Origin of the sequence: Pseudotabrizicola sp. 4114, from assembly GCF_031457365.1 — a bacterium.
Lineage (GTDB): Bacteria > Pseudomonadota > Alphaproteobacteria > Rhodobacterales > Rhodobacteraceae > Pseudotabrizicola.
Genome location: NZ_JAVDWP010000002.1, coordinates 1 through 56,233, shown reverse-complemented (window position 1 = coordinate 56,233; position 56,233 = coordinate 1). Strand labels below are relative to the sequence as shown.

General features: G+C 61.6%; 57 protein-coding genes, 1 tRNA gene and 1 riboswitch (1 of these 59 cut by a window edge). Of the genes, 44 read left to right on the top strand and 14 right to left on the bottom strand.

Annotation, left to right across the window (positions count from 1 at the left end; translation table 11 throughout):
• The 5 genes from J2X53_RS04850 to ftsY form a co-directional block, all read right to left on the bottom strand.
• Window positions 1–160 carry the start of a thiamine/thiamine pyrophosphate ABC transporter permease ThiP gene (locus tag J2X53_RS04850; protein WP_349036355.1) on the bottom strand. Its footprint begins 1,388 nt before the window's first position, so only the first 160 of its 1,548 coding nucleotides appear in the window; it begins with the start codon at window positions 158–160; the stop codon falls past the left edge of the window.
• Window positions 136–1,116, bottom strand: a complete 981-nt coding sequence (gene thiB, locus J2X53_RS04845; protein ID WP_349036354.1) for a thiamine ABC transporter substrate binding subunit — start codon at window positions 1,114–1,116, stop codon at window positions 136–138. Before thiB ends, J2X53_RS04850 begins: the two co-directional genes overlap by 25 nt.
• Before the next feature lie 37 nt (window positions 1,117–1,153).
• A riboswitch (TPP riboswitch) is annotated at window positions 1,154–1,263 on the bottom strand.
• Between the two features lie 101 nt (window positions 1,264–1,364).
• Entirely contained in the window at window positions 1,365–1,985 is a 621-nt protein-coding gene (locus J2X53_RS04840) for an inner membrane-spanning protein YciB (RefSeq protein WP_349036353.1), read from the bottom strand.
• Window positions 1,986–2,891 carry a DMT family transporter gene (locus J2X53_RS04835; protein WP_349036352.1) on the bottom strand — a complete coding sequence of 302 codons (906 nt, stop codon included), beginning with the start codon at window positions 2,889–2,891 and terminating at the stop codon, window positions 1,986–1,988. It abuts the gene before it with no gap.
• 86 nt (window positions 2,892–2,977) lie between these two features.
• Window positions 2,978–4,000 carry a signal recognition particle-docking protein FtsY gene (ftsY, locus tag J2X53_RS04830; RefSeq protein ID WP_349036351.1) on the bottom strand — a complete coding sequence of 341 codons (1,023 nt, stop codon included), beginning with the start codon at window positions 3,998–4,000 and terminating at the stop codon, window positions 2,978–2,980.
• 209 nt (window positions 4,001–4,209) lie between these two features.
• On the opposite strand from ftsY, the gene J2X53_RS04825 reads away from it, so the two are divergent.
• Both J2X53_RS04825 and J2X53_RS04820 read left to right on the top strand, forming a co-directional pair.
• Window positions 4,210–5,283: an alkane 1-monooxygenase gene (locus J2X53_RS04825; protein WP_349036350.1), complete on the top strand. Its 1,074-nt coding sequence runs from the start codon at window positions 4,210–4,212 to the stop codon at window positions 5,281–5,283.
• A 107-nt stretch (window positions 5,284–5,390) separates the two neighbouring features.
• Window positions 5,391–5,768 carry a hypothetical protein gene (locus J2X53_RS04820; protein WP_349036349.1) on the top strand — a complete coding sequence of 126 codons (378 nt, stop codon included), beginning with the start codon at window positions 5,391–5,393 and terminating at the stop codon, window positions 5,766–5,768.
• Window positions 5,769–5,918: 150 nt separating this feature from the next.
• Here J2X53_RS04820 and J2X53_RS04815 read toward each other — a convergent pair whose 3' ends face one another.
• The 4 genes from J2X53_RS04815 to J2X53_RS04800 all read right to left on the bottom strand — a co-directional run bounded on the left by J2X53_RS04815 (window position 5,919) and on the right by J2X53_RS04800 (window position 8,587).
• On the bottom strand, window positions 5,919–6,752 hold the full coding sequence (locus J2X53_RS04815) for an SDR family oxidoreductase (RefSeq protein ID WP_349036348.1): 834 nt from the start codon (window positions 6,750–6,752) through the stop codon (window positions 5,919–5,921).
• A 67-nt stretch (window positions 6,753–6,819) separates the two neighbouring features.
• Window positions 6,820–7,308 (bottom strand): hypothetical protein, encoded by a 489-nt coding sequence (locus J2X53_RS04810; RefSeq protein WP_349036347.1) that lies wholly within the window; start codon window positions 7,306–7,308, stop codon window positions 6,820–6,822.
• An 86-nt stretch (window positions 7,309–7,394) separates the two neighbouring features.
• The gene (locus tag J2X53_RS04805) at window positions 7,395–8,090 is read right to left on the bottom strand and encodes a response regulator (protein WP_349036346.1); all 696 of its coding nucleotides are present in this window, start codon (window positions 8,088–8,090) and stop codon (window positions 7,395–7,397) included.
• Window positions 8,087–8,587 carry a MarR family transcriptional regulator gene (locus J2X53_RS04800; protein ID WP_118151270.1) on the bottom strand — a complete coding sequence of 167 codons (501 nt, stop codon included), beginning with the start codon at window positions 8,585–8,587 and terminating at the stop codon, window positions 8,087–8,089. The genes J2X53_RS04805 and J2X53_RS04800 overlap by 4 nt, the downstream gene beginning before the upstream one ends.
• A 144-nt stretch (window positions 8,588–8,731) precedes the next feature.
• Between J2X53_RS04800 and J2X53_RS04795 the strand changes: the two genes are divergently transcribed.
• Complete coding sequence (locus J2X53_RS04795; RefSeq protein WP_349036345.1) at window positions 8,732–9,598, top strand: branched-chain amino acid aminotransferase; 867 nt, start codon at window positions 8,732–8,734, stop codon at window positions 9,596–9,598.
• 78 nt (window positions 9,599–9,676) lie between these two features.
• On the opposite strand, the gene J2X53_RS04790 is transcribed toward J2X53_RS04795, so the two are convergent.
• Together J2X53_RS04790 and J2X53_RS04785 are read right to left on the bottom strand one after the other, a co-directional pair.
• Window positions 9,677–9,859, bottom strand: a complete 183-nt coding sequence (locus J2X53_RS04790; protein ID WP_349036344.1) for a hypothetical protein — start codon at window positions 9,857–9,859, stop codon at window positions 9,677–9,679.
• A gap of 117 nt (window positions 9,860–9,976) precedes the next feature.
• Complete coding sequence (locus tag J2X53_RS04785; protein ID WP_349036343.1) at window positions 9,977–10,405, bottom strand: organic hydroperoxide resistance protein; 429 nt, start codon at window positions 10,403–10,405, stop codon at window positions 9,977–9,979.
• 106 nt (window positions 10,406–10,511) lie between these two features.
• Here J2X53_RS04785 and J2X53_RS04780 point away from each other — a divergent pair, with 106 nt between their 5' ends.
• Window positions 10,512–10,937: a MarR family transcriptional regulator gene (locus J2X53_RS04780; protein ID WP_349036342.1), complete on the top strand. Its 426-nt coding sequence runs from the start codon at window positions 10,512–10,514 to the stop codon at window positions 10,935–10,937.
• On the opposite strand, the gene queG is transcribed toward J2X53_RS04780, so the two are convergent.
• Window positions 10,919–11,956: a tRNA epoxyqueuosine(34) reductase QueG gene (gene queG / locus J2X53_RS04775; protein WP_349036341.1), complete on the bottom strand. Its 1,038-nt coding sequence runs from the start codon at window positions 11,954–11,956 to the stop codon at window positions 10,919–10,921. The genes J2X53_RS04780 and queG overlap by 19 nt on opposite strands.
• A gap of 196 nt (window positions 11,957–12,152) precedes the next feature.
• On the opposite strand from queG, the gene J2X53_RS04770 reads away from it, so the two are divergent.
• The 5 genes from J2X53_RS04770 (at window position 12,153) to J2X53_RS04750 (ending at window position 18,096) form a co-directional block, all read left to right on the top strand.
• A complete protein-coding gene (locus J2X53_RS04770) occupies window positions 12,153–12,647 on the top strand; it encodes a L,D-transpeptidase family protein (RefSeq protein ID WP_349036340.1) in 495 nt (164 codons plus the stop codon).
• Between the two features lie 96 nt (window positions 12,648–12,743).
• A complete protein-coding gene (locus J2X53_RS04765; protein WP_349036339.1) occupies window positions 12,744–13,208 on the top strand; it encodes a MarR family transcriptional regulator in 465 nt (154 codons plus the stop codon).
• Window positions 13,209–13,238: 30 nt separating this feature from the next.
• Window positions 13,239–13,640, top strand: coding sequence for a hypothetical protein (locus J2X53_RS04760; RefSeq protein ID WP_349036338.1), 402 nt, complete (start codon window positions 13,239–13,241; stop codon window positions 13,638–13,640).
• Between the two features lie 85 nt (window positions 13,641–13,725).
• Window positions 13,726–17,304 carry a hydantoinase B/oxoprolinase family protein gene (locus J2X53_RS04755; RefSeq protein ID WP_349036337.1) on the top strand — a complete coding sequence of 1,193 codons (3,579 nt, stop codon included), beginning with the start codon at window positions 13,726–13,728 and terminating at the stop codon, window positions 17,302–17,304.
• Between the two features lie 78 nt (window positions 17,305–17,382).
• Entirely contained in the window at window positions 17,383–18,096 is a 714-nt protein-coding gene (locus J2X53_RS04750; protein WP_349036336.1) for a DUF533 domain-containing protein, read from the top strand.
• Window positions 18,097–18,165: 69 nt separating this feature from the next.
• Here J2X53_RS04750 and J2X53_RS04745 read toward each other — a convergent pair whose 3' ends face one another.
• A complete protein-coding gene (locus J2X53_RS04745) occupies window positions 18,166–19,536 on the bottom strand; it encodes a cytochrome P450 (RefSeq protein ID WP_349036335.1) in 1,371 nt (456 codons plus the stop codon).
• 120 nt (window positions 19,537–19,656) lie between these two features.
• Here J2X53_RS04745 and J2X53_RS04740 point away from each other — a divergent pair, with 120 nt between their 5' ends.
• From J2X53_RS04740 to J2X53_RS04670, 15 genes are all read left to right on the top strand, one after another.
• Complete coding sequence (locus tag J2X53_RS04740) at window positions 19,657–20,241, top strand: hypothetical protein (RefSeq protein WP_349036334.1); 585 nt, start codon at window positions 19,657–19,659, stop codon at window positions 20,239–20,241.
• Between the two features lie 120 nt (window positions 20,242–20,361).
• Window positions 20,362–21,537: an elongation factor Tu gene (gene tuf / locus J2X53_RS04735; protein WP_349036333.1), complete on the top strand. Its 1,176-nt coding sequence runs from the start codon at window positions 20,362–20,364 to the stop codon at window positions 21,535–21,537.
• Between the two features lie 192 nt (window positions 21,538–21,729).
• Window positions 21,730–22,251 carry an alkylphosphonate utilization protein gene (locus J2X53_RS04730; RefSeq protein ID WP_349036332.1) on the top strand — a complete coding sequence of 174 codons (522 nt, stop codon included), beginning with the start codon at window positions 21,730–21,732 and terminating at the stop codon, window positions 22,249–22,251.
• A gap of 12 nt (window positions 22,252–22,263) precedes the next feature.
• The gene (locus J2X53_RS04725) at window positions 22,264–23,037 is read left to right on the top strand and encodes a hypothetical protein (protein ID WP_349036331.1); all 774 of its coding nucleotides are present in this window, start codon (window positions 22,264–22,266) and stop codon (window positions 23,035–23,037) included.
• An 88-nt stretch (window positions 23,038–23,125) separates the two neighbouring features.
• Complete coding sequence (locus J2X53_RS04720; protein WP_349036330.1) at window positions 23,126–23,776, top strand: CatB-related O-acetyltransferase; 651 nt, start codon at window positions 23,126–23,128, stop codon at window positions 23,774–23,776.
• Between the two features lie 37 nt (window positions 23,777–23,813).
• A tRNA-Trp gene (locus J2X53_RS04715) sits at window positions 23,814–23,889 on the top strand.
• A gap of 120 nt (window positions 23,890–24,009) precedes the next feature.
• Entirely contained in the window at window positions 24,010–24,204 is a 195-nt protein-coding gene (gene secE / locus J2X53_RS04710) for a preprotein translocase subunit SecE (protein ID WP_118149981.1), read from the top strand.
• 198 nt (window positions 24,205–24,402) lie between these two features.
• Window positions 24,403–24,936, top strand: coding sequence for a transcription termination/antitermination protein NusG (nusG, locus tag J2X53_RS04705; protein ID WP_349036329.1), 534 nt, complete (start codon window positions 24,403–24,405; stop codon window positions 24,934–24,936).
• Between the two features lie 124 nt (window positions 24,937–25,060).
• Entirely contained in the window at window positions 25,061–25,513 is a 453-nt protein-coding gene (gene rplK, locus J2X53_RS04700; protein ID WP_349036328.1) for a 50S ribosomal protein L11, read from the top strand.
• A gap of 5 nt (window positions 25,514–25,518) precedes the next feature.
• Window positions 25,519–26,214, top strand: a complete 696-nt coding sequence (gene rplA / locus J2X53_RS04695; protein WP_349036327.1) for a 50S ribosomal protein L1 — start codon at window positions 25,519–25,521, stop codon at window positions 26,212–26,214.
• A gap of 230 nt (window positions 26,215–26,444) precedes the next feature.
• Window positions 26,445–26,960: a 50S ribosomal protein L10 gene (gene rplJ, locus J2X53_RS04690; RefSeq protein ID WP_349036326.1), complete on the top strand. Its 516-nt coding sequence runs from the start codon at window positions 26,445–26,447 to the stop codon at window positions 26,958–26,960.
• 66 nt (window positions 26,961–27,026) lie between these two features.
• The gene (gene rplL / locus J2X53_RS04685; RefSeq protein ID WP_118149330.1) at window positions 27,027–27,401 is read left to right on the top strand and encodes a 50S ribosomal protein L7/L12; all 375 of its coding nucleotides are present in this window, start codon (window positions 27,027–27,029) and stop codon (window positions 27,399–27,401) included.
• Between the two features lie 239 nt (window positions 27,402–27,640).
• Window positions 27,641–31,774 carry a DNA-directed RNA polymerase subunit beta gene (rpoB, locus tag J2X53_RS04680; RefSeq protein ID WP_349036325.1) on the top strand — a complete coding sequence of 1,378 codons (4,134 nt, stop codon included), beginning with the start codon at window positions 27,641–27,643 and terminating at the stop codon, window positions 31,772–31,774.
• A 94-nt stretch (window positions 31,775–31,868) separates the two neighbouring features.
• The gene (rpoC, locus tag J2X53_RS04675) at window positions 31,869–36,104 is read left to right on the top strand and encodes a DNA-directed RNA polymerase subunit beta' (RefSeq protein WP_349036324.1); all 4,236 of its coding nucleotides are present in this window, start codon (window positions 31,869–31,871) and stop codon (window positions 36,102–36,104) included.
• A gap of 279 nt (window positions 36,105–36,383) precedes the next feature.
• Window positions 36,384–37,598, top strand: coding sequence for a hypothetical protein (locus tag J2X53_RS04670; RefSeq protein WP_349036323.1), 1,215 nt, complete (start codon window positions 36,384–36,386; stop codon window positions 37,596–37,598).
• A gap of 235 nt (window positions 37,599–37,833) precedes the next feature.
• On the opposite strand, the gene J2X53_RS04665 is transcribed toward J2X53_RS04670, so the two are convergent.
• Complete coding sequence (locus J2X53_RS04665) at window positions 37,834–38,508, bottom strand: hypothetical protein (RefSeq protein ID WP_349036322.1); 675 nt, start codon at window positions 38,506–38,508, stop codon at window positions 37,834–37,836.
• 161 nt (window positions 38,509–38,669) lie between these two features.
• Here J2X53_RS04665 and J2X53_RS04660 point away from each other — a divergent pair, with 161 nt between their 5' ends.
• The 20 genes from J2X53_RS04660 to J2X53_RS04565 all read left to right on the top strand — a co-directional run bounded on the left by J2X53_RS04660 (window position 38,670) and on the right by J2X53_RS04565 (window position 56,138).
• Window positions 38,670–39,548 carry a DMT family transporter gene (locus J2X53_RS04660; protein WP_349036321.1) on the top strand — a complete coding sequence of 293 codons (879 nt, stop codon included), beginning with the start codon at window positions 38,670–38,672 and terminating at the stop codon, window positions 39,546–39,548.
• Between the two features lie 277 nt (window positions 39,549–39,825).
• Entirely contained in the window at window positions 39,826–40,197 is a 372-nt protein-coding gene (gene rpsL / locus J2X53_RS04655; RefSeq protein WP_103334339.1) for a 30S ribosomal protein S12, read from the top strand.
• A gap of 11 nt (window positions 40,198–40,208) precedes the next feature.
• A complete protein-coding gene (rpsG, locus tag J2X53_RS04650; RefSeq protein WP_118149333.1) occupies window positions 40,209–40,679 on the top strand; it encodes a 30S ribosomal protein S7 in 471 nt (156 codons plus the stop codon).
• 9 nt (window positions 40,680–40,688) lie between these two features.
• The gene (fusA, locus tag J2X53_RS04645) at window positions 40,689–42,812 is read left to right on the top strand and encodes an elongation factor G (protein ID WP_349036320.1); all 2,124 of its coding nucleotides are present in this window, start codon (window positions 40,689–40,691) and stop codon (window positions 42,810–42,812) included.
• 88 nt (window positions 42,813–42,900) lie between these two features.
• A complete protein-coding gene (gene tuf / locus J2X53_RS04640) occupies window positions 42,901–44,076 on the top strand; it encodes an elongation factor Tu (protein WP_349036319.1) in 1,176 nt (391 codons plus the stop codon).
• A gap of 144 nt (window positions 44,077–44,220) precedes the next feature.
• The gene (rpsJ, locus tag J2X53_RS04635; RefSeq protein ID WP_023666234.1) at window positions 44,221–44,529 is read left to right on the top strand and encodes a 30S ribosomal protein S10; all 309 of its coding nucleotides are present in this window, start codon (window positions 44,221–44,223) and stop codon (window positions 44,527–44,529) included.
• A gap of 14 nt (window positions 44,530–44,543) precedes the next feature.
• Entirely contained in the window at window positions 44,544–45,425 is an 882-nt protein-coding gene (gene rplC / locus J2X53_RS04630; protein WP_349036318.1) for a 50S ribosomal protein L3, read from the top strand.
• The gene (gene rplD, locus J2X53_RS04625; protein WP_349036317.1) at window positions 45,422–46,042 is read left to right on the top strand and encodes a 50S ribosomal protein L4; all 621 of its coding nucleotides are present in this window, start codon (window positions 45,422–45,424) and stop codon (window positions 46,040–46,042) included. Before rplC ends, rplD begins: the two co-directional genes overlap by 4 nt.
• Entirely contained in the window at window positions 46,039–46,335 is a 297-nt protein-coding gene (locus J2X53_RS04620) for a 50S ribosomal protein L23 (protein ID WP_103334344.1), read from the top strand. Before rplD ends, J2X53_RS04620 begins: the two co-directional genes overlap by 4 nt.
• A gap of 192 nt (window positions 46,336–46,527) precedes the next feature.
• On the top strand, window positions 46,528–47,367 hold the full coding sequence (rplB, locus tag J2X53_RS04615) for a 50S ribosomal protein L2 (protein ID WP_100195929.1): 840 nt from the start codon (window positions 46,528–46,530) through the stop codon (window positions 47,365–47,367).
• A 3-nt stretch (window positions 47,368–47,370) separates the two neighbouring features.
• Window positions 47,371–47,649, top strand: a complete 279-nt coding sequence (gene rpsS, locus J2X53_RS04610; RefSeq protein ID WP_103334345.1) for a 30S ribosomal protein S19 — start codon at window positions 47,371–47,373, stop codon at window positions 47,647–47,649.
• Between the two features lie 3 nt (window positions 47,650–47,652).
• On the top strand, window positions 47,653–48,033 hold the full coding sequence (gene rplV / locus J2X53_RS04605) for a 50S ribosomal protein L22 (RefSeq protein WP_103334346.1): 381 nt from the start codon (window positions 47,653–47,655) through the stop codon (window positions 48,031–48,033).
• Window positions 48,033–48,749 (top strand): 30S ribosomal protein S3, encoded by a 717-nt coding sequence (gene rpsC / locus J2X53_RS04600; RefSeq protein ID WP_118149337.1) that lies wholly within the window; start codon window positions 48,033–48,035, stop codon window positions 48,747–48,749. Before rplV ends, rpsC begins: the two co-directional genes overlap by 1 nt.
• A gap of 14 nt (window positions 48,750–48,763) precedes the next feature.
• Window positions 48,764–49,177 (top strand): 50S ribosomal protein L16, encoded by a 414-nt coding sequence (gene rplP, locus J2X53_RS04595; protein WP_100195933.1) that lies wholly within the window; start codon window positions 48,764–48,766, stop codon window positions 49,175–49,177.
• A gap of 308 nt (window positions 49,178–49,485) precedes the next feature.
• On the top strand, window positions 49,486–51,114 hold the full coding sequence (locus J2X53_RS04590) for an aldolase catalytic domain-containing protein (RefSeq protein ID WP_349036316.1): 1,629 nt from the start codon (window positions 49,486–49,488) through the stop codon (window positions 51,112–51,114).
• 3 nt (window positions 51,115–51,117) lie between these two features.
• Window positions 51,118–51,855 (top strand): 3-deoxy-manno-octulosonate cytidylyltransferase, encoded by a 738-nt coding sequence (locus J2X53_RS04585; RefSeq protein WP_349036315.1) that lies wholly within the window; start codon window positions 51,118–51,120, stop codon window positions 51,853–51,855.
• A gap of 376 nt (window positions 51,856–52,231) precedes the next feature.
• On the top strand, window positions 52,232–52,885 hold the full coding sequence (locus J2X53_RS04580) for an HAD family hydrolase (protein WP_349036314.1): 654 nt from the start codon (window positions 52,232–52,234) through the stop codon (window positions 52,883–52,885).
• A 15-nt stretch (window positions 52,886–52,900) separates the two neighbouring features.
• A complete protein-coding gene (locus J2X53_RS04575; protein WP_349036313.1) occupies window positions 52,901–54,472 on the top strand; it encodes a glycosyltransferase in 1,572 nt (523 codons plus the stop codon).
• Between the two features lie 14 nt (window positions 54,473–54,486).
• Window positions 54,487–55,683: a hypothetical protein gene (locus tag J2X53_RS04570; protein WP_349036312.1), complete on the top strand. Its 1,197-nt coding sequence runs from the start codon at window positions 54,487–54,489 to the stop codon at window positions 55,681–55,683.
• A complete protein-coding gene (locus tag J2X53_RS04565) occupies window positions 55,680–56,138 on the top strand; it encodes a hypothetical protein (RefSeq protein ID WP_349036311.1) in 459 nt (152 codons plus the stop codon). The genes J2X53_RS04570 and J2X53_RS04565 overlap by 4 nt, the downstream gene beginning before the upstream one ends.
• Window positions 56,139–56,233 lie beyond the last annotated feature (95 nt).

Sequence of the window (56,233 nt, the reverse complement as noted above, 5' to 3'; positions counted from 1 at the left end):
CAAAGGCTTGCGCGGCGGTAAACCGCACCGCCGCCCAATCGGCAGGGCCGAGCGCAAACCCGGTCGCCCGCGCCGCCACTGCCAGCAAGGGGGCCAGCACAAACAGCGCCAGCCCCGCCGCCAGATGCGCCGGGATCAGCGCGCCAATGCGGCTTGCCATTCGGCCAAAGCCTCTGCCCGTACCGCCATCGCCTCGTCGGCGCTCATCAGCAGCGAGGTCTCAGGCCGCAGCGATTCGAACCCCTCCGGCAGACCTGCCGCCGGGGTCACCGCCGGATACATCCAGTTGGTGGTCGGGATCACCGACTGGAACGGTTCGGTCAGCATGAAGGCCAGAAACTTATCCGCCAGCTCCGGCTGCTGTGATCCGGCCAGTTTGCCCGCCACCTCGACCTGCAGATAGTGCCCTTCGGCAAACGGCGCCGCCGCCTTGCTGTCATCGTCTTCGGCAATAAGGTGATAGGCCGGGCTGGTGGTGTAGGACAAAACCATATCTGCCTCCCCCTCCAGAAACAGGCCGTAAGCCTCGGACCAGCCGGGCGTGACCGTGACGATGTTGTCGGCCAGGCCGGCCCAGATCTCGCCCGCGCGCGCGCCGTAAGCCGCCTTTACCCACAACAACAGCCCCAGGCCGGGGGTCGAGGATCGCGGATCCTGGATCACGATCTTTACATCGGAAGTCGCCAGCTCTTCGAACGACTTCGGCGGGTCGGGCAGCTTGGCCTTGTCATGGACAAAGGCGAACCAGCCCCAGTCGAACGGCAGGAACAGCGGGTCATCAAAGGCCACCGGCAGCGTGGGGGAAGTCATGCCGTGGGGGGCAAACAGCCCCGTTGCCGCTGCCTGCGCGGTCAGGCTGGTATCCAGCCCCAGCACCACATCGGCGGTGCCGGATGCCCCCTCCAGCTGCACCCGCGCCAGCAGAGCGGCGCCGTCGCTGGCCCCGACAAAGCGCAGATCGCAGCCGCATTCGGCCTCGAACGCGGCCTCTACCGCCGGGCCGGGGCCCCATTCGGTGACAAAGCTGTCATAGGTCAGCACGGTGAGGACAGGCGTCTGTGCTGCCGCCGCAAGGGCGATGCAGGACAGGCCGGTCGCAAGGATCGAAGTCTTCATGTCTTCCTCCAAAGCGACGGAACAGGTCGGGCTTGGAGGTCATCCGTCGCACCTTCCCTCCGCCGGTATGATCCGGGTCAGGTTCAACGGGTCCGCTTTCGCATCTCAGCCCACCAGATCAACCGCTGGGCACCCCGAGGTATCGCCCAGAATACGGTCCTTGCGGGCAGGCGCAAGGCCCAATCACTGCGCCCCGCCCGGCGTGGTGGTGCGCGACCTGAACCTGCAGGATCATGCGTATTCTTGCGCTACTCGCCGTCTTTGCCTGCGGCATCCCCGGGTTCGATCAGAAACCGTTGCAGCGCAAAGATCTGCCACCACAGGAACAGCATCAGCGCCGCCGGCATGGCAAAGGTTTCCAGCTTGACCCAGGTGTCGGTCGACATCGTGCGCCAGATGACTTCATTCGCCAGTGCCAGCGCCACGAACATCGCACAGAGCCTGCGGGTCAGGATCATCCAACCGGTCCGCTGCATCGGAAGCACTTCGCCCATCACAAATTCCAGCCAGCTTTGGCCACGCAGCAGGCCAATGCCCAGAAGTGCTGCCAGACAGCCGTAGACGATGCTGGTCTTCATCTTGAAAAACCGCTCGTCGTTGAACCATGCGGTCAGCCCGCCGAAGAAGATCACCATGAAGGCGGTAAACACCTGCATCCGGCTGATCGTGCCGGTCAGCCACCAAAGCACCGCCATCGCCGCCAGCAGGATCGGCACGAACACCAGCGCCGCGATGATGAAGCCGGAGTATTCGGTGCCCGCGATGGTAAAGGTGTCTTCCTTGATCCTGAGGTAAATCAGGAAAAAGGCGACCGTCGGCCCCAGTTCCAGCACCTGTTTCACGACACCGTTGATCTTGCGCTCTGCCATTTATCCTGCCTGCACCATGATTGCTCCGCCCGCCACGCCCGCCATCAGCAGCGCCCGCACCACGCCGACCTTTTCGCCCAGAATCGCCCAGCCGATCAGCCCGGCAAAGACCGTAGAGGTTTCGCGCAAAGCTGCAACCTCGCCGACCTTGCCCAGCCGTGTCGCCAGCATGACCCCGCCAAAACTGACGAATGCCACCAATGCCCCGATCATCCCGCGCAGCATCAAGGGCCCGGCGGGCGGCAAAGGCCCGCCGATCCCGCGCCACTGCCGGTAGGCCACCAGCAGCGGAAAGTCGATGGCGGTGATCAGGAAGAACCAGGCGAGAAAGGTGAACGGGTCCGGTGTCAGCCGGATGCCCCATGCGTCATAGGTGGTGTAGACCGCCACCAGCAGCCCGCCCGCAAAGGCCCAGGCGAGGCCTGCCCGCAGCGCCGACTGTGCCACCACCCCGCCACGCAGGTTCAGTGCCGCCAGCGCCAGAATCGACCCCGACAGGATCGCCACCCCCAGCCATTGCAGCGCGCCATAGCCTTCGCCCAGAAAGATCGCGGCAAAAGCGAGGGTCGCCAGCGGCCCGGTGCCCCGCACAACCGGATAGACCACGGTGAACGCCGCCCGCTCATAGGCCAGAGCCATGGTCAGCTTGTAGGCAAAATGGATGCCCAGCGCGCCCAGCAGCACCAGCCACTCCACCCCCTGCGGCCATGGCACCAGGAACAGCGCCACCGGGGCGGAAAACACCGCGATCCACAGATCAATCGACCCGCGCGTGACCCAAGGGTCATGCCGCCCCTTTTGCAGCGCGCCAAACACCGCATGCGCAAAGGCCGAGGTCAGCGCAAGGATCAGCGCAAGCCGGACGCCTTCGGGCGTGCCTTCGAGAGAGATAAGCCAGTCTGACATATATGCGCCGTGTGTTCTTGTGGCAGGCCGCCGGGGGTTTCACACCCCCGGACCCCCGTGGGATATTTTTACCAAGATAAAGGATGTCATGCGTCGAGCCCGACGAGGGCGCGGGCGAAATCCTCGGGGTCAAAGGGGGCGAGGTCGTCGATCTGCTCGCCCACGCCAATGGCATGGATCGGCAGGCCGAACTTGTCGGCGAGGCTGACCAGCACGCCGCCCTTGGCGGTACCGTCGAGCTTGGTCATCACCAGACCCGAGACATCGGCGATCTTGCGGAAGATCTCGACCTGCGCGATGGCGTTCTGCCCGGTGGTGGCATCCAGCACCAGAAGCGTGTTGTGGGGTGCGGTCGGATCGACCTTGCGCAGCACCCGTACGATCTTGGCCAGTTCCTCCATCAGATCGGCCCGGTTCTGCAACCGGCCTGCGGTGTCGATCATCAACAGGTCGGCCCCGTCGGCGCGCGCGCGTGTGTAGGCGTCAAAGGCAAGGCTGGCAGGGTCCGAGCCTTCGGGCGCGGTCAACACCGGCACCCCGGCGCGCGTGCCCCAGACCTGCAACTGTTCGACCGCCGCCGCGCGGAAGGTATCGCCCGCCGCGATCACCACCGATTTGCCCGCCGCCTTGAACTGGCTGGCCAGCTTGCCGATCGTGGTGGTCTTGCCCGAACCGTTGACGCCCACCACCAGCACCACCTGCGGTTTGGTGGGGTAAAGCGGCATCGGCCGCGCCACCGGCGTCATGATCCGGGCCACTTCGGTGGCCAAAGCGCGGCGCAGCTCGCTGGCGGAAATCTTCTTGCCAAAGCGGCCCTCGGCGATATTGGCGCTGACCCTTTGCGCGGTATCGACCCCCATATCAGCCTGGATCAGCACATCCTCCAGGCTTTCCAGCATGGCGTCATCCAGCTCGCGCCGGGGCTCATCGGCCTCGGCACCGGGGAACAGGCGTCCGAGCAGGCCGGGCTTTGCCGCCGCCGTCGCGGGGGACGGCGCGGGCGCGGCCTCCCCGCCGTGCGGCGCGTCCGAGACCAGCGCCTCCAGCCCTTCGCCGATCTTGTCCGACGAGCGGAACATCTTGTCGCGCAGCTTTTTGAAGAATGTCATCGGGGCCCCGGTCCTGTGGCACTTTCCCCTCACCTAAGGCCAAACCGCCGCTGAGGGAAGGCTACGCGGGCGCATCCGGCCGGGAAACCCGGCAAACTCACCCCAAAGTGCAGCAAAATTCCCCGGGCGCGTCTCTGCGCCGCCATGTCGCCGCCATGTCGCCCCCGTGTTGCCATGGAAAGACCCAGATCCCGTGATATGGCTGTGCCATGACCAACCGCCCGCTTCCGATGTCTGCCTTTGCCCTTGCCGCGCTGTCGCCGGTAGGGCTGATCGCGCTTGGCGTTTGGGCCGGGGGCGCGTGGCTCTGGGCCGGGTTGCTGTATATGGTGGTGCTGGTGATCCTGCTGGATCAGCTGATCCCTCATGTCGCTGGCAACGCGCCCGAGGGGGCGGAGTTTCCTGCCGCCGATGCGGTGCTGGTCGCTGTGGGTCTGGCGGCGGTTGGTCTGATGCCGCTGGCGGTCTGGGGCATCACGGCGGACCATCTGCGGACCGGCGAAAAGGTGTTGCTGTTCTTTGGCACCAGCACCTTTCTGGGCCACGTTGCCCACCCTGCCGCGCATGAGCTGATCCACCGCTCCGGGCGCGGGCTCTACCGGCTGGGGGTGCTGGTTTATGGGGTGATGCTGTTCGGCCACCACGCCTCGGCGCACCGGCTGGTGCATCACACGGCGGTCGCCACACCGGGTGACCCCAATTCGGCGCGGGCGGGCGAGAGTTTCTGGCGCTTTGCGCCGCGCGCCTGGATCGGCGGCTTCCGCGCCGGTTGGGCGGCAGAAAACGCGCTGCGCGCCCGGCGCAAGGGGGCTGCGGGCGTGCATCCCTATCTGTGGTATCTGGCAATCAGCCTCGGTGGTCTGGTCCTCGCGGCCCTAGTCGGCGGGCCACTGGGGGTGCTGATCTGGCTGCTTATGTCGGCTCATGCACAGATGCAGCAACTGCTGGGTGATTATGTCCAGCACTACGGACTGAGCCGCCAGCGCCTGCCCGATGGCCGTTATGAGCCGGTCGGTCCGCGCCATTCGTGGAACACGCAACAGTGGTTTTCGTCGGCGCTGATGCTGAATGCGAGCCGCCATTCTGATCACCACGCCCACCCCTCGCGCCCCTATCCGGCGCTGCGGCTGAGTGGCGACACCCCGATCCTGCCCTGGCCGCTGCCGCTGGCCTGCGCGCTGGCCATGGTGCCGCGCCTGTGGCGCCGCCGGATGCGCCCGCATCTGGCCCGCTGGCAAAGCGATCACGAACCGGCCGCGCACGGGCAAGATCCCGCCCAGTGACTGCGCTTGTCACTGGCGTTCACATCTGCGGCATGCGACGCTTTGCCCGATCGTGACCGGAGATGCCCGCCATGCGCCGCCTTGCCCGCCAACTTGCCCTTTGCCTCATGCTGCTGCCCACTGCGCTTGCCGCCGCCGAACCGCCGGTGCCGCTGACCGGTGCCGAGTTCGAGGCCTATACCCGCGGCAAGACCCTGACCTTCAGCCAGCGCGGAGAGGTCTACGGGGCCGAGCAATACCTGCCGGGTCGCAAGGTCCGCTGGGCCTTCAAGGGCGATGTCTGCCGCGATGGCAGCTGGTACGAAGAGGCCGGGCTGATCTGTTTCACCTACACCTATGACCCGACCCCGCAATGCTGGAATTTCTGGCGGCAGGACGGGCGGCTAACCGGACTTTTCATCGGCGACGGCTCCGGTTCGGAACTGTCCGAAGTCGCCCAATCCCCCGACCCGCTGGCCTGCGCCGGGCCGGATGTCGGGGTGTAGGCGCTTCACCTGACGCCGCACGCTGACGGCACGGACAGGAGCCTCCGGCGGGAGTATTTTGAAAGCAGCAGTACCAAGCAGCATCTGGCATGGCTGCGTTGCAGAAACGTCTCAGCTGATTTTGTTGTATTATTCAGGCGTTGCCGCGTCTTATTCTGCTGACCGCAGGGCAGCCAGCCCCTCACGATAGGTGGGGTAGAGCAGGCGGACCCCCAGCTCGTGCTTGATCCGGTCGTTGCGCACCCGTTTCGACTCGGAATAGAAACTGCGCGCCATCGGGGTCATGTCGGCCTGATCAAAGGCAATCGCAGGCGGCTCGGGCAGGCCCAGCAAGGCGGCGGCATGCGACAGCACGTCTTCGGGCGGGGCCGGTTCATCATCGCAGACGTTGTAGGCCGCGCCCGGATCGGGCCGGGCGATGCTGGCGGCCAGCACCTGGGCGATATCGTCCACATGGGTCCGGCTGAAGAACTGGCCGGGCTTGATGATCCGCCGGGCGCTGCCGTCGCGCACCTTTTCAAACGGGCCGCGACCGGGGCCATAGATGCCTGCCAGCCGGAAAATGTGCAGCGGCAGGCCGGTTTGCTGCCACTGGCGTTCGGCCAATACCCGCTGCGCTCCGCGTGGGCTGTCGGGGGTCAGCGGCGTGGTCTCATCCACCCAGCCGCCCTGATGGTCGCCATAAACCCCGGTGGTCGACAGATAGCCGACCCACTCCGCCTTTGCCTTTGCAAGTGCGGGCCAGGCCTGCAGGAACGGATCGCCCGCCGCATCCGGCGCGGCGGAGGCAAGGATATGGGTCGCCCGCGCCAATGCCGGGCCAAGGTCGCCGGGCCAGAGCAGCGGCGTGATGCCATCAGCCTGCATCCGTGCGGCCTTGTCCGGGCGCCGGGTGGTGCCGATAACGGTCCAGCCCTGCCGGATCAGCAGGCGGGCAAGGGCATCGGCGCTGTAGCCATGCCCGAGAGAGAGCAGCGTTTTCATGCCCGTTACTATGGCGTGCAGCGCGGCGGCTGCAACCACTTGATTGCAGCCGCCGCCACTGACAGTCTCAGCCCTGTGCTTCCTGGCAGGCGATCGCCGCTTCCAGCGCGCGCAGGCTGTCGGTCAGGTCGATCGACATGATCTCGCCCGCCTCGGTCGACAGGGTCAGGGTCTGTTTCGTCGCCACATCCATCAGGAACTCGGCGCTGTCGAATTCGATGTCCACGCCGGGCAGGCCGTCGATGTGAATGCCCTTGCCCTCACCCTCATAGACCGAGCCGTCTACATCCATCGATACCGGATACATCGCGTCATCCTCGACGCCTTCCCAGCCTTCATTCATCGCCAGAATATAGCCGTAGCCAGTGTCGGGCGCGAAGCCGATGCGCACATCGGACCCATCCTCAAACACCGCATTGATCAGACAGCCATTGCCGATCGTCGGATCCACCAGCACATCCCAGACCCCGACCGTATCATAGGTCATCAGGTCTTGCGCCGTCGCCATGGTGGAGAGCCCGGCGAAGGCGATGGTGGTCGCCAGAGTGATGCTCACAGTTTTCAATTCAGTCCCCTGAAGAAGCCGCAGGTCACGTCATGCGCCCGTCGGTCGGTGACTGAGTATCAGGTCAGCAAAACCTTTCAATCGGGTTGCAGCATATAGCCTTCGCCCCGCACGGTCTGCAGGTAGCGCGGCTGCTTGGGGTCATCCTCGATCTTGCGGCGCAGGCGGGTGATCTGCACATCGACCGCACGTTCTTGCGCTGCATCGTCGCGGCCCAGATCGGCCACCAGTTTCTCGCGGCTGATCGCATGGCCCGGATGCGCCGAGAACAGCCGCATCAGCGCGGCTTCCGTCGCGGTCAGCCGCACCGGATCGGGCCCGCGCCACAGCTCGCCCCGGTCCATGTCATAGCGCACCGGGCCCAGATGCAGCACCTTGGGCACCGACTCCGCCCGCACCACCGGCACCCGGCGCAAAATCGCGTTGATCCGCAGCAGCAGCTCCTTTGGCTCGAACGGCTTGCCAAGGTAGTCATCTGCCCCGGCCTCGAACCCTTCGATCCGGCTGGCGGTCTCGCCGCGCGCGGTCAGCAGCAGGATCGGGGTCTGCATCCGCTGCCGCAGCTCGCGGGTCAGGCTGATGCCATCCTCGCCGGGCATCATCACATCCAGCACGATCATGTCAAATTCCAAGCCGGCCAGCAGTTTGCGGGCCTGCGCGCCATCGCGCGCAACCGTCACCAGAAACCCGTTGCGGATCAGGAACTTCTGCAACAGCCCCCGGATACGCTCGTCATCATCGACAACCAGCAGATGCGCGTCGGTCTGCGTCATGCGCCGCTCTCCTTCAATCCTTGATACTGCCGGCGCAATTCCGGGTCCATCATCGCCTCCAGCACTTGCCGGAACCCGGCCACCGCCTGCGGCCCCGCCGCCCGGTACGCCGCCCGCATTCGGGCGCGCTGCGCATCCGACAGCTCCCGTTCCAGCTCCTGACCCTTTGGCGTCAGATGCAGATGGCGCTCGCGCTTGTCGCGCCGTCCGACCCGTGCCTCGACCAGACCATCCTCTACCAGCGTGCGCAACACCCGGTTCAGCGATTGCTTGGTCACACCCAGAATGGTCAGCAGGTTTGACACCGTGGTGCCCGGACTGCGGTGAATGAAATGGATCGCCCGGTGATGCGCGCGGCCATAATCCATGCCTTCCAGAATGCGGTCAGGATCAGCGGTAAAGCCGCGATAGGCGAAAAACATCGCCTCGATGCCTTTGCGCAGTTGCTCATCTGTCAGAAACAGCAGGCTTTCACCGCTGGGGGTCTGATCTGCCATGGAAAGCCTCCCTGCCTGACGGCGAAGTTACGTCAGCCTTGTTGACTTTCCAAGGGCCAACTGATAGCTCGCCATCGGTTTTGCGCAATATTGTATCCGAAACGGACCAAATCATCGCAACATTGTGAAAAGGCAGGGGGCATCATGGCTGGCTATGACGATCGTGACGGGTTCATCTGGATGGATGGCAAACTGGTAAACTGGCGCGATGCCAATGTCCATGTCCTGACCCATGCCATGCATTATGCCTCTGCGGTGTTCGAGGGCGAACGCTGCTACAACGGCAAGATCTTCAAGAGCCGCGCGCATTCCGAGCGGCTGCGCAAATCCGGTGAACTGCTGGATATGGAGCTGCCGTGGTCGGTCGATGAGATCGAAGCCGCGAAAGACGCGGTGCTGAAAGCCAACAACCTGACTGACGCTTATGTGCGGGCTCTGGCATGGCGCGGCGCGGGTGAAGATATGGGTGTTGCCGCCAAGCGCAACCCGATCCGCATGGCGGTCGCGGTCTGGTCCTGGGGCAATTACTACGGTGACGCCAAATTAAAGGGCGCGAAACTCGACATCGCCAAATGGAAACGCCCGTCGCCCGACACCATCCCCCACGCGGCCAAGGCTGCTGGCCTGTATATGATCTGCACCATGTCGAAACACGCGGCCGAGGCCAAAGGCTGCTCGGACGCGATGATGTTCGACTATCGCGGTTATGTGGCCGAAGCGACCGGGGCCAATATCTTTTTCGTCAAGGATGGCGAGGTTCATACCCCGATTCCCGACGCGATCCTGAACGGTATCACCCGTCAGACCGTGATCGGCATGCTGCAAGGCATGGGCGTCACCGTCAACGAACGCCGGATCGAAGCGTCAGAGCTGGAAAGCTTTGAGCAGTGTTTCCTCACTGGCACCGCCGCCGAGGTTACTCCGGTCGGCCAGATCGGCGACTATAATTTCGAGGTCGGCGCGCTGTGCAAACAGGTCTCGCTGGATTACGAAAAACTGGTCCGCGCCTGATTTTTTGCAGGCCATATCTGGAAAAGGGCGCCTTTGGGCGCCCTTTTTTCATGTGCAGCCGCGTCAGACTTTGCCTGCTCAGGCCGTCCGTCCCCGCGCAATGCGCAGGAATTGCGTCAGGCGTGACGTGCTGACGGGTGCGTGGCTGGTGTGGAAGGCGTCGCGCTTGGGGCGGGCCAACCGCAGGAAATGTGCGGTCTTGCTGCCGGTGCTGGGGGCGCGGGTGTCGGCCAGATGGCGGCCCTTGGGGTCACGGTGCATGCTGTCCTCCAAATCTGTGACGGGCACCCATCATACCGCAGAATCGGCAAAATGCCAAACGCCCGCGCAACGGCGCGGGCGTGGCTCCGGCGTAAACCGGCTCAGGTACAAACCGGATCAGGCCAGTTCGGTTTCGACCTCGATGTTGCCTTTGGTCGCGTTGGAATAGGGGCAGATGAAATGGCCGCGTTCCACGATCTTTTCTGCCACCGCTTTCTCGACGCCCGGCAGCTTGACCACCAGCTTGACCTTCAGCCCAAAGCCGCCGTCGCTGCGCGGGCCGATGCCGACATGCGCGTTGACGGTTGCATCTTCGGGCACCGTGCCCAGCTTTTCACTGCTGGCGGCAAAGCGCATCGCGCCCAGGTAGCAGGCGGCATAGCCGATTGCGAACAGCTCTTCCGGGTTGTGCCCCGCGCCGTTGCCGCCCAGCTCTTTCGGGCTGGTCATCGTGACCGTCAGCTTGCCATCGGTCAGCTTGGCCAGACCGTTGCGGCCGCCGCCGGTGGCCTGTGCTTCGGTCCAGTATTTCGGATCAACAGACATCGGATTTCCTTTCGTTAGCGATTTAATCGTATGCGATAGATATAACCGAGTCGCTTGCTCGCGTCAACCCGCTTGCGATTTAATCGCGCGCGACTATATTGCCCGCATGACACTCGCCCTGCCTGACATGATCTGTTTTGCGCTGTATTCGGCGACCCATGCCATGCAGCATGTCTACAAACCCTTGCTCGATGATCTGGGCCTGACCTATCCGCAATACCTCGTGCTCACCGCACTCTGGACAGAAGACAAACAGACCGTCGGCGCTCTGGGCCGTCAGGTGCAGCTCGAATCGAACACGCTTACCCCGCTGCTGAAACGGCTGGAAGAGCGTGGGCTGATCACCCGCACCCGCAGCGAGACCGACGAGCGGCAGGTCAACATCACCCTGACTGACGCGGGCCGCGCGCTGCAGGCGCGTGCCGCGCATATCCCCGCCTGTGTGCTGGAAAAATCCGGCCTGTCGCTTGACGATCTGACGCAGCTGCGCGACCAGATCACCACGCTGCGCGATCACCTGCGCGCGGGGTAAAGCCGCGCCACCGCCCAGCGCGCGGCATCTGCGACCGTTGGATCATCATCACCGCACAGCCCCTGCGCCACACCCCGCAACGCCGCATCGCCGGAATTGCCAATCGCATACAACACGTTGCGCACAAACCGCCCGCGCCCGATCCGCTTGATCGGGCTGCCAGCAAACCGCGCCCGAAAGGCCGCGTCATCCAAGCCCGCGAGCTCCGCCAACGGCGGCGCGCCATGCCGGGGCGCATAGCCGATGTCGCTTGCAGCCTTGGCAAACTTGTTCCACGGGCAGACCGCCAGACAGTCATCGCAGCCGTAAATCCGGTTGCCCATCAACCCGCGCAGATCCTCATCCACCGGCCCGGAATGCTCGATGGTCAGATAGGAGATGCAGCGCCGCGCATCCAGCTGATAGGGCGCAGGGAAAGCCCCGGTCGGGCAGATCGTGAGGCAAGCGGTGCAAGACCCGCAATGGCTGACCTCTGCCACATCCTTTGCCAGATCGAGCGTGGTGAAAATCGCGCCCAGAAAAAACCAGTTGCCCAGATCACGGCTTAACAGATTGGTATGCTTGCCCTGCCAGCCCAACCCCGCCGCCTCGGCCAAGGGCTTTTCCATCACCGGGGCGGTGTCCACAAACACCTTGATCTCACAAGGGCTTTGGTCAATCAGCCAGCGCCCCAGCCGCTTCAGCCGCCGCTTCACCAGATCGTGGTAATCCTTGCCCTGCGCATAGACCGAGATCACGCCCCGGTCGCGCAGCTCCAGCTGCGGCAGCGGGTTCTCCTCCGGCGCATAGCTTTCGGCCAGCATGATCACCGACCGGGCCTCGGGCCACAGCGCCGTGGGATCACCGCGCCAGGCCATCCGCTCGGCCATCCAGCCCATCTGCCCGTGCCGACCTTGCGCCACAAACTCGGCCAGCCGCGCGGCCACCTGCGGCACGGCACCCGGCGCAGTCACTCGCATTGCCGAAAACCCTTCCTCAAGGGCGCGGGCCTGCAATCGTGATTTCAGATCATCGGTCATAGCGGGCAGCATAGCGCCGCCCGCTGCCAAGGGCCACGCCCCCTGCGCCTTGAACTTCCCGCTCTGCCCTGAAACACTGACCAGCCTGAACCACTGCCCCCAAGCCGGAGCCTGCGCCTTGCGAACCCGTTCCCTCCTCCTGGCCGTCGCTGCACTGGTTGTCCTTGCTGTCGGCGTCTTTGGATATACCAAGGCCATGGCCCGCATCGCCTCTGGCACGCCCCCGGCCTACGTCGCGGCCGAGCAACAGGCCGACAGCATCGCCGTCTCCAAAGCCGACCGCAAACTGTATCTGCTGCGGGGCGAGACTGTGCTGAAAACCTATGACATTTCCATGGGCTCCGCCTGGGATCAGGGCCACAAGCAACGCGAAGGCGACATGCGCACGCCCGAGGGCAGCTATGTGATCGACTGGCGCAACCCCAGCTCTGTCGCCCATCTCAGCCTGCACATCTCTTACCCCGACACCGCCGACAGCGCCGCCGCCGCACAGGCAGGCTACAGCCCCGGTGGCAACATCATGATCCATGGCCTGCCGAATGGCTGGGGCGCCTTTGGCCGCCTGCATACGTTGCTGAACTGGACAGATGGATGCATCGCGGTGACCAATGCCGAGATGCAGGAAATCTGGTCCCTGACCCCGACCGGCACGCCGATCACCATTCATGCGACGTGGCGCCCCCAAGGCTAGGCAATACCGCCTGACCGAGATGATCCGGGTCTGATGGCAGCGCGTCCAAACATGTTGACTAGGAAACCTCTTTGGCCTAGTTTCCTTGTCAACAAAATGGACCATTTCATGCCGTCCGTCTCAAACCTGACCGACCATACCGGCTATCTGATGCGCCTCGTGTCCAATGCCGTCTCACAGGATTTTGCCTGCAAGGTCGCGGCCATAGGCGTCACGGTGGCCGAATGGGCGTTCCTTCGCGTGTTGTTCGATACCGATGGCATCGCCCCGACTGCGCTTGCCGACAAGATGGGCATGACCCGTGGCGCGATCAGCAAACTGGCTGACCGTCTGCTGGCCAAAGGGCTGATCCGGCGCAGCGACAGCCAGACAGACCGGCGCGCGCAGGTGCTGGCGCTGACCACACAGGGGCGGAACATGGTGCCCGACCTCGCCCGTCTCGCGGATGAGAATGACGCTGAAACCTTTGGCCTGCTGACCACAGCCGAGCGGGCGGCGCTTGATCAGATCCTGAAAACGCTGATCGAGCGGCGCAGCCTGACCACCACCGCGCTGGACTGAACCAGCCACACCCGACAGAAGGAGCCCGCCATGGACGCGGACCGGATCACGATCGCCACCACCTGCCTGACCGCAGCCCATGACGGCAGCCTCGGCTTTCCCGAAATCGTGGGAAAGCTGATCGGAGCGGGGTTCGAAGGCTATGCCGTCGATTACCGGCGCAACAGCCAGACGTTTTATCTGCCGGATGGCGATAGTCTGGCGCTCGACATGCCTGCGTCAGAGGGCGGCATTGCCGCCGCCTTTGACGCGGATGCGGTGCAGACCCTGATCCGCTGGGCGCAAGCAAACCCGCCCGATTACAGCTATGCCGGTTTCAGCACGCGGGTCAAAGCCGCAGGCTGTGCAGGGTATCTGGTGTCTTTCTCTGGCCGCCGCGTGGTCTATTTTGGTCGCACCGCCGAAACCCATGTCGAGGTGTTTCCCGGCTGACCAGCGGGGAGGTCGGCGGTGCCGACCCGGTTGACACAGCCCGCCCCATGCCCCACCCAAAGCGGGGCAGCAGGTGGGGGCTTTCATGGGCACGTGGGAATTCTGGATCGACCGGGGCGGCACCTTTACAGACGTGGTGGCCCGCCGCCCGGATGGCGGGCTGACGACCCGCAAGCTCTTGTCCGAAAACCCCGGGCGCTACCCCGATGCCGCCGTGCAGGGCATCCGCGACTGTCTGGGTCTTGGGGCGGAGGAGACCATTCCCGACGGTCTGATCGGGGCCGTCAAGATGGGCACCACCGTCGCCACCAACGCCCTGCTGGAGCGCAAGGGAGAGCGGGTGCTGTTGCTGATCACCGAAGGATTCGCCGACCTGTTGCGGATCGGCACGCAAGCCCGCCCCGACCTGTTCGCCCTGCATATCCAGCGCCCCGACCTGCTGCATGAGGCGGTGGCCGAAGTGCCGGGGCGGCTGGATGCTGACGGGCTGGAACTCACCCCGCTGGACGAGCCGGCGACGCGCGCTGCTTTGAAAGCGGCGCACAAGCAAGGCATCCGCGCGGTGGCGGTGGCGTTGATGCACGGCTACCTCAACCCCGCGCATGAGGCGCGGGTGGGCGAGATTGCCGCCGAGGAAGGGTTCACCCAGATCAGCCTGTCGCATCAGGTCAGCCGTCTGGCCAAGCTGGTGTCGCGCGGCGATACGACGGTGGTCGATGCCTACCTCTCGCCCATCCTGCGCCGCTATGTGGCGCAGGTCGAGGGTGCGCTGGACATGGGCCGCGCGACGGGGCGGCTGTTGTTCATGCAATCGTCGGGCGGGCTGACCGAGGCGCATCGCTTCATGGGCAAGGATGCAATCCTGTCCGGCCCGGCGGGCGGCATCGTCGGCATGGTGCAGACCGCGCAGGTGGCGGGGTTCGACCGGCTGATCGGCTTTGACATGGGCGGCACCTCGACCGATGTCAGCCATTACGCGGGGGTTTACGAGCGCAGCTTCGAGACCGAGGTGGCCGGGGTGCGGATGCGGGCGCCGATGATGGATATCCATACGGTGGCGGCGGGTGGCGGGTCAGTCTGCAGCTTTCGCGACGGCCGGTTGCAGGTCGGGCCGGAGAGCGCGGGGGCCAACCCCGGCCCCGCTGCTTACGGTCGCGGTGGGCCGCTGACCATCACCGATTGCAACGTCGTGCTGGGCCGCCTGTCGCCCGCGCATTTCCCGGCGGTGTTCGGCCCCGACGGCACCGCCCCGCTGGACGCCGAGGCGGCGCAGGCGAGGTGTGCCGCAATCAGCGCCGAGATCGCCGTCGCCACCGGCCAGCCGCCGATGACGCCGCAAGAGCTGGCTACCGGGTTCCTGCGCATCGCCATCGACAACATGGCCAATGCGATCAAGAAGATCTCGGTCCAGCGCGGGCATGACGTGACCGGCTACACCCTGCAATGTTTTGGCGGGGCAGGGGGGCAGCATGCCTGCGGCGTGGCCGATGCGTTGGGAATGACGCGCATCTTTATCCACCCGTTTGCCGGGGTGCTGTCGGCCTTTGGCATGGGGCTGGCCGAGATCCGCGCGCTGCAGGAGGTGCAGTTTGATGCGCCCTTGTCGGCGATGGAGGCGGCGCGCTCGACGCTGGCCGAAATCACCGCGCTGGTGCGGGCCGAGGTGGCGGCGCAGGGGGCAACCGCGCCGCGCATCCTCACCCGCGCGCATCTGCGCTATGACGGCTCGCATCAGCCGCTCGAGGTGGCGTTTGACGACGCAGCCGCGATGAAGGCGGCGTTTGAGGCGGCGCATCAGGCGCGCTTCGGCTTTGCCTCGCCCGAACGGGCAGTGCTGTTCGAGATGCTGGCAGTAGAGGCGATTGGCGATGGCGCCAGCCTTCCGCCCGCCGCTGCGCCGGAGGGGGCGGCCAGCCCGCTGGCCGTGCAGCGGGTGTGGCTGGAGGATTGGGCCGAGGTGCCGCTGTATGACCGGGCGCACCTGCCCGAAAGCACCGCGATTACCGGCCCCGCCATCCTGCGCGAGACGACCGGGACGGTGGTGGTGGAGCCGGGCTGGCAGGCGCGCGTGGATGCGCGCGCCAACCTGATCCTGGAGCGCACCACCGCCTTGGCGCGGGGCCATGCGGTCGGTACCCATGCCGACCCGGTGCTGCTGGAGGTGTTCAACAACCTGTTCATGTCAGTGGCCGATCAGATGGGGGCGACCCTCGCCAATACCGCGTGGTCAGTCAACATCAAGGAACGGCTGGACTTTTCCTGTGCGATCTTTGACGCGCAGGGCGATCTGGTGGCCAATGCGCCGCATGTGCCGGTGCATCTGGGCAGCATGTCGCATGCGGTCAAGGTGGTGATTGCCGCCACCAAAGGCACCGCGCGAGAGGGCGATGCCTGGATGCTGAACAGCCCCTATAACGGCGGCACCCATCTGCCGGATGTGACCGTGATCACGCCGGTTTTTGTCGGTGGCGCGCCTGCGTTCTGGCTGGGGTCGCGCGGGCACCACGCCGATATCGGCGGGCGCACGCCGGGGTCTTCGCCGCCCGACAGCCGCCATATCGACGAGGAAGGTGTGCTGATCGACCTGTTCGCGCTGGTGGAACAAGGGCGACTGCGGGAATCCGAGACAAGGGCTCTGCTGGCCTCGGCCCGCTATCCGGCGCGGTCGGTCGATCAGAACATGGCCGATCTGAAAGCCCAGATCGCTGCCAATGAGACCGGACGGCGCGAACTCTTGCGCGTGGTGGCGGCTTACGGTGCCGGGGTGGTGGCCGCCTATATGGGCCATGTGCAGAACAACGCCGAGGAATGCGTGCGCGCCGTGATCGACCGGCTGGAGGATGGGGCGTTTGCCTATCCGATGGACATTGGCACCACGATCCGCGTTGCGGTGCGGGTGGACCGTGCCGCGCGTTCTGCCGTGGTGGATTTTACCGGCACCTCTGCGCAGCATGCGGGCAACTACAACGCCCCGGCGGCGGTGGCGCGGGCGGTGGTCCTGTATGTGTTCCGCACGATGGTCGGCAAGGCGATTCCACTGAACGAGGGCTGCCTGCGACCGCTGGAGATCATCCTGCCCGAAGGGTCTATGCTGAACCCGCAGGCCCCTGCGGCGGTAATTGCGGGCAACACCGAAGTGTCGCAAGCCGCCTGCAACGCTCTCTATGGGGCGCTGGGGGTGATGGCCTGTTCGCAGGGCACGATGAACAACTTTGTGTGGGGCAACGCGCAGTTTCAGAATTATGAAACCATAGCAGGCGGCACCGGGGCCGGGCCGGGGTTTGCGGGCTGTGACGCGGTGCAAAGCCATATGACCAACACCCGGATGACCGACCCGGAAATTCTGGAAAAGCGGTTCCCGGTGCGGCTGGAGGCGTTTGGCATCCGCCAAGGCTCTGGCGGTGCCGGGGACTGGCCCGGCGGCAATGGCGCGGTGCGGCGGCTGCGGTTTCTGGACGCGGTGACGGTGACCACGCTCTGCGGCAGCCGTGAGGTGGCGCCCTTTGGCATGGCGGGTGGCCTGCCGGGGGCGGTCGGGGAAAACCGGGTGATCTGGCCGGATGGACGGGTCGAGCGGCTGCGCGGCAATGACGAACGCGACCTGCCGCCCGGTGCTGTGTTCGAGATGCTGACGCCGGGCGGCGGCGGTTGGGGGCAGGCGTAAATCGCCGGGGGAGGGCGTTGCGAAAGGCGCCTGCACCCCCCATCTGATCGGAAACAAGTGTCCATCAGGAGTGTCGATATGTTCAATGCGAAATCTCTGCTCGATTCCGTGATCGGTCAGGTCAATCAGGCGACCGGCGGCAAGATCGGGGCGCAAGGGGCCGATGGTCTGGGCCAGAAGGCCAAGGAGCTTTGGGGCGGGCAATCGACTTTGGGCAAGGGCGCGATTGCGGGCGGTCTGATGAGCATTCTGATGACCAAGGGCGGTCGCCGCATGCTGGGCACCGGGGCAAAGGTCGGCGGGGCCGCGCTGATCGGCGGGCTGGCCTACAAGGCTTATCAGGATTGGAAAGACGGCAAGGCGGTGACCGCAGAGCCGGGGCCGATGGCGTTGCCGCATCCCGAGGGCACGGTATTTCTGCCCTCGGATACGGCGCAGGCCAATGACCTGTCGGCGCGGTTGCTGCAGGCGATGGTGGCGGCGGCAAAGGCCGATGGTCATGTGACCGCCGACGAGCGGGCGCGGATCGACGGGCAGTTGGCGGCTTTGGGGCTGGAACAGGAGGCGTCGGCGATGATCGCGGCCGAGCTGGATGCCCCGCTGGACCCCGGCCGGATTGCGGCCTTGGCGCGGAGCGAAGAAGAGGCGGCAGAAATCTACGCCGCCTCGCTGCTGGCGGTGGACAGCGAGGGCGCGGCGGAAAAGGGCTACCTTGCCATGCTGGCGGCGCGGTTGAAGCTGGATCCGGGGCTGGTGGCGCATTTGCACGCAAAGGCCGAGGCGTTGGCCTGATACCCACCGTCCGGGGGCGCCGCCCCCGGACCCCCGGAGTATTTGGGAAAGCTGCAATGCAAAAAGGAGTCAGGCTGGTGTGACAGTCAGCCAGACCCCGCCTTCGGGGCGCAGGGTCAGGATCATCACCGGCTTTGGCGCTTTGCCAGGCACCAGGTCAAAGCGGAAGCGGGCGAGCAGGGTGGCGAGGATGATCACCGCCTCTTGCAGGGCGAAATTCGCGCCGATGCAGACGCGCGGGCCATCGCCGAACGGCAGATAGGCATAGCGGTCCACAGCTTTGGGCTCGGCGAAACGGTCGGGGTCAAAGCTGTCGGGGCGGCCCCAGAGCGCATGGTGGCGGTGCAGCGCGTAGATCGGCAGAATGATGGTATCGCCCGGCAAGACCTCGCGGCCGCAGAGCGTATCGGCCGCCTGCGCGGTGCGCGACAGAAAGGCGGCGGGCGGATAGAGCCGCAGCGTTTCATCCACGATGCGCCGGATCAGCGGCAGGGCGGCGATATCAGCGGCGGTCGCGGCACGGGTGCCAAGCGCAGCTTGTGCCTCGGCGCGCGCCGCAGCCTGAACGGCGGGATCAAAGGCGCACAGATACAGCGCCCAGGACAGGGTCAGCGCTGTGGTCTCATGCCCAGCCACAATGAAGGTCAGCAGATTGTCGCGCAGCTCCGGCGTGGTCATCTTGCGGCCCGACTTCGGGTCTTCGCCCGCCATCAGCAGATCGAGCAGATCGGGCACGCCCGGATTGCCCTCGGCCCGGCGGCGCTGGATCGAGCCGTCGGCGACGCGTTTCATCTGGCGCATGGCGGCCCCTGACAACAACCGCCCCGGTCGTGGCACCCAGGCCGGCGCGCCGATGATGTCGAGCAGCGATACGCGGGCAGTCTGGGCCATGTAATCTTCGATGGCGCGATGCACCGAGGCGCGGTCAAAGCCCTCACCGTCAGAGAAGGTCACATCCGAGATCACCTCGAAGGTCGCGGTCACCATTTCGTCATAACAGTTGACCGCCCGGCCCGTGCCGGTTGCGATGCGGGCACAGGCGCGCTCGGCGGCGGCGCTCATCACCGGGGCGAGGGCGGCGACGTTGCGATGCGAAAACACCGGGGCGGCGGTGCGCCGCTGCCAGAGCCACTCCTGCCCCTCGGCCACGAACAGGCTGTCGCCGATGGCAGGTTCCAGGATCAGCTTGGTCACCACCGACTTGGGGTAATTTGTCACGTTTTCCCGCAGGATATGGCGCAATGCGTCCGGGTCCATCACCATATGCCAGCGCTTTCCGGTGCGGCCGGACAGGATCGGGGCATGGGTGGCGATCTCGGGAATCAGCTCCAGAATGTTGCGCCGCCCGGCGGCCAGCGACCCGAACACACCCAAGGGGCGCTTGCCGAGGGGCACTTTGACCGGCTCTGATCTGGCAGGAATGGGGCGGTGTTCGGTCATGCTGTCTCCGGGGTTATGACAGATATAGGCGGATTTGCGCCTCTGTCACCGGCACTCCCCCGCTTGCGCGACTTTGCGCCACGGGCTATCCCGGCCTGACCCTTTGCGAGGAAGCTGCCCATGACCCCCGCCCGCCTGACTGGATTTGGTCTTTGCCTGACCCTTTTGCTTGGCTGCGCCAGGAATGATCTGGCCGACCCGCCGGTGCCGCTGGGGGATTTTGCCCTGGGCCTGAACATTGTGGTCACCGACAAAACCCAGAAGGTTCCGATTTCGCGGAATGCCACGGGCGAAGAGTGGGAAGCCGCGATGAAAAAGGCGGTTGATAACCGCTTTGGCCGGTATCAGGGGACAAAGCTGTATAATATCGGGATTTCGGTGGATGGCTATGCGCTTGCCCCCCCCGGCATTCCGGTGGTGGCGGCACCAAAGTCGATTCTGGTGATCACGGCCAACGTCTGGGACGATGCGGCCCAGCAAAAGCTGAACGCCGAGGGCAAGCAGATCACCGTGTTTGAAAGCCTGTCGGGGGAGACCGTGATCGGCACCGGGATCACCCGGAGCAAGCAGCAGCAGATGGATGCGCTGTCTTATAATGCGGTCAAGCGGGTCGAAGACTGGTTCCTGCAAAACCCGGAATGGTTTGGCCTGCCGTCGGTTGTGCCGGCAACGGTGATCAATGTGACGGCCGGAAGCGACAGCTGACCCTTGGGAATTGCCAACAGAGGCTTGATTTCCCCTCGTTTACGGCTTACTTCGCCGCCCGTGTAGCATGGGGCCAGCGCTGCATTTGCGCGGGCCCCCCAAATCCAAGGGCGCTGGCGAATGGCAAAGGCAAAGTTTGAACGGAACAAACCGCACGTCAACATTGGCACGATTGGCCACGTTGACCACGGCAAGACGACGCTGACGGCGGCGATCACCAAGTATTTCGGCGATTTCAAAGCCTACGACCAGATCGACGGCGCGCCGGAAGAGCGGGCACGTGGGATCACGATCTCGACCGCGCACGTGGAATATGAGACCGAAGCGCGCCACTATGCGCACGTCGACTGCCCCGGCCACGCCGACTATGTGAAGAACATGATCACCGGTGCCGCACAGATGGACGGCGCCATTCTGGTGTGTGCCGCCTCCGACGGCCCGATGCCGCAGACCCGCGAGCACATCCTGTTGGGGCGTCAGGTCGGCATTCCGTACATGGTCTGCTACATGAACAAGGTTGACCTTGTTGATGACGAAGAGCTGATCGAACTGGTCGAGATGGAAATCCGCGAGCTGTTCTCGTCCTACGACTACCCGGGCGACGACATTCCGATCATCAAGGGCTCGGCCCACCAGGCGATGATCGGTGAGCGCAAGGACATCGGCGAAGATTCCGTGCGCGCGCTGATGGCGGCTGTTGACAGCTACATCCCGACCCCGGCACGTGCCGTGGACCAGCCGTTCCTGATGCCGATCGAAGACGTGTTCTCGATCTCGGGTCGTGGTACGGTTGTCACCGGTCGCGTGGAGCGTGGCGTGATCAACGTTGGCGACGAAGTCGAAATCGTCGGCATCCGCGACACCAAGAAGTCGGTCTGCACCGGCGTCGAGATGTTCCGCAAGCTCTTGGACCGTGGTGAGGCTGGCGACAACGTCGGCGTGCTGCTGCGCGGCATCGACCGTGAAGGCGTGGAACGTGGCCAGGTGCTGTGCAAGCCGAAGTCGGTGAACCCGCACACCAAGTTCGAAGCCGAAGCCTATATCCTGACCAAGGAAGAAGGCGGCCGTCACACGCCGTTCTTTGCGAACTACCGTCCGCAATTCTACTTCCGCACGACCGACGTGACCGGCATGGTCCAGCTGCCCGAAGGCACCGAGATGGTGATGCCGGGCGACAACCTGAAGTTCAACGTCGAACTGATCGCCCCGATCGCGATGGAAGAAAAACTGCGCTTCGCCATCCGCGAAGGCGGCCGTACCGTCGGCGCAGGCGTGGTCTCGAAAATCCTCGCTTGATGATTTTGGAAACTTCGGGCGTCGCAGGCCCTCGGCCGGGCAAAGGTCCACTGGACCTTTGCCTGTCGGCCTCGATCTCGAAGATCCTCGCCTGAGCTGTGATGAAGGCGTAAGAGCCAAAGGGCGCGCGGGGTTCCGCGCGCCCTTTTTCATTGCCCCGCCCCTTCTTCAAAGCCCTGAAAGGCCATTCTGATGACGACCTGTGTTCTGTGCGCTGCCCCTGATGCCAGCCCGGTGCAACTTTCCCCCGGCGAAGATGTTGCCATGCTGTGCCTGACTTGCGCGGCCGCGCTGACCGGCGACATCACCCCCGGCCCGCGTTGGCGCTGTCTGGGCGATGCGATCTGGTCGGCGGATGCGGGCACACAGATTGCGGCGTATCGCTTGCTGAAGGCGCTGCCGGGCGAGTCTTGGGCGGTGGATCTGCTGGAGACGGTCTATCTGGACCCCGAGGTGCTGGCGCGCGCCGAAGCCGGGCAGGGGGAGGCCGTTGCGGGGGTGGAGCATCGCGACAGCAACGGTGTGCTGCTGGCGGCGGGCGATACGGTGGTGTTGATCAAGGATCTGCCGGTCAAGGGCTCGTCGATGGTGGCCAAGCGCGGCACGGCGGTGCGGGGCATCCGGCTGGTGCAGGACAATGCCGATCAGATCGAGGGCCGCGTGAACGGCCAGACCATCGTGATCCTGTGTCAGTTCGTCAAGAAATCCGCCTGAGCTGCGCTGCTGATGCGGGTTCTGCCTGACCTGTCCTATGGTCCGCTGCCGCATCAGGCGCTGGACCTTGCCCTGCCCGATCTGCCCCGCGCGGTCTTGGCCTATGCGCATGGCGGCGGGTTCACCAAAGGCAGCCGCAAGGAAGCGACCTTTGCAGAACTGGCGGCGCAGCTTTGCCCTTGGGGGATCGCCGTCGCCTCGGTCAGCTACCGGCTGGCGGGCGGGCTGCTGGATCTGGACCCACCCGACCGCCCTGCCATGCGCCGGATGGCGGCGGCGAGTGCAGCGGCGGGGTTGCGGCTGAATCCGCGTTTGTATGGCCCGGCCTTTGCGATGGCGCTGTTTGACCTTGGCCGCGCGGTTTTGGCGCTGAAAAACGGGGCGCTTGCACCCGCCCTCACCGGCCTGCCGGTGACCCTGCTGGGGATGAGTGCGGGCGGTATTGCTGCGCTGTCGCTGGCCCACCCGCCACAGGTCTGGGCCGGGCGGCTGACGCGGCCGGATGCGGTGCTGGCGGTGTCGGCGGCGATGGTGCAGCCGTGGCGCCTGCGTCCCGGCGAGCCGCCCTGTGTGATGCTGCACGGTGCGGTTGACCGGATCATTCCGCCCGCTGATGCGCGGCTGGCCGCGTGCGTGGCGCAGGAAAAGGGGGCCGATCTGCAGGTCATCATCACCGATACGCCCGGCCATGTGCCGCAGCTGACACGGCTGTTGCACGGAACAGCACCAGATGGGCGCCCGGGGCTAAGCCTGCTGACCGATCTGGTCGCGCGGACCTTGGTGTGATACAAATCCCCGATAGCTGATGGAGGATGACATGGACCTGACCGCCTGAACCGTTTGTCGCAACTGTTCACGCTGAAAGGGGCACTCCATGCCGTTCCTGAACCCGCAGGCCACGCATCCGCTGGTCTTTCCTGATGGCCGCACCCATCCCGATATGGTGCATCTGAACCGGGTGATTGATCACCCCAACATCAGTATCGGCGATCATAGCTATGCCAATGACTTTGCCCCGCCGCAGGATTGGGCGGCGCATCTGGCCCCCTATCTCTACCCCGGCGCGCCTGAACGCCTGACCATCGGGCGGCTTTGCCAGATTGCGCATGGCGTGCGCTTTATCACCGCCTCGGCCAATCACGCGATGGACGGGTTTACCACCTATCCGTTTGGCGTCTTTGACCGCGAGACACTGGAGACGTACCGCGACAGTTTCACCAACCTGCCGGATACCACCATCGGCCATGATGTCTGGATCGGGCACGGCGCGCTGATTCTGCCGGGGGTCACCTTGGGCAATGGTGTGATTGTCGGGGCCGGGGCGGTGGTGGCGCGCGATGTGCCCGATTATGCCATCGTGGTGGGCAACCCGGCCCGCGTGCTGAGCCTGCGCTTTGCGCCCGGGGTGATTGCGCGGCTGACTGCTCTGGCCTGGTGGGACCAGCCGCTGGATCGCATCCGGGCGGCGGTGCCAGCCCTGATCGGGGCCGATATCGACGCGGTGGAAGCGGCGTTTGCCCCTTGACGGGCGCACAGTCCTGCCGTAACCCACCGCGCAGGATAGGGGTATAGCTCAGTTGGTAGAGCGACGGTCTCCAAAACCGTAGGTCGCGGGTTCAAGCCCTGCTGCCCCTGCCATTTTCCAGACGCATGACACGCCTTTCCCGCTTCGGCTGGTGAGGTGTGATGCGGTTCCGGCTTGAATTCGCCGGGCCGAGCGCGTATCTGGGCCAGGAAATCAGGATGACCGGACAGCACATGGCAAAGACCAACCCCCTTCAGTTTGTTCAGCAAGTGCGCGGCGAAGTGGCCAAGGTGGTCTGGCCCACCCGGCGCGAGGTGGTGCTGACCACGATCATGGTGTTCATCATGGCCGCCCTGACCGCCACGTTCTTCAGCCTTGTCGACCTGGGCATCCGCACGGGTCTGGCGGCGGTTCTTACCGCATTCTGATCGCTGCAAGTGGCTTAGCCCTTGAATTCCAAGGCCGGGGGCGGTATTCGGCCCCCTGTTCAAGGGCAGTCCGGCGCGCAATGATTCGTGTTGCGCGCTGTTTTTTGTTCCTTCGAGGCGGCGAGCGTTTCGCGTAAGTCGTTGGAAATACATGAATTTCGGGCGTTGCGGCGTCCGGGCAGACAAGGTGAAACGGGCATGGCCAAGCGGTGGTATTCGGTAAGCGTTCTCTCGAATTTCGAGAAGAAAGTTGCCGAACAGATCAGGACGGCCGTGGCTGAGGCAGGTCTGGGCGAAGAAATCGACGAAGTTATGGTCCCCACCGAAGAGGTGATCGAGGTTCGTCGTGGCAAGAAGGTAACGTCCGAGCGGCGCTTCATGCCCGGCTATGTGCTGGTGCGGATGGAGATGACGAACAAGGGTTACCACCTGATCTCGTCGATCAACCGGGTGACCGGCTTCCTGGGTCCGCAGGGCAAACCGATGCCGATGCGGGATTCGGAGGTGAACCAGATCCTGAACCGTGTCGAAGAGGGAGAGGCCGCGCCGCGCAACCTGATCCGCTTTGACGTGGGCGAGAAGGTCAAGGTGACCGACGGGCCGTTCGAAGGCTTTGACGGGATGGTCGAGGACGTGGATGAAGAGCACAGCCGCCTGAAAGTGTCTGTGTCGATCTTTGGCCGCGCCACCCCGGTCGAATTGGAATTCACTCAGGTCACCAAAGGGCTCTGAGTGTAACGCGTGGGAGGCGAGCGCCTGTGTCAGTTTCGCAGAAACTGACGGGGTGACGGACCGGACCACTAAACCGCGCCATACGTCCAATCACGGGCTGGCGCAGTGATAAAGGAGAGGCCAGATGGCCAAGAAGATTATCGGCAGCCTGAAGCTGCAAGTCAAAGCGGGCCAGGCGAACCCGTCCCCGCCGGTCGGTCCGGCGCTGGGTCAGCGCGGCCTGAACATCATGGCGTTTGTCAAAGAATTCAACGCCAAGACCGCTGAAATCACGCCCGGCACCCCGACGCCCGTGATCATCACCTATTACCAGGACAAGTCGTTCAGCCTGGAATTCAAGACCGCTCCGGCCTCTTTCCTGCTGAAGCAGGCCGCTGGTCTGCCGCCGGTTGGCAAGCGGAACCGCGCCAAGGGTTCGGTCAAGCCGGGCCATATGGTTGCTGGCAAGGTGAGCGTGGCACAGATCCGCCAGATCGCCGAAACCAAGATGAAAGACCTGAACGCCGATTCGATCGAAGCGGCGATGCAGATCATCCTGGGCTCCGCCCGGTCCTGCGGCATCGAAGTGAAGGGCTGATCATCATGGCAAAAATTGCAAAACGCACTGCCGCCGCCCGTGCTCTGTTTGACGGCAAGAACATGGTTTCCGTTGAGGATGCTGTGGCGCTGATCAAGAAAGCCGCCTCGGCCAAGTTTGATGAGACCATCGAAATCGCGATGAACCTTGGCGTTGACCCGCGCCACGCTGACCAGATGGTCCGCGGTGTGGTCCAGCTGCCGAACGGCACCGGCAAGACCGTGCGCGTCGCCGTCTTCGCCCGTGGCGCCAAGGCTGATGAAGCCAAGGCTGCCGGTGCAGACATCGTCGGCGCCGAAGACCTGATGGAAATCATCCAGTCCGGCAAGATCGAGTTCGACCGTTGCATCGCAACGCCGGACATGATGCCGATCGTTGGCCGTCTGGGCAAGATCCTGGGCCCGCGCAACCTGATGCCGAACCCGAAGGTCGGCACGGTGACGATGGACGTGAAAACTGCGGTTGAGGCTGCCAAAGGCGGCGAAGTGCAGTTCAAGGTCGAAAAAGCCGGCGTGATCCATGCCGGGATCGGCAAAGTGTCGTTCGATGAGGTCAAGCTGGCCGAAAACGTCCGCGCTTTCGTGGATGCCGTGGCCAAGGCCCGTCCGACCGGTGCAAAAGGCGCTTACCTGAAAAAGGTGTCGCTGTCTTCGACCATGGGCCCCGGCGTTGCCGTGGACCTGACCTCGGCTTCGGCCTGAGGCCTCTGAATTCCCGACCCTTCGGGGAAGGGATGGCCGGGCGGCAACGCCCGGTCCTGTCCGAGACGGTGGGTGGCCATCAGGCCTTAATCTTCCTGCCTGAGATGGGGAACGAGACGAAAATCGCCCTCGGGTGATCTTGGCCTACGGAACCCTTCGCGGACCCGAATGCCCCAGACCATCGGGGCCAACTTGAGCCGGGGGGAGACCCCCATACTTGGAGTGAAACTGTGGATAGAGCCCAGAAAGAGAAAGTGGTCGAGGAACTCGGCCAGATCTTCGAAAGCTCTGGCGTTGTGGTGATTGCTCACTACGCGGGAATGACGGTTAAACAGATGCAGGACCTGCGCGCCAAAATGCGCGAAGTAGGTGGGTCCGTTCGCGTTGCCAAGAACAAGCTCGCCAAGATCGCCCTTGAAGGCAAACCCGGTTCTAAAATGGGTGACCTTCTGACGGGCATGACCGTACTTGCCTACTCGGAAGATCCTGTCGCTGCGGCGAAGGTGACCGAAGCTTATGCCAAGGCGAACGAAAAGTTCGTGATCCTCGGCGGTGCTATGGGCAATGACGTTCTGGACCAGGCTGGTGTCAAAGCCGTGGCTTCCATGCCGTCGCGTGAAGAGCTTATCGCTCAGATCGTGTCGTGCATCGGTGCTCCTGCTGCGAACATCGCTGGTGCGATTGGCGCGCCTGCTTCGAACATCGCAAGCATCCTGTCGACCATCGAGGAAAAGGCTGCGGCCTGATCTTCGCGTCTCGCGTGGGTTGATCTCACGTCGTTGGAACCCCATCTTTATTAACGGAATGAAAAAATGGCTGATCTGAACAAACTCGCCGAAGAAATCGTTGGCCTGACCCTGCTGCAGGCTCAGGAACTGAAAACCATCCTGAAAGACACCTATGGCATCGAGCCAGCTGCTGGTGGCGCTGTCATGATGGCTGCTGGTCCGGCTGCTGCTGCAGCTCCGGTTGAAGAGCAGACCGAATTCGACGTCGTCCTGACCGATGCTGGCCCGAACAAGATCAACGTGATCAAAGAAGTTCGCACCATCACCGGCCTGGGCCTCAAAGAAGCCAAGGATCTGGTCGAAGCCGGCGGCAAAGTGAAAGAAGCTGTGACCAAAGCTGACGCAGAAGGCTTCAAAAAGAAGCTGGAAGAAGCTGGCGCCAAGGTCGAGCTGAAGTAATCGCGCTTGCGGATTACACCGCAACGATGATTTCCGACTGGGGATGGAGCAATCCGTCCCCAGTCAAACGCGTCTTGAAAGGTGTTTTTGTGAAAACCCCTTTCCAGGTGCGGCGCGGCTCGGGAGCGGTCCTACGGGACGGATCGCATGAATAGAGCCAACCCTCCTTCGCCAGCGGCGAGTGCCCGTGGCCCGACGGCCATTCGCCAGCGACACGAGAAAAAAAGGTGACGACAAGCATGGCGCAAGCTTATGTAGGCCAGAAACGCATCCGCCGCTATTATGGCAAGATCCGTGAAGTTCTGGAGATGCCGAACCTGATCGAGGTTCAGAAATCCTCATACGATCTATTCCTGAACTCGGGCGAGGGCCCGAAACCTTCGGATGGCGAAGGTATTCAGGGCACGTTCCAGTCGGTGTTCCCGATCAAGGACTTCAATGAAACGGCTGTTCTGGAATTCGTGAAATACGAGCTGGAAAAGCCGAAATACGACGTTGACGAATGCCAGCAGCGCGACATGACCTATGCCGCGCCGCTGAAGGTGACGCTGCGTCTGATCGTGTTTGATGTGGATGAGACCACCGGGGCACGGTCGGTCAAGGACATCAAGGAACAAGACGTCTACATGGGCGACATGCCCCTGATGACCAGCAACGGGACGTTCATCGTGAACGGCACCGAGCGCGTGATCGTGTCCCAGATGCACCGTTCGCCGGGCGTGTTCTTTGACCACGACAAGGGCAAGACCCATTCGTCGGGTAAATTGCTGTTTGCCTGCCGCATCATCCCATATCGCGGCTCGTGGCTGGACTTTGAGTTCGACGCCAAAGATATCGTGTTCTCGCGCATTGACCGCCGCCGGAAGCTGCCGGTGACAACCCTGCTCTACGCCCTTGGGCTGGATCAGGAAGCGATCATGGATGCTTACTACAACACTGTTAATTACAAATACCTTAAGAACAAAGGTTGGGTCACCAAGTTCTTCCCCGAACGTGTGCGCGGCACCCGTCCGACGTTTGATCTGGTCGATGCCGCAACCGGCGAAGTCATCCTGAAGGCAGGCGAAAAAGCCACGCCGCGGATGGTGAAAAAGTGGGTCGACGACGCCGAGATCACCGAACTTCTGGTGCCGTTTGACCATATCCTTGGCCGCTATATCGCCAAAGACACGATCAACGAAGAAACCGGCGAGATCTGGGCCGAGGCCGGCGATGAGCTGACCTGGGAGTTGGACCGCGACGGCGAAGTCAAGGGCGGCAGCGTCAAGGTGCTGCTGGATCAGGGCATCACCGATATTCCGGTGCTCGACATCGACAACGTCAACGTCGGCCCCTACATCCGCAACACCATGGCGGCAGACAAGAACATGGGCCGCGACACCGCGCTCATGGACATCTACCGCGTGATGCGTCCGGGCGAGCCGCCAACCGTTGAAGCGGCTAGCCAGCTGTTCGACACGCTGTTCTTTGACAAGGACCGCTATGACCTGTCGGCCGTTGGCCGGGTCAAGATGAACATGCGTCTGGATCTGGGCAAGCCCGATACCCAGCGCACGCTGGACCGTGACGACATCATCGCCTGCATCAAGGCGCTGACCGAGCTGCGCGACGGCAAGGGCGAGATCGACGATATCGACCACCTCGGCAACCGCCGGGTGCGTTCGGTCGGCGAGCTGATGGAAAACCAGTACCGCGTCGGGCTGCTCCGCATGGAGCGCGCGATCAAGGAACGCATGTCATCGGTCGAGATCGACACGATCATGCCGCAAGACCTGATCAACGCCAAACCGGCTGCGGCTGCGGTGCGTGAATTCTTCGGCTCGTCGCAGCTGTCGCAGTTCATGGACCAAACCAACCCGCTGTCGGAAGTCACCCACAAACGCCGTCTTTCGGCGCTTGGGCCTGGCGGTCTGACCCGTGAGCGTGCCGGCTTTGAAGTGCGCGACGTTCACCCGACCCACTATGGACGGATGTGCCCGATTGAAACGCCTGAAGGTCAGAACATCGGTCTGATCAACTCGCTGGCGACCTTCGCCCGCGTGAACAAGTACGGCTTCATCGAGACCCCGTATCGCAAGGTGATCGACAACAAGGTGACCGATGAGGTCATCTACATGTCGGCGACCGAGGAAATGCGCCATACGGTTGCTCAGGCAAACGCGGCACAGGACTCCGAAGGGCGCTTTACCGATGACCTGATTTCCAGCCGGAAGGCCGGGGAATTCATGCTGAACCCGCCGGACGCGATCGATCTGATCGACGTGTCGCCGAAACAGCTGGTCTCGGTCGCGGCATCGCTGATCCCGTTCCTTGAAAACGACGACGCCAACCGCGCCTTGATGGGCTCGAACATGCAACGTCAGGCGGTTCCGCTGCTGCAGGCCGATGCCCCATTCGTGGGCACCGGGATTGAAGCCGTGGTGGCGCGTGACTCCGGTGCGGCCATCATGGCCCGCCGGTCGGGCATCATCGACCAGGTTGACGCCACCCGTATCGTTGTGCGGGCGACCGAAATGCTGGAACCGGGTGAGCCGGGCGTCGACATCTATCGTCTGCGCAAGTTCAAACGGTCGAACCAGTCGTCCTGCATCAACCAGCGTCCGCTGGTGAAGGTGGGCGATACGGTCGAGCGCGCGCAGGTCATCGCTGATGGCCCCTGCACCGACTTTGGCGAACTGGCCCTTGGCCGGAACGTGATCGTCGCGTTCATGCCGTGGAATGGATACAACTACGAAGACTCGATCCTGATTTCGGAACGCATCCTGCGCGACGACGTGTTCACCTCGATCCACATCGAGGAATACGAAGTCGCGGCCCGCGATACGAAGCTGGGGCCAGAGGAGATCACCCGCGACATTCCGAACGTCGGTGAAGAAGCGCTGCGCAACCTCGACGAGGCTGGCATCGTCTACATCGGTGCCGAAGTGCAGCCGGGCGACATTCTGGTCGGCAAGATCACCCCCAAGGGTGAGTCGCCGATGACGCCGGAAGAAAAACTGCTGCGCGCCATCTTTGGTGAAAAAGCGTCTGACGTGCGCGATACCTCGCTGCGTCTGCCGCCGGGGGCTTATGGCACCATCGTCGAAGTGCGGGTGTTCAACCGGCACGGCGTCGACAAGGACGAACGCGCGCTGCAGATCGAGCGTGAAGAAGTCGAACGTCTGGCGCGTGACCGCGACGACGAGCTGACCATTCTGGAGCGCAACATCTACTCGCGTCTCAAGACCCTGATCACCGGCAAGACGGCTGTCAAAGGCCCGAAAGGCATCAAGTCGGGTTCGACCATTGACGACGACCTGCTGGGTACGCTGTCGCGTGGCCAGTGGTGGCAGCTTGCCCTGAGCGAAGAAGCTGAGGCCAAGGATGTCGAAGCCCTGCACGACCAGTACGAAGCCCAGAAGCGCGCTCTTGAGCACCGCTTTGAGGACAAGGTCGAAAAGGTCCGTCGCGGTGACGATCTGCCTCCGGGCGTGATGAAGATGGTCAAAGTGTTCGTCGCGGTGAAGCGCAAGCTGCAACCGGGCGACAAGATGGCCGGTCGTCACGGCAACAAAGGGGTTATTTCCAAGGTTGTTCCGATCGAAGACATGCCGTTCCTGGCCGATGGCACCGCCGTTGACCTTGTGCTGAACCCGCTTGGGGTTCCGTCGCGGATGAACGTCGGGCAGATTCTTGAAACCCACATGGGCTGGGCCGCACGCGGTCTGGGCATTCAGATCGACGAGGCTCTGAAAGAGTATCGGCGCAACGGCGACATGACTCCGGTCAAGGAAGCCATGCGGATCGCTTACGGCGACGAGACCTATGCCGAGGCCTTTGAGGACCGCAACGACGACGATCTGCTGGAACTGGCAGGCAACGTGACCAAAGGCGTGCCGATTGCCACGCCGGTGTTCGACGGGGCCAAAGAGGTGGACGTGAACGACGCGCTGACGCGCGCCGGGTTCGACACTTCGGGTCAGTCGGTGGTGTTCGATGGCCGCTCGGGTGAGCAGTTCCAGCGCAAGGTGACAGTGGGCGTGAAATACATGCTCAAGCTGCACCACCTTGTCGATGACAAGCTGCACGCGCGTTCGACCGGACCTTACAGCCTCGTCACGCAGCAGCCGCTGGGTGGTAAGGCGCAGTTCGGTGGTCAGCGTCTTGGGGAGATGGAGGTCTGGGCTCTGGAAGCTTACGGCGCCGCCTATACCCTGCAAGAGATGCTGACGGTCAAGTCGGATGACGTGGCCGGCCGGACCAAGGTCTATGAGAGCATCGTCAAGGGTGAGGACAATTTCGAAGCTGGCGTGCCAGAATCGTTCAACGTTCTCGTCAAAGAGGTCCGCGGTTTGGGCCTCAACATGGAACTCCTGGATGCGGAGGAAGAGTGAGCGAGGGTTGGGGCACCCCCCAGCAATCGCTCGGTAGGGCGGGGTTCACCCCGCCCTGCACCTTCCCCCGCCGCCCTTATTCTCAGGAATTGAAATGAACCAGGAACTCAGCACCAACCCGTTCAACCCGGTTGCGCCCGTCAAGACATTTGACGAGATCAAGATCTCTCTGGCCTCGCCAGAGCGGATTCTGTCGTGGTCGTTCGGCGAGATCAAGAAGCCCGAAACCATCAACTACCGCACGTTCAAGCCTGAACGCGACGGTCTGTTCTGCGCCCGGATCTTTGGCCCGATCAAGGATTACGAATGCCTGTGCGGCAAATACAAGCGCATGAAATATCGCGGCGTTGTCTGCGAAAAATGCGGTGTGGAAGTCACCCTGCAAAAAGTCCGCCGCGAGCGGATGGGCCACATTGAACTGGCAGCACCCGTCGCGCACATCTGGTTTCTGAAATCGCTGCCAAGCCGCATCGGTCTGATGCTGGACATGACGCTGCGCGATCTGGAACGCATTCTGTACTTTGAAAACTACGTTGTGATCGAGCCGGGTCTGACCGACCTGACCTATGGTCAGCTGATGACCGAGGAAGATTTCCTCGACGCGCAGGACCAGTACGGCGCTGACGCGTTCACCGCGAATATCGGCGCCGAAGCGATCCGAGAAATGCTGGCCGCGATTGATCTGGAACAGACTGCCGACACGCTCCGCGAGGAGCTGAAAGAGGCGACCGGCGAGCTGAAGCCGAAAAAGATCATCAAGCGTCTGAAGATCGTCGAGAGCTTCCTCGAATCCGGCAACCGTCCGGAATGGATGGTCCTGACCGTTCTGCCAGTGATCCCGCCGGAACTGCGCCCGCTGGTCCCGCTGGATGGTGGCCGCTTTGCGACCTCTGACCTCAACGACCTGTACCGCCGCGTCATCAACCGCAACAACCGCCTGAAGCGGCTGATCGAACTGCGTGCGCCCGATATCATCGTGCGCAACGAAAAGCGGATGCTGCAGGAAGCTGTCGATGCGCTGTTCGACAACGGCCGTCGTGGCCGGGTCATCACCGGCACCAACAAGCGCCCGCTGAAATCGCTGTCCGACATGCTCAAGGGCAAGCAGGGCCGGTTCCGTCAGAACTTGCTTGGCAAACGGGTTGACTTCTCGGGCCGTTCGGTCATCGTGACCGGGCCGGAGCTGAAACTGCATCAGTGCGGTCTGCCGAAAAAGATGGCGTTGGAGCTTTTCAAGCCGTTCATCTATTCGCGGCTGGAGGCCAAGGGTCTGTCCAGCACCGTGAAGCAGGCGAAAAAGCTGGTCGAGAAAGAGCGTCCCGAGGTCTGGGATATTCTGGATGAAGTCATCCGCGAACACCCCGTTCTGCTGAACCGGGCACCGACGCTGCACCGTCTGGGCATTCAGGCGTTTGAGCCGATCCTGATCGAAGGCAAGGCGATCCAGCTGCACCCGTTGGTCTGCGCCGCTTTCAACGCGGACTTCGACGGTGACCAGATGGCTGTTCACGTGCCCCTGAGCCTTGAGGCCCAGTTGGAAGCGCGCGTTCTGATGATGTCGACCAACAACGTGTTGTCGCCCGCCAACGGCGCGCCAATCATCGTGCCGTCGCAGGATATGGTCCTTGGTTTGTACTACACCACCATGCAACGCAAAGGCATGGTCGGCGAGGACATGATGTTCACCAACGTGGATGAGGTCGAACACGCCCTCGCCGCCGGTGCCGTCCACCTGCACGCCAGGATTCAGGCGCGTATCAAGCAGATTGACGAGCATGGCAACGAAGTGTGGAAGCGCTTTGAAACCACACCCGGCCGTCTGCGTCTGGGCAACCTGCTGCCGCTGAACGCCAAGGCTCCGTTCGATCTGGTCAACCGCCTGTTGCGGAAAAAAGACGTGCAGAACGTCATCGACACCGTCTACCGCTATTGCGGTCAGAAAGAGTCGGTCATCTTCTGCGACCAGATCATGACGATGGGCTTCCGTGAGGCGTTCAAGGCCGGCATTTCGTTCGGCAAGGACGACATGCTGATCCCGGAAAACAAGTGGGATATCGTCGGCGAAGTCCGCGATCAGGTGAAGGAATTCGAACAACAGTACATGGACGGCCTGATCACTCAGGGCGAAAAGTACAACAAGGTTGTCGATGCCTGGTCGAAGTGTAACGACAAGCTGACCGAAGCCATGATGTCCACCATCTCGGCCCCCCGGTTTGACGAGAATGGCGCCGAGCAGGAACCGAACTCGGTTTACATGATGGCACACTCCGGTGCGCGTGGTTCGGTCAGCCAGATGAAACAGCTGGGCGGGATGCGCGGTCTGATGTCGAAGCCAAACGGCGCGATCATCGAAACGCCGATCATCTCGAACTTCAAGGAAGGTCTGACCGTTCTTGAATACTTCAACTCGACCCACGGCGCCCGGAAGGGTCTGTCGGATACCGCGTTGAAGACGGCAAACTCCGGTTACCTCACCCGCCGTCTGGTGGATGTGGCGCAGGATTGCATCGTGCGGGCCCATGATTGCGGCACCGACCGGGCGATCACGGCCCAAGCCGCCGTCAACGATGGTGAAGTGATCCAGACCCTTGCAGACCGCGTTCTTGGCCGGGTTTCGGCTGATGACGTGCTGGTTCCCGGCACCGATGAGGTGCTGGTGGGGGCAGGCGAGCTGATCGACGAGCGCCGCGCCGACCTGATTGATCAGGCCGGGGTTGCGGTCATGCGCATCCGTTCGCCACTGACCTGTGAAGCGGAAGAGGGCGTTTGCGCCATGTGCTACGGGCGTGACCTTGCCCGTGGTACGCTGGTCAACAGTGGTGAAGCGGTCGGTATCATCGCCGCCCAGTCCATTGGCGAGCCGGGCACCCAGCTGACGATGCGGACCTTCCACATCGGCGGTATTGCTCAGGGTGGTCAGCAATCGTTCCTCGAAGCCAGCCAGGAAGGCAAGATCGAGTTCCGTAACGCGAACCTTCTGGAAAACGCGAACAAGGAACTGATCGTGATGGGCCGGAACATGTCGATTGCGATCATCGACGATGCCGGTCAGGAACGCGCCGTTCACAAGATCACCTACGGCTCCAAAATCCACGTCAAGGACGGGGCCGAGGTCAAGCGTGGCGCCAAGCTGTTCGAATGGGACCCCTACACCCTGCCGATCATCGCCGAAAAGGGCGGTGTGGCGAAGTTCGTCGACCTGGTTTCGGGGATCTCGGTCCGCGAAGACACCGATGATGCGACCGGCATGACCCAGAAGATCGTGTCCGACTGGCGTTCCGCGCCAAAGGGCAACGATCTGAAACCGGAAGTCATCATCATGGACCCGGCAACCGGCGAGCCTGTGCGTGGCGACAATGGCAATCCGATCAGCTATCCGATGTCAGTGGATGCGATCCTGTCGGTCGAAGACCAGCAGGATATCAAACCCGGTGACGTGGTGGCCCGGATTCCGCGCGAAGGTGCCAAGACCAAGGACATCACCGGGGGTCTTCCCCGCGTGGCCGAATTGTTCGAAGCCCGTCGTCCGAAGGATCACGCGATCATCGCCGAGATGGATGGCTACGTCCGCTTTGGCAAAGACTACAAGAACAAGCGCCGCATCACGGTTGAACCCGTGGATGAGACGATGACCGCCGTGGAATACATGATCCCCAAGGGCAAGCACATTCCGGTTCAGGAAGGTGATTTTGTCCAGAAGGGCGACTACATCATGGACGGCAACCCCGCTCCGCACGACATCCTGCGTATCATGGGTGTCGAGGCGCTGGCGAACTACATGATCGACGAAGTGCAGGATGTTTACCGACTGCAAGGCGTGAAGATCAACGACAAGCACATCGAGGTGATCGTTCGCCAGATGCTGCAAAAGCTGGAGATCCTGGAAAGCGGCGACACCACGCTGCTCAAAGGGGAGCAGGTCGAAAAGATCGAGCTGGACGAAGAGAACCTGAAGGCCCGCAACCGTGGCATGCGCGAGGCGAAAGCCGAACCTGTGCTGTTGGGGATCACCAAGGCCTCGCTTCAGACCCGCTCGTTCATCTCGGCGGCGTCGTTCCAGGAAACCACGCGGGTTCTGACCGAGGCTTCGGTTCAGGGCAAGCGCGACAAACTGGTCGGTCTGAAAGAGAACGTCATCGTCGGCCGGTTGATCCCGGCAGGCACCGGCGGGGCCACCAGCAAGGTCAAGAAGATCGCGGCCGATCGGGATACCGATGTGATCGAAGCGCGTCGGGGAGAGGCGGAACAAGCCGCTGCTCTGGCCGCTCCGATGGAGGACGTGATGCAGAAAGAGGTCGGCTTGGTCGACCCGTTTGAGAGCCGCGACTAAGCCTCGGTTTCTTTGACACGCAAGCCCCCGCCAGCCGTGATGCTGGCGGGGGTTTTTCGTTTTTCCCCTGTGTTACAGAATATGAAATCTCGTAAAAACAATATGTTGACCCTGCGGGATTAACGAGTTCTTTACTCTTTCACGGCGATCCCGTGGGCGATGCGTTGCCTGTTCCCGGGCCGTCGCTTCTTGGCGCGGGCACTGGCGGGGAAATCACCTCTGGCGGAAAGATATGTTATACTATAACTAATCCGGGCAATGACAAATCCGGAGGTGGGAATGACCCGCATATCATCTGTAACGACACGACTCTGGGCCTCTGCCGCCCTTACCGTTCTGGCGGCAGGCGCGGCTGTGGCGCATGACGAAGCGGACAGCCACTATCGTCTGTTCATCGGCGACCATGCCGAGGGGATTGTCCGGGCGATCGACGCCGAAAGCGGCGAGGCTCTGGCGACGTTCGAAATCGACATGACCCCGGCGCTGACCCCCAGTGCCAGCGGGCGCACGGTGTTTGCGGTGCAGGGCGATGTCGGCAAGGTGGCGGTGATCGACACCGGCATCGCGCTGGAGGATCACGGCGATCATGCCGACATCACGGTGACAGACCCGGCGCTGCTGGATCTGGTGCTCACGGGCACCAAACCTGCGCATGTGGTCGAAGGCTCGGGCCAGATCGCGCTGTTTGACGACGGCACCGGCGATGTGACGCTGTTTGCGGAAAGCACGCTGCTGGACGGCAGCTTTGCGCCGGTGACGCTGTCGCCGGGGGCGGCGCATCACGGGCTGGCGGCGCCGATGGGCGACTATCTGGTGGTCTCGGTGCCGCATGATGACCCCGAGCAGCCGCGTGTCGGGCTGAAGGTCATCGACAAGGCTGGCGCGCAGGTTGGTGAAGTGGTGAATTGCCCCGCTGTCCACGGGCAGTCGCAATCGGCGCGTGTCTTTGCCTTTGGCTGCAAGGATGGCGTGGTGATCGCGACCCCGGGTCAGGGCGGCGCGGCCCCGGTGCTGGAGCATCTGCCGACCGCTGATCTGGGCGAGGGCAATGTCTCGACCCTGACAGGCGGCAAGGCGCTGCAGTTCTTCCTTGGCAATTACGGCAGTTCTGCCGTGGTGCTGATCGAGCCGGGCAGCGACGCCCCGTTCCGCAAGATCGAGCTGCCGACCCGTCGGGTCGATTTCGCGCTGGATCCCGCGATTGCCCGCAACGCCTATATCCTGACCGAAGACGGCCAGCTGCACCTGCTGGACATCCTGTCCGGCGAGATCACCCAGAGCGTGACGGTCACCGAGCCCTATTCGATGGATGGTCATTGGCGCGACCCGCGCCCGCGTCTGGCGGTGGCGGGTGATCATATTGCCATCACCGACCCGTTGCAGGGTCTGGTCCGGCTGATCTCGACCGAGACGCTGACCGAGGTGCGCAAGATCCCGGTGGAGGGTGTGCCCTATACCATCACCGCCGTTGGCGGCTCTGGCGCCACGCATTAAGCGCGAGGCTGGCAGGAAGAGGGGGCGGGACCGGTGTCCCGCCCCCTTTGCATATCCCGGTCCGGATAGCCACTCCGCACGGGAGTTGTTTTGTCAGGAAGACTGCGACGGCATTTCATCTTGGCGAAAATACTCATTTGCACCGGGCGGAGCAGGGGCGAGGCTGGCCGGTTTTCTCCGCGGGGCTGCGAGGCGATTGAGGGTGTCGCCAAGGTGGGAGAGTGGCTCCCCCGGTTCAGCTGTCTTCGCCCCTGCGGCCGCCCAGTCCCATCCCCATGCCCATGCCGCCGCTGCCTGCACCGCCTCCACCACCGCCGCCCCCAGTTCCCCGGGCGGTGTCGCCGCTGCGTCCGCCAGACCGGCCGCTGCTGCCCGATTGCGGTCGGGTCGGGCCTTGCGACGGGATCTCCACCTCTGGCGGCACGGGGTCGAGGTCAAGCGCGCGGCGGACATAGGTGCGCAGCGAGGTGACCAGTTCGGCGGTGTGAATCGGCCGCCCGGCCACCATGTCGCGGGCAGCTTGCCCGGCCAGCCGCACATGCTCTTCGGTGCCCAGAAGCAGGATGTCCGACAGGGCGCCCTCGACCGCGTCGCGGATGCGGCGGGCGCGGTCCATGCCGGGAGCCTCATTGTCTGGTGAGGGTTCGCCCTCTGCCTCGGGCTGGCTGCGCAGGTCGCGCAGATGCGCCGGATTGACAGTCAGCTGCCCGGTGAAGGAGCCGCCCAGCACCTTGTAAGCGGCGATCAGGGTTTTCAGCCGTTCGTTGATCTGCCGGTTCATGCGCTGCTGGCGCTGCTGAAGGGTCAGCATCATCACCACCCGAATGCCGACCCCGATCAGGGTGATCAGGGTCAGGCCCAGAAGGGTGGTCAGAATTCCCTGCCAGGACGAAAAATCGAAGAACCGCATCTTGTGCCCCCGGGCTTGTCAGAAGTCACCTTATCAGCTGAAGCGGGGCTGGCCAGTGCCGCCTGGGGCGCAGCCATTACCGCAGATTGTACCCGTCACATCTCTGCCCCTTTCCGGGAGCGGAGGCGCGGCCTAAGCAGGGGGCAGGGCAGGAGACCGGGATGCAGCTTTCAGACAACGCGCGTGGCGCGGTCTACATGATGGTGGCGATGGCGGCGTTTACGCTGAATGACACCGCGATGAAGGCACTGACGCAAGAGGTGCCGCTGTTTCAGACGATTGCGATGCGGGGCGGGCTGACATTGCTGGGGCTGATCGGGCTGGCGATTGCACTGGGTCAGTGGAAGCCGCGACTGCCCCGGCGTGACGCGGTAATGATCGGCATCCGCTGTGCAGCCGAAGTCGTATCGACGGTGCTGTTTCTGGCGGCGCTGGTCCAGATGCCGCTGGCCAACCTGTCGGCGATCATGCAGGCGCTGCCGCTTGCGGTGACACTGGCGGCGGCGCTGATCTTCAAGGAGACGATCGGCTGGCGTCGGATGACGGCGATTCTGATCGGTTTTGCCGGGGTGCTGATCATCATCCGCCCCGGACCGGATGGGTTTGACATCTGGTCGCTGATGGGGCTGGGGTCGGTGGCCTTTGTGCTGGTGCGCGACCTTGCCGCACGCTCGGTCAGCCGGGCGGTGCCGTCGGTGATGATCGCGGTCTGGGCCTCGGCGGCGGTGACGGGCGTGGCGGCGCTGGCCAGTCTGGGGACCGGCTGGGTGGCGCTGACCCCGGGGCAGGGGGTGCTGGTGGCGGCGGCGGCGGTGGCGCTGGTGATCGGGTATCTGTTCTCGGTCATGGTGATGCGGGTCGGCGATATCAGTTTCGTCGCCCCGTTCCGCTATACGGCGCTGATCTGGGCGATCGTTCTGGGCTGGCTGGCCTTTGGCACCCTGCCGGACCCGCTGACCCTGTTCGGGGCGGGGCTGGTGGTGGCGACGGGCATCTTTACCCTGTGGCGGGAGCGCAAGGTCAGGGCACGTCTGACCTGACTGCGCCCTGTGCAGCAAGGGTGCTGCTGTTGACATCGCATGCGACTCCCCCTATACGCCCGCTAATCTGACATGCGGAGAGATCGGCATTTCGGAGCCAGAATGCTTGATGTGGTCAAGATCCGGGTCAAAAGCCCCGATCCTCTGGAAGTCCACCGCGTCATCCCTGCGCTGGGGATGATTGCGGTTTTGTGCTTTGCGATTCGCGCATGGCACACGTCGAGAAGCAGTGCCCCGCCGTTCGGGGCGAGTATTGACAGCAACACGAGGAACGTGAATGCCGACTATTCAGCAGCTCATCCGCAAACCGCGGGAGCCTAACGTGCGCAAGTCCAAGTCGCAGCACTTGGAAGGTTGCCCCCAGAAGCGCGGTGTTTGTACCCGCGTTTACACCACCACCCCGAAGAAGCCGAACTCGGCTATGCGGAAAGTCGCCAAAGTGCGCCTGACCAACAGCTTTGAGGTCATCTGCTACATCCCCGGCGAAAAGCACAACCTTCAGGAGCACTCTGTGGTTCTGATCCGTGGCGGCCGTATCAAAGACCTTCCGGGTGTGCGTTACCACATCCTGCGCGGTGTTCTGGATACCCAGGGCGTTAAAGATCGTCGTCAGCGTCGTTCGAAATACGGCGCGAAGCGTCCGAAGTGAGGGTTTGAAACATGTCTCGTCGTCACGCCGCTGAAAAACGCGAAATCCTGCCCGATGCCAAGTATGGTGACCGGGTTCTGACCAAGTTCATGAACAACCTGATGCTGGACGGAAAGAAATCCGTTGCAGAATCAATCGTTTATGGCGCGCTTTCCCGTGTGGAAACCCGTCTGAAGCGCGAACCGATCCAGGCTTTCCATGAAGCGCTGGAAAACGTGAAACCCTCCGTCGAAGTGCGTTCGCGCCGCGTCGGTGGTGCCACGTATCAGGTTCCGGTCGAAGTGCGCATCGAGCGCCGCGAAGCTCTGGCCATCCGCTGGCTGATCATCGCTGCCCGCAAGCGCAACGAAAACACCATGGAAGAACGTCTGGCTGCTGAACTCTCGGACGCGGTGAACAACCGTGGTACCGCTGTGAAAAAGCGCGAAGACACCCACAAGATGGCCGACGCAAACAAAGCGTTCAGCCACTACCGCTGGTAAGGGGTCCACATGGCACGCGACTATCCGCTTGAGCGCTATCGTAACTTCGGCATCATTGCTCACATTGATGCCGGCAAGACCACCACGTCCGAGCGTATCCTGTACTACACAGGCAAATCCCACAAAATCGGTGAGGTGCATGATGGCGCCGCAACGATGGACTGGATGGAACAAGAGCAAGAGCGCGGGATCACGATCACCTCGGCTGCGACCACTACGTTCTGGGAACGCACCATTGATGCGGGTCTGGATCACGCTGCAAAAGACAAGTACCGCTTCAACATCATCGACACCCCCGGACACGTCGACTTCACCATCGAAGTCGAGCGTTCGCTGGCCGTTCTTGATGGCGCTGTCGTTCTTCTGGACGGCAACGCAGGCGTTGAGCCGCAGACCGAAACCGTGTGGCGTCAGGCTGACCGCTACAAGGTTCCGCGGATCGTGTTCGTCAACAAGATGGACAAGACCGGCGCTGACTTCTTCAATTGCGTGCGCATGATCAAGGACCGGACCGGGGCACATGCTGTTCCGATCGTTCTGCCGATCGGTGCCGAAGACAAGCTCGAAGGCATCATCGACCTCGTGACCATGGAAGAATGGACCTACGAGGGCGAAGATCTGGGCGCGTCCTGGACCCGTCAGCCGATCCGTGCCGAGTTGAAAGACGAAGCCGACGAATGGCGCATGAACCTGCTGGAAACAGCAGTGGGCCAGGATGACGAAGCGATGGAAGCCTATCTGGAAGGCGTTGAGCCGACCCCGGAAAAGCTGCGCGAGCTGATCCGCAAGGGCACGCTGGCCATCGATTTCATCCCGGTGATGGCTGGTTCATCGTTCAAGAACAAAGGCGTGCAGCCGCTGTTGAACGCCGTGATCGACTATCTGCCCTCGCCCCTCGATGTGCCGCCCTACATGGGCTTTGCGCCGGGTGACGAGACAGAAACCCGTAACATCGCCCGTTCGGCCGATGACGACCAGCCGTTCTCGGCGCTGGCCTTCAAGATCATGAACGACCCCTTCGTTGGCTCGCTGACCTTTACCCGGATCTATTCGGGCAAGCTGGCCAAGGGCGACGGCATGCTGAACGCGACCAAGCAGCGCAAAGAGCGCGTTGGCCGCATGATGATGATGCATGCCATCGAACGTGAAGAAATCGCCGAAGCGTTTGCTGGCGATATCATTGCGCTTGGCGGTCTGAAAGAAACCACCACTGGTGATACGCTGTGTGATCCGGCAAAGCCTGTCGTTCTCGAAACCATGACCTTCCCGGTCCCGGTGATCGAGATTGCGGTCGAACCGAAGACCAAGGCCGACCAGGAAAAGATGGGCATAGCACTTGCCCGTCTGGCTGCCGAAGACCCGTCCTTCCGTGTGGAAACCGATATCGAGTCGGGCCAGACGATCATGAAGGGCATGGGCGAACTTCACCTCGACATCCTCGTCGACCGTATGCGTCGCGAGTTCAAGGTCGAGGCGAACATCGGCGCGCCGCAGGTGGCGTATCGCGAAACGATCTCGCGCGAGCATGAAATCGACTACACGCACAAGAAACAGACCGGTGGTACGGGTCAGTTTGCACGCGTGAAGCTGATCATCTCGCCGACGGAACCGGGCGAAGGCTATTCGTTCGAGGCCAAGGTTGTGGGTGGTTCGGTGCCAAAGGAATACATTCCTGGCGTTGAAAAGGGCATCAAGTCGGTGATGGACTCCGGTCCGCTGGCGGGCTTCCCGGTGATCGACTTCAAGGTGGCGCTGATTGACGGCGCGTTCCACGATGTTGACTCCAGCGTTCTGGCCTTTGAAATCGCGGCCCGTGCCGCGATGCGCGAAGGTCTGAAGAAAGCCGGTGCGAAACTGCTCGAACCGATCATGAAAGTCGAAGTCGTCACCCCGGAAGAATACACCGGCGGCGTCATCGGCGACCTGACCTCGCGTCGGGGCATGGTGACCGGGCAGGACAGCCGCGGCAACGCCAACGTGATCTCTTCGATGGTCCCGCTGGCGAACATGTTCGGCTACATCAACACGCTGCGCTCGATGACGAGCGGTCGTGCGGTGTTCTCGATGGAGTTCGACCATTACGACGCGGTGCCGCAGAACATCTCGGACGAGATCCAGAAGAAATACGCTTAACGGTGTGGCGGGGGGATCCCCGCCCTACCAGTCCCGTAGGGCGGGGTTGACCCCGCCGCATCCGATACATGAATGAGGAGTTGCCCAGATGGCAAAGGCAAAGTTTGAACGGAACAAACCGCACGTCAACATTGGCACGATTGGCCACGTTGACCACGGCAAGACGACGCTGACGGCGGCGATCACCAAGTATTTCGGCGATTTCAAAGCCTACGACCAGATCGACGGCGCGCCGGAAGAGCGGGCACGTGGGATCACGATCTCGACCGCGCACGTGGAATATGAGACCGAAGCGCGCCACTATGCGCACGTCGACTGCCCCGGCCACGCCGACTATGTGAAGAACATGATCACCGGTGCCGCACAGATGGACGGCGCCATTCTGGTGTGTGCCGCCTCCGACGGCCCGATGCCGCAGACCCGCGAGCACATCCTGTTGGGGCGTCAGGTCGGCATTCCGTACATGGTCTGCTACATGAACAAGGTTGACCTTGTTGATGACGAAGAGCTGATCGAACTGGTCGAGATGGAAATCCGCGAGCTGTTCTCGTCCTACGACTACCCGGGCGACGACATTCCGATCATCAAGGGCTCGGCCCACCAGGCGATGATCGGTGAGCGCAAGGACATCGGCGAAGATTCCGTGCGCGCGCTGATGGCGGCTGTTGACAGCTACATCCCGACCCCGGCACGTGCCGTGGACCAGCCGTTGCTGATGCCGATCGAAGACGTGTTCTCGATCTCGGGTCGTGGTACGGTTGTCACCGGTCGCGTGGAGCGTGGCGTGATCAACGTTGGCGACGAAGTCGAAATCGTCGGCATCCGCGACACCAAGAAGTCGGTCTGCACCGGCGTCGAGATGTTCCGCAAGCTCTTGGACCGTGGTGAGGCTGGCGACAACGTCGGCGTGCTGCTGCGCGGCATCGACCGTGAAGGCGTGGAACGTGGCCAGGTGCTGTGCAAGCCGAAGTCGGTGAACCCGCACACCAAGTTCGAAGCCGAAGCCTATATCCTGACCAAGGAAGAAGGCGGCCGTCACACGCCGTTCTTTGCGAACTACCGTCCGCAATTCTACTTCCGCACGACCGACGTGACCGGCATGGTCCAGCTGCCCGAAGGCACCGAGATGGTGATGCCGGGCGACAACCTGAAGTTCAACGTCGAACTGATCGCCCCGATCGCGATGGAAGAAAAACTGCGCTTCGCCATCCGCGAAGGCGGCCGTACCGTCGGCGCAGGCGTGGTCTCGAAAATCCTCGCCTGATCTGCGCGAATCGCCTTTCCAAAGGCGGTATGACAGTATAACGACACGCGGCGCGCCCATACCCTGGGCGCGCCGCAGACCATCCACAAATGTGAACCTATGGGCCGGGCATGTTGCCCCGTCTACGTTCCGAAGGAACAAGAAATGCAAGGTCAGACCATTCGCATTCGCCTGAAGGCCTTCGATTACCGCGTGCTGGACGCCAGCACCCAGGAAATCGTCAACACGGCCAAACGCACAGGCGCACAGGTTCGCGGGCCGATCCCGCTGCCGAACAAGATTGAGAAATTCACGGTTCTCCGTGGTCCGCACATCGACAAAAAGTCGCGTGACCAGTGGGAAATCCGCACGCATAAGCGTCTTCTCGATATCGTCGATCCGACCCCGCAGACCGTGGACGCGCTGATGAAGCTCGACCTGGCTGCCGGCGTTGACGTCGAAATCAAAGTATAAGGGGGCACAAACAGATGCGCTCTGGTATTATTGCGAAGAAACTGGGCATGACCCGGTTGTTCCTAGAAGATGGCAAGCAGGTTCCGGTCACGGTTCTGCATATGGACAATCTGCAGGTTGTGGCTCAGCGGACCGCTGACAAGGACGGCTATACGGCTGTTCAGCTCGGCGCCGGTTCGGCCAAAGCCAAGCGGACCTCGGCTGCGATGCGCGGCCACTTTGCCAAAGCCTCGGTCGAGCCGAAGCGTAAAGTGGCAGAGTTCCGGGTTACGGACGATTGCATGATCGATGTCGGTGAAGAAATCACCGCTGACCACTACTTCCCCGGTCAGTTCGTTGACATCGCCGGCACCTCGATCGGTAAAGGTTTTGCCGGTGCGATGAAGCGGCACAACTTTGGCGGTCTGCGGGCGTCGCACGGTGTGTCGGTGTCGCACCGGTCGCACGGGTCGACCGGCCAGTGCCAGGACCCCGGCAAGGTGTTCAAAGGCAAGAAAATGGCGGGCCATCTGGGTGCCGTGCGCGTGACCACGCAGAACCTGCAGGTCATTCGTACCGACGCCGACCGTGGTCTGATCATGGTCAAAGGCGCGGTCCCCGGATCGAAAGGTGGTTGGGTGACGGTCAAGGACGCGGTGAAGAAGCCGGTTCCGGACACTGTGATCATCCCGGCCGCGCTGCGTTCCGCAGCCAAGGCGGCAGCAGCAGCCGCTGCAGCAGCAGCCGAAGCCGCCGCAGCCGAAGCAGCAGCCGCTGAAGAAGCACGTCTGGCCGCACAAGCCGCCGAACAGGCAGCTCTGGAAGCCAAGGCAGCCGAAGAAGCACTGAATGCGGGCAACGAGCCTGCTGAAGGCGCTGACGAGGCCACCACCAAGTCCGAAGGCGGTGAAGCATGAAACTTGATGTTCTGAAACTCGACGGCGGCAAAGCCGGTTCGGTCGATCTGAACGACGACCTGTTTGGGCTGGACCCGCGCGCAGACATTCTGCACCGCGTGGTGCGCTGGCAGCGGGCGAAAGCCCAGGCTGGCACACACTCGACGCTGACCCGCGCCGAAGTGTCCTATTCGACCAAGAAGATCTATCGCCAAAAAGGCACCGGTGGCGCACGCCACGGGTCGCGCAAGGCGCCGATCTTCCGCAAGGGTGGTGTCGTCAAGGGCCCGACCCCGCGCAGCCACGCGCATGACCTGCCGAAAAAGGTCCGTGCTCTGGGTCTGCGTCACGCGCTGTCGGCCAAGGCCAAAGCGGGTGAGCTGATCATCCTGGACACGCTGACGATGGCAGAAGCCAAGACCGCGATCCTGGCGAAACAGGCGAAGGAACTCGGCTGGAAGCGCGTGTTGATCATTGACGGTGCGGCTGTGGATCAGGGCTTTGCTCTGGCTGCACGCAACATCGAAGGGATCGACGTGCTGCCGACGATGGGTGCCAACGTCTATGACATCCTGAAGCGGGATCAACTCGTGATCACCAAGGCAGGACTCGAAGCATTGGAGGCTCGTCTGAAATGAGCGCGAAACCCCAGCACTACGACCTGATCAAAAAGCCGATCATCACCGAAAAAGCCACCATGGCTTCGGAGCATGGCGCGGTTGTGTTTCAGGTTGATATGGACGCAACCAAGCCGATGATCAAAGAGGCCATCGAGGCAGTCTTTGGCGTCAAGGTGAAGGCGGTCAACACCACCATCACCAAGGGCAAGACCAAGCGTTTCAAAGGTCGTCCCGGCGTGCGGTCCGACAAGAAAAAGGCCTATGTTACGCTCGAAGAGGGTAACACTATCGACGTCTCTACGGGCCTCTGATAGAAGCCAGCGAATCTCGCGGCCCCGGATTTCCGGGGCCGTGGATTTTTTGCAGAATCAGTCTGTTTTGTGAGGTTTCACAGACAGATTATACCACCGGGGACCTTCGGGGCCCTATAAACCGGGGACCTTCGGGGCCCTATAATTCGGGTCTGTAACAACAGACCCTCTAGCTGACGGAAGACAGAAAGCATGGCACTTAAGTCGTACAAACCGACGACGCCTGGCCAACGCGGGTTGGTTCTGATCGACCGTTCGGAGCTGTGGAAAGGACGCCCGGTCAAGGGCCTTGTAGAAGGCTTGACCAAGACGGGTGGACGGAACAACACCGGACGTATCACGATGTGGCACAAGGGCGGCGGCGCAAAGCGTCTGTACCGCATTGTGGATTTCAAGCGTCGTAAATTCGACATTGCAGCGGTCGTCGAGCGGATCGAATACGATCCGAACCGCACCGCATTCATCGCCCTCGTGAAATACGCGGACGGCGAACTTTCCTACATCCTTGCTCCGCAGCGTCTGGCTGTCGGCGATTCTGTGATCGCTGGCGCAAAGACCGACGTGAAGCCGGGCAACGCCATGCCGTTCTCGGGCATGCCGATCGGTACCATCGTCCACAACGTCGAGATGAAGCCCGGCAAGGGTGGTCAGATCGCACGTGCGGCTGGCACCTATGCCCAGTTCGTCGGTCGTGACGGTGGCTATGCCCAGATCCGCCTGTCGTCGGGAGAACTGCGTCTGGTGCGTCAGGAATGCATGGCCACCATCGGTGCCGTGTCAAACGCTGACCACTCGAACCAGAACCTCGGCAAAGCCGGTCGTAAGCGCCACATGGGCGTGCGTCCGACCGTTCGCGGTGTCGCCATGAACCCGATCGACCACCCGCACGGTGGTGGTGAAGGCCGGACCTCTGGTGGTCGTCACCCGGTTACGCCGTGGGGCAAGGGCACCAAGGGCAACCGCACCCGGTCGAACAAAGAGACGGACAAGTACATCCTCCGCTCGCGTCACGCCAAGAAAAAGGGCCGCTAATCCATGTCACGTTCCATTTGGAAAGGCCCGTTCGTCGATGGCTATGTCCTGAAAAAGGCAGAAAAGTCGCGCGAGTCGGGCAAAAGCGAAGTGATCAAGATCTGGTCGCGTCGTTCCACCATCCTGCCGCAGTTTGTCGGTCTGACTTTTGGCGTCTACAATGGCCACAAGCACATTCCGGTGGCGATCACCGAAGAAATGATCGGCCAGAAGTTCGGTGAATATTCGCCGACGCGGACCTATTACGGTCACGCCGCCGATAAAAAAGCCAAGAGGAAGTAAGCCATGAGCAAGGAAAAGAATCCGCGCCGCGTGGCGGACAACGAAGCGATGGCGATCAGCCGTATGCTGCGGACCTCGCCGCAAAAGCTCAACCTGGTTGCCGGCCTGATCCGTGGCAAAAAGGTTGAAAAGGCACTGGCTGACCTGACCTTCTCGAAGCGCCGCATCGCGGCTGACGTGAAGAAGTGTCTGCAGTCCGCGATTGCAAACGCCGAAAACAACCATGGCCTGGACGTCGACAGCCTGATCGTTGCCGAAGCCTGGTGTGGCAAGAACCTTGTGATGAAGCGTGGCCGTCCGCGGGCACGGGGCCGTTTCGGCAAGATCATGAAGCCGTTCTCTGAAATCACCATCAAGGTTCGTCAGTCCGGGGAGTCGGCATAATGGGACAGAAGGTTAACCCGATCGGGATGCGCCTCCAGGTCAACCGCACCTGGGACAGCCGCTGGTTTGCCGAGTCGAAAGACTATGGCAACCTGCTGCTGGAAGACCTGCGGATGCGTGAATTCATTCACGAAGAAGCCAAGCAAGCCGGCATCAGCAAGGTGATCATCGAACGTCCGCACAAAAAGTGCCGCGTCACGATTCACGCTGCCCGTCCCGGTGTGATCATCGGCAAAAAAGGCGCCGACATCGAAACGCTGCGCAAGAAACTGACAGCGTTCACGAAGTCGGAACTGCACCTGAACATCGTCGAAGTCCGCAAGCCGGAACTCGACGCGCAGCTGGTGGCCGAGTCGATCGCTCAGCAAATGGAACGCCGGGTGTCCTTCCGTCGCGCGATGAAGCGCGGCGTGCAGAACGCCATGCGGATCGGTGCGCTGGGGATTCGTGTGAACGTCGCCGGCCGTCTGGGTGGTGCCGAGATCGCACGGACCGAATGGTATCGTGAAGGCCGCGTGCCGTTGCACACGCTGCGCGCCGACATTGACTATGCCCTGTCCGAAGCAACGACCCCTTACGGGATCATCGGTGTGAAGGTCTGGATCTTCAAAGGCGAAATCCTTGAGCATGATCCGCAAGCGCATGACCGCCGTCACGCAGAAGCACAGGAGGGCGCGGCACCGCGTCAACCTCGTCGCGACCGCGAACGCGCGTAAGGGAGTATTGAAAGATGCTGCAACCGAAACGGACTAAGTTCCGCAAACAGCACAAGGGCCGTATTCACGGCGAAGCCAAAGGCGGCTTCCTGCTGAACTTTGGCTCCTTTGCGCTGAAGGCCACGGAACCAGAGCGTGTGACGGCGCGTCAGATCGAAGCGGCCCGCCGCGCGATCACCCGCCACATGAAGCGTCAGGGTCGTGTCTGGATCCGTATTTTCCCAGATGTCCCGGTGTCGTCGAAGCCGACCGAAGTGCGGATGGGTAAAGGTAAGGGCTCGGTCGATTACTGGGCAGCCAAGGTGAAACCTGGCCGCATCATGTTCGAGATCGACGGTGTGTCGGAAGTGATCGCACGTGAGGCCCTGCGCCTTGGCGCGATGAAGCTGCCGGTCCTGACCCGCGTGGTCGCCCGCGAAGACTGGTAAGGATGGCGCGTGTGTGAACACGCGTCCCCCTGAGCATTGGCCCCTGCCGGAAACGGCGGGGGCCTTTTTGTTTGGGGGGTGGAGGGTCGCCTATCGTTCGCCTGCGGTGCTACGAGGTCGCTGCAGGGCCATCGTCGGCAGTTGCCGAAGAACGACGTGAGTTCCGGGCGCGTTTGTTGGCGGTTTTGAATGGCATGGGGCTAGGCGCGCCTCGGAGGGGCTGGCGCGCATTCATTTTCAGATTTATCTTCCAAAGGCATACTGCTACGTTTGCCGCACACTTTTAACTTAAAGAATTGGTATTCTGAATGCACGATATCACTTCCGCAGCCCCCAAACTGCTCGACTGTACCTTGCGCGATGGCGGTTACTATAACGACTGGGATTTTTCGCTGCGGGAGGCACAGGATTACATCGACAATCTGGTGCGTGGCGGCGTCGATATTATTGAAATCGGCTTTCGTTTCACGCCAAAATCCAAGTTTCTGGGCCCCTTTGCCTATACAAGTGAAGATGTCCTGCAACAGCTCGAACTGCCCGAGGGTGTGCAGTATGGCGTGATGATCAACGCCTCTGACTACCTGTCGGACCGTTGGCTGCAGGACATGGAGGCGGCCTTTGTGCCCGCCGCAGAAAGCCGCGTCAGTCTGGTGCGGATCGCGGCGCATATCGGGCAGATTCCGGCCTGTGACAAGCTGGTGGCCTGGCTCAAGGCGGCTGGCTATGATGTCGGCCTGAACGTCATGCAGATTTCGCAGGCGGACGATGCCCAGATCACCGCTTTGATCGAGGATGTTGAAGCCCGCTTTGTGCCGTTTGAGGCGCTGTATTTTGCAGACAGCCTTGGCAACCTGAAGGTTGACGATGTGACCCGCATCGTGACGCTGTTCCGCGCGTCGTCGCCAAAGCCGATCGGCTTTCACGGTCACGACAACATCGGACTGGGCGTCGCGAACTCTATGGCGGCCCTGCGCGCCGGGGCGACATGGGTTGATGCCACTGTCACCGGCATGGGTCGCGGGGCGGGCAATACGCAGACCGAATATCTTTCGGTTGAAATGGCCCAGATGGGTCTTAAGTCCTTTAATCTGCTGGATATTCAGCGCGCAGCGACCGGCTGGCTGGCCAAGCTGAAAGAGCGGTGCCGGTGGGGAACCAACATCTTTTACTATGAAGCAGGGCTGCGCTCGCTGCACCCGAGCTATGTGCAGCAGATGCTTGCCTCTAACCGCTACGAGCCGGTTGATATTCTGGTGATGATCGCTGCGTTGAGCGGGGGCGAAGCGCCCACCTCTTACAGCGCTGCGAATGTTGATCGCGCCTTGGCTGCGATGATGAATGCCCCCGAAGGGCGGGATTCGGTCGAAGGGCTCTGGGCTGGGCGGTCGGTCATGATCGTGGCGGGCGGGCCGCAGGCCGTGCGGCACTGGAATGCGGTGATGGCACTGGCACGAAAGCGAAATGCGGTCGTTCTGGCGGTCAATCATCTGGAAGACCATGATCCGGCCAGTTTTGACGGTGTGGTCTGCATTCACCCCGCCCGTATGATGGCCCTGCTTGGTGACAAGTCGTGGAATGCCCTGCCGCTGTATTCCACGCTTGGCATGCTGCCTGATAGTCTGGACTCCAAGATGCAGGGCCGAGCGTCGGTCACCGATTATGGTGTCTGTGTGCAGGCGGATGCACCGTTTTCGGCGCGTCCCAAAGGCTGCACGATCCCGGCCCCGGAGGCGTTGGCCTATGCCTGGGCACTGGCGGAAGCGGCAGGGGCATCTGAATTGCTTCTGGCCGGGTTTGACGGGTACAACGGTATGTCCGAGAGCTATCGCAAGACAAACGCCTTGATCGCGTCGATCAAAAGCCAGAGTGCGCTGCCAGTGAGTTCTGTCACCGCGACCCACTATACGCTTGCCCATACCCCCCTCTACTCCGAGTGAATCATGACTGATTATGCAGTGGTTATTCCGGCACGCCTGGGCTCGACCCGGCTGGCACAAAAGCCCCTTATGGACATCGCGGGCAAGCCGATGGTGATCCACACCTGGGAACGCGGGATCGAAGCAGCACCTGCGGAGCATGTTTACGTCGCGACCGACAGCGAAGAGATCATGGAGGTCTGCGCAAAATACGGGGCGCAGGCGGTCATGACCTCGCCCGATTGCCTGACCGGCACAGATCGCGTTGCCGAGTTCGCGACCAAGGTGGTCAGGGATGTGTACATCAACCTGCAGGGCGACGAGCCGATGATGCCGGCAAAAAGCATCAAAGCGGTTATCGACCTGAGCTGCTCCCGGCCCGATCAGATCATCAACGGCTGGGCGCCGATCACCGAGGAAAGCGAATTCCGGTCACGGACGATCCCCAAGGTGGTGCTGCGCGAGGACGGCCAGCTGATGTATATGAGTCGTGCGCCCATTCCCGGCACGAAGTCAGATACCTTTGTGTTTTCCCGCAAACAGATCTGCGTTTACGGCTTCCCGCGCACAGCCCTTGCTGCGTTTGCCGCGCGGGGGGCAAAGACAACGCATGAAAACGCCGAAGACATTGAGATTCTGCGCTTCCTGGAGATGGGCTGGACGGTTCAGATGATCGAACTTTCGGGCGCCTCGATCGCGGTTGATACGCTGGAAGACCTTGGCAGGGTGCGCGAAGCAATGGTGATCGCCGGGTCGCAGTAGCGGCCCGGCGGCATCTGCTTATGATGCTCAATACCTTAACAAATTGTTAATGCTGCCTGTGCACCGTGGCCTGTGCCCGTTATTTGGTCAATCGAGACGATTGCCATCAGTGTTTGCTGCGCAAAAGTCGTGATCAGACTGGTCTTCACGCCCCGAAGACGCTATCAAACATCACGTCGGCCTAAGAATAGGGCAGCCTCTGACATTGATCTTGCAGCAAGTAGCTGAAGTCAGGCCAACCAGCCTGCCTGCGAGTGTCGGGTCGGGGGAGACCGGGGCGTACTGCCTTGCCATGTGAAGGTATTGTGTATCTGTACATGTAGTCGGTGTCTGAACAGCATTCTACCTTTAAAGCGTATACGAAAGGTATCTGGCCTTGGATCTCATTCACTACCAGACCCTGATTTTTGATTGCGATGGGGTCATTCTGGACTCAAACCGGATCAAGACAGAAGCATTCCGCACCGCAGCCCTCCCCTACGGCGATGCGGCGGCCAATGCGCTGGTTGCCTGGCATGTCGCCAACGGTGGCATCTCCCGCTATCAGAAGTTCGCTCATTTTCTGTCCGAAATCGTTCCGGCCGGACAGCCCGGCCCCGATCTGACGTCGTTGCTCGCGCGCTATGCCGAAGCTGTGCGCGATGGCCTGACACAGTGTGCGGTTGCTCCCGGTCTTGCAGACTTGCGACAACGCACCAGAGCGGCACGCTGGCTGATTGTGTCAGGGGGCGATCAGGCAGAGCTGCGCGATGTTTTTGCCGCGCGTGGACTGGCCGACATGTTTGATGGCGGGATCTTTGGCAGCCCGGATAACAAGGATCAGATCCTGTCACGCGAACTGACATCAGGCAATATTACCGGCCCGGCGTTGTTTCTGGGTGACAGCACCTATGATCATCGTGCTTCCCATGCAGCAGGGCTTGATTTTGTATTTGTGTCGGGCTGGTCAGAGGTCGTCGGGTGGCAGGACTATGTCAGAGAGCAACAGCTTTCGGTCATTGCGAATCTGGAAATTTTAACACGTACCTGAAGTAAGGTTGAGTTTATGGACTATCCCAAAATATCCATGGTGATCGGCAGCTTCAATCGCCGCAAACTGCTGGAATTGTGCATTGAGGCAGTTCGTGCGGAACTGAATGACCAGTCGTACGAGATTATTGTCGTGGACGGTGGCTCTACCGACGGCACGGTGGAATGGTTGGTTCAGCAAAAGGATATTATCACCATCATCCAGCACAATCGGGGGGAATGGGGGGGCAAGCAAATTGTGCGTAAGCCCTGGGCCTATTTCATGAACCTCGCCTTCAAAGCTGCGTCCGGACAATACATTTGCATGTTGAGCGATGACTCTTTGATTGTGCCGGGCGCGATTAACAACGGCGTTGAACTTTTCGACGAACAGTTGGCGAAGGGCGTGAAGTTGGGAGGGGTTGCCTTTTACTTCCGTGACTACCCTGTTCGGAAAAAATACGCCATCGCCTCAAATTTGGGTAACCTGTATGTCAATCATGGTCTGTTCCTGAAAGCGGCTATGGAGGAAGTCGGGTATTGCGATGAATCCTATCATTTCTATTTTTCTGATACAGATCTGGCATTGAAAATCCGGGCTGCTGGATATGAAATCATCCCTTCAAAGCTGTCTTTCGTCGAACATTATTTTGATGCGACGCCTGAAATTAGATCGTCCAATAATGATGAGAGAAAGCTGGTCGATCGGCAAAAGCTGATATCAAAATGGTCCGGTATTGCCTATCCTAAAGAGAAGGAAGAATATTACTCACGGCATGTCGGGCGCTGGCTTGAGCATCCAGACTCCCCGACTATTCCACTTGATACGATTCAGAAACTTGTTGCCGCAGAGAATCCGGACTACTTCAGTTTTCCGCGTGTTTCTGTGATAACGGTCGTCTACGAAGATCCTAAAGGATTGGCCCGAACCATCGACAGCATCAAGTCCCAAACCTATCCTTTCATTGAGTATGTAGTTATAGATGGTGGATCCGGAGAGGCTGTTCAGCAAGTTCTGTCGGATAATTCTGAATCGATAGACATATTGGTTTCGGAAAAGGATAATGGAATCTATGATGCGATGAACAAGGGCATCTCTTTGTTCACAGGTGATTTTTGTTTGTTCATGAATGCGGGTGATACATTCTATGAAGCCGACACCTTGAAAAGGTTGGTCGCGAATCTGGATGATGTGAGCGACGTATTTTATGGTCATCGTGAATATATCCATGGCGCGGGTCATTCCCTTGCTCAGATCCAGAAGGGGCAGCCTATCGAAAAGATAGTGAGTGGAATGCCTTTCTGTCATCAGTCGATTCTGTATAAAAGTGATGCATTGAAGAGGAATGAATTTAACACAACCTACCGATATGCAGCTGACTACAATCAATTTGTAAAAATGTATACAGCCGGCGCTAAGTTCCGTCTTATTGATCAGGTTATCTGCAAGTTTTTCGCAGGAGGCAGCTCTGAGTCCGGGATACGGCCGTATCTGGAGTGTCTAAAAATTCAGTTTGATTACTTTGGGGACGGTGAGCACATCAAGGAAAGTAAATACATGAAAGGATTTATTAAAAACTGGCCTGATTTCGAGAAAAAGTTTTCCTGACCGAGGAGCATGTAATGTCGACTGCGAATTTACTGTCGTCACGGGAAACATGGAAGGACATTCTGTTTGCTGACGATTTTTACCTGTCGCAAAGAACGGAGGCTGAGAAATCAAGGCTTCTTGCGACATGGTACAAGGATTTTATGACCAGTGACTTCGATCTTCCACAGATTGATGCGGATAGCGTTGTGTTTTTTCGCAGCCTTGTGAGAGATGACTACCGAACATTTTTCGAGCTGGTACGCGATAATGTCGATTTTCCATGCGTTACAGTTCAGGACTATAAAAAGCGCCGCTCCGACGGAAGGCTGAATCTTGCCGCTAGTAAATTTTTGATAAGCAACAAGAAGTTATTTGATCTTGTTGATGCAAGGAACGGATTTGAGCAAAGTTTGCTATACATCCGTTCTTGCATGTACAAGTACATCCTTGACCATTTCCGAAGTCAGCCGAAGCCAAAAGCCGTCGTTTTCTTTGCTGATATGCAACCGATTGAGCACCTGCTTGCCCGGCATTTCCGCGCGATGGGCGTTCCGACGGTGACACTGCAGCATGGCCTTTATGTAGACTACGGCGATTATCATACGGTCAACAAGATCAATTATCTGCATCAGCCGTCCGAGTACTTTCTCTCCTGGGGTCCGGAAACATCTGAACTGATTGCCCGTCACCACCCCACGACCCGGATTGTGGAATGTGGAAAACCCTTGATTTTCAATGCATCGCCACCACCAGGCGCGAAGCCTGCCCAACCCTATGTGTCACTGTTTCTGGATCAAAAGCCGTTTCAGGCCCAGAACATTGAAATGATCGAGACCGTGCTGGCCTATGCGCAACCCAGGGGGCTGGAGGTCAAAGTGCGCTTCCATCCTTCATTGCCCAAGGCCGAAATTCTGTTGCGGTATCCGGGAATGGCTGAGCAACTTCACTTCACCGATGCAGCGTTGATTGTGGGACATACGTCATCTCTGCTTTATGAAGCACTGGCGCTTGGATGCAGGGTCATGCGCTTTGCTACCGAGATACCCGCAATTCCCTTGCCGGATAACAGCCAGTTCAGCACGTTGCAGGAGCTTGAGCAGAAGCTGACCTTGCCTCAGGAAAAGGACTTGTGGCGCCGCTACTTTACAGCTCTGGGGGAAGATGCGTTAAAGAACTACCGAGCGTTTTTTGACGAATTGTTGAACAACCGAAAGGTCATGACTGCATGAGCGTTCACCAGAGTCTTGCGGAGACCATGATGCCCCAATCTCCACCCTCTGATGAAAAGCTCTCCAAGGCTTTTCTGGCAGATCTCTGGCTTTTGCACTGCCAGAGCTTGCAGGCCGAAATTGAGCGTCAGCAGGATGAGATTGCCGATCTGAAGCTTCAGTTGAAAGAAGCCTTGCCGCAGAAGGCAGTCGCTTCGGGCAATACGTTCGATGGCTGGAAAGCGATTATTGCCAGACCTGAACCGATGGACCCGCTTGTGCAGCGCTCCTTTTTGGCGATCTGTGCTGCGATGCTGACCACCCAGCCGGAGGCGACTCTGCAGCAACTGAAGGGTGATCGGGCTTTGTCGAAAGCGCTCGACTCCGCTCTGGTGGCTTGCGGAGATGCCGCGGTGGTGGGCTTGATTACCCGCACGATGGAGTGGGCGAAGATCAAGGCCACCCATACCATCTAACAGGCTGCTGAAGAAGTCTGCGGGGCGGAACGGTTTTCCTTGCGGAGGCTGTCGGCATTCCGCGTCGCGCCGTTCCATGTTGCAAGCATGCGCGC

Bases quoted from the DNA above. Each gene is read 5' to 3' on its own strand.
- thiB (WP_349036354.1), bottom strand. From the start codon at position 1,116: ATGAAGACTTCGATCCTTGCGACCGGCCTGTCCTGCATCGCCCTTGCG.
- J2X53_RS04840 (WP_349036353.1), bottom strand. From the start codon at position 1,985: ATGGCAGAGCGCAAGATCAACGGTGTCGTGAAACAGGTGCTGGAACTG.
- J2X53_RS04835 (WP_349036352.1), bottom strand. From the start codon at position 2,891: ATGTCAGACTGGCTTATCTCTCTCGAAGGCACGCCCGAAGGCGTCCGG.
- ftsY (WP_349036351.1), bottom strand. From the start codon at position 4,000: ATGACATTCTTCAAAAAGCTGCGCGACAAGATGTTCCGCTCGTCGGAC.
- J2X53_RS04825 (WP_349036350.1), top strand. From the start codon at position 4,210: ATGACCAACCGCCCGCTTCCGATGTCTGCCTTTGCCCTTGCCGCGCTG.
- J2X53_RS04820 (WP_349036349.1), top strand. From the start codon at position 5,391: ATGCTGCTGCCCACTGCGCTTGCCGCCGCCGAACCGCCGGTGCCGCTG.
- J2X53_RS04815 (WP_349036348.1), bottom strand. From the start codon at position 6,752: ATGAAAACGCTGCTCTCTCTCGGGCATGGCTACAGCGCCGATGCCCTT.
- J2X53_RS04805 (WP_349036346.1), bottom strand. From the start codon at position 8,090: ATGACGCAGACCGACGCGCATCTGCTGGTTGTCGATGATGACGAGCGT.
- J2X53_RS04800 (WP_118151270.1), bottom strand. From the start codon at position 8,587: ATGGCAGATCAGACCCCCAGCGGTGAAAGCCTGCTGTTTCTGACAGAT.
- J2X53_RS04795 (WP_349036345.1), top strand. From the start codon at position 8,732: ATGGCTGGCTATGACGATCGTGACGGGTTCATCTGGATGGATGGCAAA.
- J2X53_RS04790 (WP_349036344.1), bottom strand. From the start codon at position 9,859: ATGCACCGTGACCCCAAGGGCCGCCATCTGGCCGACACCCGCGCCCCC.
- J2X53_RS04785 (WP_349036343.1), bottom strand. From the start codon at position 10,405: ATGTCTGTTGATCCGAAATACTGGACCGAAGCACAGGCCACCGGCGGC.
- J2X53_RS04780 (WP_349036342.1), top strand. From the start codon at position 10,512: ATGACACTCGCCCTGCCTGACATGATCTGTTTTGCGCTGTATTCGGCG.
- queG (WP_349036341.1), bottom strand. From the start codon at position 11,956: ATGACCGATGATCTGAAATCACGATTGCAGGCCCGCGCCCTTGAGGAA.
- J2X53_RS04770 (WP_349036340.1), top strand. From the start codon at position 12,153: ATGGCCCGCATCGCCTCTGGCACGCCCCCGGCCTACGTCGCGGCCGAG.
- J2X53_RS04765 (WP_349036339.1), top strand. From the start codon at position 12,744: ATGGACCATTTCATGCCGTCCGTCTCAAACCTGACCGACCATACCGGC.
- J2X53_RS04760 (WP_349036338.1), top strand. From the start codon at position 13,239: ATGGACGCGGACCGGATCACGATCGCCACCACCTGCCTGACCGCAGCC.
- J2X53_RS04755 (WP_349036337.1), top strand. From the start codon at position 13,726: ATGGGCACGTGGGAATTCTGGATCGACCGGGGCGGCACCTTTACAGAC.
- J2X53_RS04750 (WP_349036336.1), top strand. From the start codon at position 17,383: ATGTTCAATGCGAAATCTCTGCTCGATTCCGTGATCGGTCAGGTCAAT.
- J2X53_RS04745 (WP_349036335.1), bottom strand. From the start codon at position 19,536: ATGACCGAACACCGCCCCATTCCTGCCAGATCAGAGCCGGTCAAAGTG.
- J2X53_RS04740 (WP_349036334.1), top strand. From the start codon at position 19,657: ATGACCCCCGCCCGCCTGACTGGATTTGGTCTTTGCCTGACCCTTTTG.
- tuf (WP_349036333.1), top strand. From the start codon at position 20,362: ATGGCAAAGGCAAAGTTTGAACGGAACAAACCGCACGTCAACATTGGC.
- J2X53_RS04730 (WP_349036332.1), top strand. From the start codon at position 21,730: ATGACGACCTGTGTTCTGTGCGCTGCCCCTGATGCCAGCCCGGTGCAA.
- J2X53_RS04725 (WP_349036331.1), top strand. From the start codon at position 22,264: ATGCGGGTTCTGCCTGACCTGTCCTATGGTCCGCTGCCGCATCAGGCG.
- J2X53_RS04720 (WP_349036330.1), top strand. From the start codon at position 23,126: ATGCCGTTCCTGAACCCGCAGGCCACGCATCCGCTGGTCTTTCCTGAT.
- secE (WP_118149981.1), top strand. From the start codon at position 24,010: ATGGCAAAGACCAACCCCCTTCAGTTTGTTCAGCAAGTGCGCGGCGAA.
- nusG (WP_349036329.1), top strand. From the start codon at position 24,403: ATGGCCAAGCGGTGGTATTCGGTAAGCGTTCTCTCGAATTTCGAGAAG.
- rplK (WP_349036328.1), top strand. From the start codon at position 25,061: ATGGCCAAGAAGATTATCGGCAGCCTGAAGCTGCAAGTCAAAGCGGGC.
- rplA (WP_349036327.1), top strand. From the start codon at position 25,519: ATGGCAAAAATTGCAAAACGCACTGCCGCCGCCCGTGCTCTGTTTGAC.
- rplL (WP_118149330.1), top strand. From the start codon at position 27,027: ATGGCTGATCTGAACAAACTCGCCGAAGAAATCGTTGGCCTGACCCTG.
- rpoB (WP_349036325.1), top strand. From the start codon at position 27,641: ATGGCGCAAGCTTATGTAGGCCAGAAACGCATCCGCCGCTATTATGGC.
- rpoC (WP_349036324.1), top strand. From the start codon at position 31,869: ATGAACCAGGAACTCAGCACCAACCCGTTCAACCCGGTTGCGCCCGTC.
- J2X53_RS04670 (WP_349036323.1), top strand. From the start codon at position 36,384: ATGACCCGCATATCATCTGTAACGACACGACTCTGGGCCTCTGCCGCC.
- J2X53_RS04665 (WP_349036322.1), bottom strand. From the start codon at position 38,508: ATGCGGTTCTTCGATTTTTCGTCCTGGCAGGGAATTCTGACCACCCTT.
- J2X53_RS04660 (WP_349036321.1), top strand. From the start codon at position 38,670: ATGCAGCTTTCAGACAACGCGCGTGGCGCGGTCTACATGATGGTGGCG.
- rpsL (WP_103334339.1), top strand. From the start codon at position 39,826: ATGCCGACTATTCAGCAGCTCATCCGCAAACCGCGGGAGCCTAACGTG.
- rpsG (WP_118149333.1), top strand. From the start codon at position 40,209: ATGTCTCGTCGTCACGCCGCTGAAAAACGCGAAATCCTGCCCGATGCC.
- fusA (WP_349036320.1), top strand. From the start codon at position 40,689: ATGGCACGCGACTATCCGCTTGAGCGCTATCGTAACTTCGGCATCATT.
- tuf (WP_349036319.1), top strand. From the start codon at position 42,901: ATGGCAAAGGCAAAGTTTGAACGGAACAAACCGCACGTCAACATTGGC.
- rpsJ (WP_023666234.1), top strand. From the start codon at position 44,221: ATGCAAGGTCAGACCATTCGCATTCGCCTGAAGGCCTTCGATTACCGC.
- rplC (WP_349036318.1), top strand. From the start codon at position 44,544: ATGCGCTCTGGTATTATTGCGAAGAAACTGGGCATGACCCGGTTGTTC.
- rplD (WP_349036317.1), top strand. From the start codon at position 45,422: ATGAAACTTGATGTTCTGAAACTCGACGGCGGCAAAGCCGGTTCGGTC.
- J2X53_RS04620 (WP_103334344.1), top strand. From the start codon at position 46,039: ATGAGCGCGAAACCCCAGCACTACGACCTGATCAAAAAGCCGATCATC.
- rplB (WP_100195929.1), top strand. From the start codon at position 46,528: ATGGCACTTAAGTCGTACAAACCGACGACGCCTGGCCAACGCGGGTTG.
- rpsS (WP_103334345.1), top strand. From the start codon at position 47,371: ATGTCACGTTCCATTTGGAAAGGCCCGTTCGTCGATGGCTATGTCCTG.
- rplV (WP_103334346.1), top strand. From the start codon at position 47,653: ATGAGCAAGGAAAAGAATCCGCGCCGCGTGGCGGACAACGAAGCGATG.
- rpsC (WP_118149337.1), top strand. From the start codon at position 48,033: ATGGGACAGAAGGTTAACCCGATCGGGATGCGCCTCCAGGTCAACCGC.
- rplP (WP_100195933.1), top strand. From the start codon at position 48,764: ATGCTGCAACCGAAACGGACTAAGTTCCGCAAACAGCACAAGGGCCGT.
- J2X53_RS04590 (WP_349036316.1), top strand. From the start codon at position 49,486: ATGCACGATATCACTTCCGCAGCCCCCAAACTGCTCGACTGTACCTTG.
- J2X53_RS04585 (WP_349036315.1), top strand. From the start codon at position 51,118: ATGACTGATTATGCAGTGGTTATTCCGGCACGCCTGGGCTCGACCCGG.
- J2X53_RS04575 (WP_349036313.1), top strand. From the start codon at position 52,901: ATGGACTATCCCAAAATATCCATGGTGATCGGCAGCTTCAATCGCCGC.
- J2X53_RS04570 (WP_349036312.1), top strand. From the start codon at position 54,487: ATGTCGACTGCGAATTTACTGTCGTCACGGGAAACATGGAAGGACATT.
- J2X53_RS04565 (WP_349036311.1), top strand. From the start codon at position 55,680: ATGAGCGTTCACCAGAGTCTTGCGGAGACCATGATGCCCCAATCTCCA.